53 protein-coding genes and 1 tRNA gene (2 of these 54 only partly in view) are annotated in these 57335 nt (G+C 63.4%); 24 read left to right on the forward strand and 30 right to left on the reverse strand.

Features of this window, described 5'->3' with window-relative positions:
- The 8 genes from QX034_RS13740 to obgE all read right to left on the reverse strand — a co-directional run.
- On the reverse strand, positions 1–20 hold the beginning of the coding sequence (locus QX034_RS13740; protein ID WP_316195472.1) for a S41 family peptidase. Its footprint begins 1363 nt before the window's first position; 20 of the gene's 1383 nt are visible here — the first part of the coding sequence; it begins with the start codon at positions 18–20; its stop codon lies beyond the left edge, outside the window.
- Positions 17–1399, reverse strand: a complete 1383-nt coding sequence (locus tag QX034_RS13745) for a murein hydrolase activator EnvC family protein (protein WP_316195473.1) — start codon at positions 1397–1399, stop codon at positions 17–19. The genes QX034_RS13740 and QX034_RS13745 overlap by 4 nt, the downstream gene beginning before the upstream one ends.
- Before the next feature lie 31 nt (positions 1400–1430).
- The gene (gene rlmH, locus QX034_RS13750; protein ID WP_315702061.1) at positions 1431–1913 is read right to left on the reverse strand and encodes a 23S rRNA (pseudouridine(1915)-N(3))-methyltransferase RlmH; all 483 of its coding nucleotides are present in this window, start codon (positions 1911–1913) and stop codon (positions 1431–1433) included.
- A 48-nt stretch (positions 1914–1961) separates the two neighbouring features.
- The gene (gene rsfS, locus QX034_RS13755) at positions 1962–2318 is read right to left on the reverse strand and encodes a ribosome silencing factor (RefSeq protein WP_315702060.1); all 357 of its coding nucleotides are present in this window, start codon (positions 2316–2318) and stop codon (positions 1962–1964) included.
- 300 nt (positions 2319–2618) lie between these two features.
- Positions 2619–3218 (reverse strand): nicotinate-nucleotide adenylyltransferase, encoded by a 600-nt coding sequence (locus QX034_RS13760; protein WP_315703127.1) that lies wholly within the window; start codon positions 3216–3218, stop codon positions 2619–2621.
- Positions 3219–3318: 100 nt separating this feature from the next.
- Complete coding sequence (locus tag QX034_RS13765; RefSeq protein WP_315728046.1) at positions 3319–4608, reverse strand: glutamate-5-semialdehyde dehydrogenase; 1290 nt, start codon at positions 4606–4608, stop codon at positions 3319–3321.
- 69 nt (positions 4609–4677) lie between these two features.
- Positions 4678–5820, reverse strand: a complete 1143-nt coding sequence (gene proB / locus QX034_RS13770; protein ID WP_315742616.1) for a glutamate 5-kinase — start codon at positions 5818–5820, stop codon at positions 4678–4680.
- A gap of 119 nt (positions 5821–5939) precedes the next feature.
- The gene (gene obgE / locus QX034_RS13775) at positions 5940–7010 is read right to left on the reverse strand and encodes a GTPase ObgE (protein WP_315702057.1); all 1071 of its coding nucleotides are present in this window, start codon (positions 7008–7010) and stop codon (positions 5940–5942) included.
- Between the two features lie 189 nt (positions 7011–7199).
- On the opposite strand from obgE, the gene QX034_RS13780 reads away from it, so the two are divergent.
- A complete protein-coding gene (locus tag QX034_RS13780) occupies positions 7200–8117 on the forward strand; it encodes a DMT family transporter (protein WP_315702056.1) in 918 nt (305 codons plus the stop codon).
- An 80-nt stretch (positions 8118–8197) separates the two neighbouring features.
- Here the strand turns inward: QX034_RS13780 and QX034_RS13785 are convergent, their stop codons facing one another.
- Together QX034_RS13785 and rpmB are read right to left on the reverse strand one after the other, a co-directional pair.
- A complete protein-coding gene (locus QX034_RS13785; RefSeq protein WP_315702055.1) occupies positions 8198–9457 on the reverse strand; it encodes a DUF2235 domain-containing protein in 1260 nt (419 codons plus the stop codon).
- Between the two features lie 590 nt (positions 9458–10047).
- Complete coding sequence (gene rpmB / locus QX034_RS13790) at positions 10048–10356, reverse strand: 50S ribosomal protein L28 (RefSeq protein WP_315702054.1); 309 nt, start codon at positions 10354–10356, stop codon at positions 10048–10050.
- A 582-nt stretch (positions 10357–10938) separates the two neighbouring features.
- On the opposite strand from rpmB, the gene QX034_RS13795 reads away from it, so the two are divergent.
- The 5 genes from QX034_RS13795 to QX034_RS13815 all read left to right on the forward strand — a co-directional run bounded on the left by QX034_RS13795 (position 10939) and on the right by QX034_RS13815 (position 17872).
- On the forward strand, positions 10939–11748 hold the full coding sequence (locus tag QX034_RS13795; protein WP_315703126.1) for a DUF3108 domain-containing protein: 810 nt from the start codon (positions 10939–10941) through the stop codon (positions 11746–11748).
- Positions 11749–12168: 420 nt separating this feature from the next.
- Positions 12169–15717 (forward strand): helicase-related protein, encoded by a 3549-nt coding sequence (locus tag QX034_RS13800; RefSeq protein ID WP_315761459.1) that lies wholly within the window; start codon positions 12169–12171, stop codon positions 15715–15717.
- Positions 15718–15801: 84 nt separating this feature from the next.
- Complete coding sequence (locus QX034_RS13805; RefSeq protein WP_315702052.1) at positions 15802–16029, forward strand: S4 domain-containing protein; 228 nt, start codon at positions 15802–15804, stop codon at positions 16027–16029.
- Between the two features lie 162 nt (positions 16030–16191).
- The gene (gene fdxA, locus QX034_RS13810; protein ID WP_315767648.1) at positions 16192–16530 is read left to right on the forward strand and encodes a ferredoxin FdxA; all 339 of its coding nucleotides are present in this window, start codon (positions 16192–16194) and stop codon (positions 16528–16530) included.
- A gap of 502 nt (positions 16531–17032) precedes the next feature.
- Complete coding sequence (locus QX034_RS13815) at positions 17033–17872, forward strand: CarD family transcriptional regulator (RefSeq protein ID WP_315702050.1); 840 nt, start codon at positions 17033–17035, stop codon at positions 17870–17872.
- A 128-nt stretch (positions 17873–18000) separates the two neighbouring features.
- Here QX034_RS13815 and QX034_RS13820 read toward each other — a convergent pair whose 3' ends face one another.
- The gene (locus QX034_RS13820; RefSeq protein WP_315702049.1) at positions 18001–18891 is read right to left on the reverse strand and encodes an AraC family transcriptional regulator; all 891 of its coding nucleotides are present in this window, start codon (positions 18889–18891) and stop codon (positions 18001–18003) included.
- Between the two features lie 135 nt (positions 18892–19026).
- Between QX034_RS13820 and QX034_RS13825 the strand changes: the two genes are divergently transcribed.
- Both QX034_RS13825 and QX034_RS13830 read left to right on the forward strand, forming a co-directional pair.
- Positions 19027–19782: an SDR family NAD(P)-dependent oxidoreductase gene (locus QX034_RS13825; protein WP_315702048.1), complete on the forward strand. Its 756-nt coding sequence runs from the start codon at positions 19027–19029 to the stop codon at positions 19780–19782.
- Positions 19783–19812: 30 nt separating this feature from the next.
- On the forward strand, positions 19813–20607 hold the full coding sequence (locus QX034_RS13830) for an N-acyl homoserine lactonase family protein (RefSeq protein ID WP_315767647.1): 795 nt from the start codon (positions 19813–19815) through the stop codon (positions 20605–20607).
- 68 nt (positions 20608–20675) lie between these two features.
- On the opposite strand, the gene QX034_RS13835 is transcribed toward QX034_RS13830, so the two are convergent.
- The 3 genes from QX034_RS13835 to QX034_RS13845 form a co-directional block, all read right to left on the reverse strand.
- Positions 20676–22055 (reverse strand): M48 family metalloprotease, encoded by a 1380-nt coding sequence (locus QX034_RS13835; protein ID WP_315703125.1) that lies wholly within the window; start codon positions 22053–22055, stop codon positions 20676–20678.
- 125 nt (positions 22056–22180) lie between these two features.
- Positions 22181–22963, reverse strand: a complete 783-nt coding sequence (locus QX034_RS13840) for a thermonuclease family protein (RefSeq protein ID WP_315761457.1) — start codon at positions 22961–22963, stop codon at positions 22181–22183.
- 11 nt (positions 22964–22974) lie between these two features.
- A complete protein-coding gene (locus QX034_RS13845; protein ID WP_315703199.1) occupies positions 22975–23286 on the reverse strand; it encodes a hypothetical protein in 312 nt (103 codons plus the stop codon).
- Here QX034_RS13845 and QX034_RS13850 point away from each other — a divergent pair.
- The 3 genes from QX034_RS13850 to QX034_RS13860 all read left to right on the forward strand — a co-directional run bounded on the left by QX034_RS13850 (position 23174) and on the right by QX034_RS13860 (position 26085).
- Positions 23174–24385, forward strand: coding sequence for an ABC transporter substrate-binding protein (locus QX034_RS13850; protein ID WP_315703124.1), 1212 nt, complete (start codon positions 23174–23176; stop codon positions 24383–24385). The genes QX034_RS13845 and QX034_RS13850 overlap by 113 nt on opposite strands.
- 80 nt (positions 24386–24465) lie before the next feature.
- Positions 24466–25260, forward strand: a complete 795-nt coding sequence (locus QX034_RS13855; protein WP_315702045.1) for an enoyl-CoA hydratase — start codon at positions 24466–24468, stop codon at positions 25258–25260.
- 63 nt (positions 25261–25323) lie between these two features.
- Positions 25324–26085 (forward strand): hypothetical protein, encoded by a 762-nt coding sequence (locus tag QX034_RS13860; RefSeq protein ID WP_315702044.1) that lies wholly within the window; start codon positions 25324–25326, stop codon positions 26083–26085.
- A gap of 86 nt (positions 26086–26171) precedes the next feature.
- On the opposite strand, the gene QX034_RS13865 is transcribed toward QX034_RS13860, so the two are convergent.
- The 3 genes from QX034_RS13865 to rplU form a co-directional block, all read right to left on the reverse strand.
- The gene (locus QX034_RS13865) at positions 26172–26768 is read right to left on the reverse strand and encodes a GNAT family N-acetyltransferase (protein WP_315702043.1); all 597 of its coding nucleotides are present in this window, start codon (positions 26766–26768) and stop codon (positions 26172–26174) included.
- A 134-nt stretch (positions 26769–26902) separates the two neighbouring features.
- A complete protein-coding gene (gene rpmA, locus QX034_RS13870; protein WP_315702042.1) occupies positions 26903–27172 on the reverse strand; it encodes a 50S ribosomal protein L27 in 270 nt (89 codons plus the stop codon).
- A 123-nt stretch (positions 27173–27295) separates the two neighbouring features.
- On the reverse strand, positions 27296–27679 hold the full coding sequence (gene rplU, locus QX034_RS13875; protein WP_315702041.1) for a 50S ribosomal protein L21: 384 nt from the start codon (positions 27677–27679) through the stop codon (positions 27296–27298).
- Between the two features lie 304 nt (positions 27680–27983).
- On the opposite strand from rplU, the gene QX034_RS13880 reads away from it, so the two are divergent.
- The 3 genes from QX034_RS13880 (at position 27984) to QX034_RS13890 (ending at position 30666) form a co-directional block, all read left to right on the forward strand.
- Complete coding sequence (locus tag QX034_RS13880; RefSeq protein ID WP_316195476.1) at positions 27984–29117, forward strand: ROK family protein; 1134 nt, start codon at positions 27984–27986, stop codon at positions 29115–29117.
- A gap of 569 nt (positions 29118–29686) precedes the next feature.
- On the forward strand, positions 29687–30346 hold the full coding sequence (locus tag QX034_RS13885; RefSeq protein WP_315807164.1) for an outer membrane protein: 660 nt from the start codon (positions 29687–29689) through the stop codon (positions 30344–30346).
- Positions 30347–30576: 230 nt separating this feature from the next.
- Positions 30577–30666 (forward strand) — tRNA-Ser (locus QX034_RS13890).
- Positions 30667–30764: 98 nt separating this feature from the next.
- Here the strand turns inward: QX034_RS13890 and QX034_RS13895 are convergent.
- Both QX034_RS13895 and QX034_RS13900 read right to left on the reverse strand, forming a co-directional pair.
- Complete coding sequence (locus tag QX034_RS13895) at positions 30765–31289, reverse strand: SRPBCC family protein (RefSeq protein WP_316195478.1); 525 nt, start codon at positions 31287–31289, stop codon at positions 30765–30767.
- The gene (locus tag QX034_RS13900; protein ID WP_315702038.1) at positions 31273–31623 is read right to left on the reverse strand and encodes a metalloregulator ArsR/SmtB family transcription factor; all 351 of its coding nucleotides are present in this window, start codon (positions 31621–31623) and stop codon (positions 31273–31275) included. The genes QX034_RS13895 and QX034_RS13900 overlap by 17 nt, the downstream gene beginning before the upstream one ends.
- Positions 31624–31729: 106 nt before the next feature.
- On the opposite strand from QX034_RS13900, the gene QX034_RS13905 reads away from it, so the two are divergent.
- The 3 genes from QX034_RS13905 (at position 31730) to QX034_RS13915 (ending at position 34232) form a co-directional block, all read left to right on the forward strand.
- On the forward strand, positions 31730–32371 hold the full coding sequence (locus QX034_RS13905; RefSeq protein ID WP_315702037.1) for a dihydrofolate reductase family protein: 642 nt from the start codon (positions 31730–31732) through the stop codon (positions 32369–32371).
- A gap of 305 nt (positions 32372–32676) precedes the next feature.
- Positions 32677–33396, forward strand: a complete 720-nt coding sequence (locus tag QX034_RS13910) for an AraC family transcriptional regulator (protein ID WP_315702036.1) — start codon at positions 32677–32679, stop codon at positions 33394–33396.
- Positions 33397–33467: 71 nt separating this feature from the next.
- A complete protein-coding gene (locus tag QX034_RS13915; protein ID WP_316195479.1) occupies positions 33468–34232 on the forward strand; it encodes a sulfite exporter TauE/SafE family protein in 765 nt (254 codons plus the stop codon).
- Between the two features lie 101 nt (positions 34233–34333).
- Here QX034_RS13915 and QX034_RS13920 read toward each other — a convergent pair whose 3' ends face one another.
- Positions 34334–35311 (reverse strand): hypothetical protein, encoded by a 978-nt coding sequence (locus QX034_RS13920; RefSeq protein WP_315702034.1) that lies wholly within the window; start codon positions 35309–35311, stop codon positions 34334–34336.
- Between the two features lie 313 nt (positions 35312–35624).
- Entirely contained in the window at positions 35625–36650 is a 1026-nt protein-coding gene (locus tag QX034_RS13925; RefSeq protein ID WP_315742628.1) for a hypothetical protein, read from the reverse strand.
- A gap of 521 nt (positions 36651–37171) precedes the next feature.
- Here QX034_RS13925 and QX034_RS13930 point away from each other — a divergent pair.
- On the forward strand, positions 37172–37678 hold the full coding sequence (locus tag QX034_RS13930) for a YchJ family protein (RefSeq protein ID WP_315702032.1): 507 nt from the start codon (positions 37172–37174) through the stop codon (positions 37676–37678).
- An 892-nt stretch (positions 37679–38570) separates the two neighbouring features.
- Positions 38571–38771, forward strand: coding sequence for a hypothetical protein (locus QX034_RS13935; RefSeq protein ID WP_315807161.1), 201 nt, complete (start codon positions 38571–38573; stop codon positions 38769–38771).
- Between the two features lie 110 nt (positions 38772–38881).
- On the opposite strand, the gene QX034_RS13940 is transcribed toward QX034_RS13935, so the two are convergent.
- The 8 genes from QX034_RS13940 to QX034_RS13975 all read right to left on the reverse strand — a co-directional run bounded on the left by QX034_RS13940 (position 38882) and on the right by QX034_RS13975 (position 49039).
- The gene (locus QX034_RS13940) at positions 38882–40123 is read right to left on the reverse strand and encodes an O-antigen ligase family protein (RefSeq protein WP_316195481.1); all 1242 of its coding nucleotides are present in this window, start codon (positions 40121–40123) and stop codon (positions 38882–38884) included.
- A 126-nt stretch (positions 40124–40249) separates the two neighbouring features.
- The gene (locus QX034_RS13945) at positions 40250–41224 is read right to left on the reverse strand and encodes a glycosyltransferase family 2 protein (RefSeq protein WP_316195483.1); all 975 of its coding nucleotides are present in this window, start codon (positions 41222–41224) and stop codon (positions 40250–40252) included.
- The gene (locus tag QX034_RS13950) at positions 41221–42438 is read right to left on the reverse strand and encodes a glycoside hydrolase family 16 protein (protein WP_316195485.1); all 1218 of its coding nucleotides are present in this window, start codon (positions 42436–42438) and stop codon (positions 41221–41223) included. Before QX034_RS13950 ends, QX034_RS13945 begins: the two co-directional genes overlap by 4 nt.
- A complete protein-coding gene (locus QX034_RS13955; RefSeq protein WP_316185340.1) occupies positions 42435–44690 on the reverse strand; it encodes a glycosyltransferase in 2256 nt (751 codons plus the stop codon). Before QX034_RS13955 ends, QX034_RS13950 begins: the two co-directional genes overlap by 4 nt.
- A complete protein-coding gene (locus tag QX034_RS13960; RefSeq protein WP_315767637.1) occupies positions 44687–45748 on the reverse strand; it encodes a glycosyltransferase family 2 protein in 1062 nt (353 codons plus the stop codon). The genes QX034_RS13955 and QX034_RS13960 overlap by 4 nt, the downstream gene beginning before the upstream one ends.
- A 4-nt stretch (positions 45749–45752) precedes the next feature.
- The gene (locus QX034_RS13965; RefSeq protein ID WP_315731330.1) at positions 45753–46874 is read right to left on the reverse strand and encodes a glycosyltransferase; all 1122 of its coding nucleotides are present in this window, start codon (positions 46872–46874) and stop codon (positions 45753–45755) included.
- Between the two features lie 181 nt (positions 46875–47055).
- A complete protein-coding gene (locus tag QX034_RS13970; protein ID WP_315702025.1) occupies positions 47056–47790 on the reverse strand; it encodes an FkbM family methyltransferase in 735 nt (244 codons plus the stop codon).
- A 40-nt stretch (positions 47791–47830) separates the two neighbouring features.
- Positions 47831–49039: a glycosyltransferase family 4 protein gene (locus QX034_RS13975; RefSeq protein ID WP_315702024.1), complete on the reverse strand. Its 1209-nt coding sequence runs from the start codon at positions 49037–49039 to the stop codon at positions 47831–47833.
- A 374-nt stretch (positions 49040–49413) separates the two neighbouring features.
- Here QX034_RS13975 and QX034_RS13980 point away from each other — a divergent pair, with 374 nt between their 5' ends.
- From QX034_RS13980 to QX034_RS13990, 3 genes are read left to right on the forward strand one after another with little or no spacing between them, the layout of a single operon-like run.
- Complete coding sequence (locus QX034_RS13980) at positions 49414–50871, forward strand: lipopolysaccharide biosynthesis protein (protein ID WP_315702023.1); 1458 nt, start codon at positions 49414–49416, stop codon at positions 50869–50871.
- A gap of 18 nt (positions 50872–50889) precedes the next feature.
- Entirely contained in the window at positions 50890–51810 is a 921-nt protein-coding gene (locus tag QX034_RS13985) for a glycosyltransferase family 2 protein (RefSeq protein ID WP_315702022.1), read from the forward strand.
- A 7-nt stretch (positions 51811–51817) separates the two neighbouring features.
- On the forward strand, positions 51818–52819 hold the full coding sequence (locus QX034_RS13990) for a glycosyltransferase family A protein (protein WP_315702021.1): 1002 nt from the start codon (positions 51818–51820) through the stop codon (positions 52817–52819).
- 39 nt (positions 52820–52858) lie between these two features.
- Here the strand turns inward: QX034_RS13990 and QX034_RS13995 are convergent, their stop codons facing one another.
- Positions 52859–54331, reverse strand: a complete 1473-nt coding sequence (locus QX034_RS13995; protein ID WP_316195486.1) for a polysaccharide deacetylase family protein — start codon at positions 54329–54331, stop codon at positions 52859–52861.
- 460 nt (positions 54332–54791) lie between these two features.
- Between QX034_RS13995 and QX034_RS14000 the strand changes: the two genes are divergently transcribed.
- Together QX034_RS14000 and QX034_RS14005 are read left to right on the forward strand one after the other, a co-directional pair.
- Positions 54792–55976 carry an acyltransferase gene (locus QX034_RS14000; protein WP_315742642.1) on the forward strand — a complete coding sequence of 395 codons (1185 nt, stop codon included), beginning with the start codon at positions 54792–54794 and terminating at the stop codon, positions 55974–55976.
- 333 nt (positions 55977–56309) lie between these two features.
- Positions 56310–57335: the 5' portion of an acyltransferase gene (locus QX034_RS14005; protein ID WP_315702018.1), read on the forward strand. Its footprint extends 12 nt past the window's final position; only the first 1026 of its 1038 coding nucleotides appear in the window; its start codon is at positions 56310–56312; its stop codon lies beyond the right edge, outside the window.

Genomic DNA, 57335 nt, shown 5'->3' on the forward strand with positions numbered 1-57335 from the left:
ACCGAAGTCTTACGCATCATCCGCGTACCTTTTCGCCTTCATTTGTGGCCCACCATGGGCCTGGATCGATTGGAGTGCCGTCCTTACGAAACTCGATATAGAGCACAGGTTGGCTCGCATTGGTGGCGAGAATGGAGGCGACCTGCGAGGTGTTTCCCATGGTCGCGACCGGCTCTCCCGCCTGAACAAACTGCCCGATAGTGACGGAAATGCGCTCCATCCCGGCGATCAGGACATGATACCCGCCCCCGGCGTTGAGGATCAAGAGTTGTCCGTAGCTGCGGAAGGGCCCGGCATAGACGACCCAGCCATCACACGGCGTTGTGACTTGGGCTCCGGGCCGGGTCGCCAAAGAAATGCCTTTATCGACACTACTGGCACCGTCGGAACCGCCAAAACCGCGAATCTTGGTGCCGTTCACGGGAAGGGCGAGCATTCCTTTGGTCGAGGCAAAGGCGATCGCCGGGCTCTTGCGATTTGAGTTTCGCAGTGCGTTGACGTCAGGTTTGTTGTTGACCGGAACGCCCTGCAGGCTCGCCGTCACCGCGGCCTTGGCTGCGCTCTTGACGTCCTGCTCCATGGTCGCGATCAGGCCTTGCAGATTGTCGATCTGCTGGGCGATCGCGACCGCGCGGGCGCCTTCAGCCTGCATGTCCTTCTCGGCGGCAGCCTGCTGACGCTGGCGTTCCTCGATCAGAGCGGATAGCCGCGTTTGATCGGTTCTGAGCTTATCGCGGTCGAGTGCGAGCTTGTCGCGCTCGGTCGCGATGGTCTTGCGGACGTTGAGCAATTCGCCGAGGTCGCCCGATAGCTTTTCGGCGCGGCTACGCATCTCCGGCACGACCGAGCCGAGCAGCATCGCGGTCCGCAGCGATTGCAGCGCATCTTCGGGCCGCACCAACAGCGCCGGCGGTGTCCGGCGGCCGGCGCGCTGTAGCGCGGCCAGCACCTCGATGATCTCGGAGCGCCGCGACTCCAGGGAGTCGCGCAGTTCCTGCTCGCGACTGTCCAAACCGCGCAGCCGCGTCTCCGCCTCGCCGATGTGGCCTTCGATACCGCGCACCTGCGCGGCGACATCGATCAATTGCTGATTGAGCTTGCTGCGATCCTGACCGATCGCGGCGATATCCGCCTTCAGTCGCTCCTGGGCGTCTGCCGCGCTCTTTTGCGCCGCGCGGGCGGCCTCGAGCTCCTGTTCGCGCTGCTTCAAGGCGTCGGCGGACGGCGGCGTCCCGGCCGTGGGTGTCCCGACCGACGGTCGCAGCGGGGTCTGGCTGAACACCGGTCCAGCGGGCGCCACAAGGATTGCGGATAGGAGCAGGGCTGAGAGCGAGGGGGTGGGAGGCCGGCCGGGGCGGCTGGTGAATGAAGGGAAGCGAGGGGGCCGCGCAGCGGACATCGGACCTTAATGTGCTCGTCTCGGCGCCAATTCAAGCGCGGTGATAGGGATGGCCTGCCAGGATCGTCGCGGCCCGGTAAAGCTGCTCCAGAAGCAGAACGCGGACAATCTGATGCGGCCAGGTCGCGGTCCCGAACGCGATCCTCAGCTTCGCTCTGCGCTGCAATTCGGGCGAAAGTCCGTCAGCCCCGCCGATCACGAAAGCCGTGCTGGGCGCGGCCTCGTCACGCCAGCGGCCGAGCTGACCGGCAAAGCCGGCGCTGTCAATGTTTTGGCCGTGTTCGTCGAGCGTCACCAGCAGGGATTTTTCCGGGATGTGAGTCGCGATCGCCGCCGCTTCCTCGGCGATCCGCGCCGCCGCATCGCGGGCGCGGCTTTCGCTGATCTCATGGATGTCGATGCCGCGGAAGCCGAGCTTGCGGCTGAGATCCTCGAAGCGCTCGCGATAGCGATCTGCGAGCTCGCGTTCAGGACCCTGCTTCAGGCGGCCGACGGCAATGACAACAATGCGCATGCGATATCGTTAGCATGCGCACGCATGGCATGACACCGCGCCGTCGCGTCAGAGCGTCTTCGCCGGCTTCGGCCCCTGCGTCCACAACCGCTCGAGATTGTAGAACTCGCGGACCTCGGGCCTGAACACGTGCACGATCACGTCGCCGGAATCGATCAGGACCCAATCGCAGTTGGGCAGGCCTTCGATATGCGGCGGTTTGACACCGGATTCCTTCAGGGCTTTAGCGACGTTTTCCGCGATCGAGCCGACGTGCCGGTTGGACCGGCCCGAGGTGACGACCATGTAGTCGGAATATGCCGATTTACCACGAAGATCGATGGTGACCGTCTCTTCCGCCTTCATGTCGTCGAGGCGGGAAAGGATCATGCTCAGGGTCTTGTCGGCGTCGGGTTGCGCCTGCAAGGCCGCTTTCGGGGTCGATGTTTTACGCGTCGACTTGACGGTCTTCGGTAAAACCGACTGGGACAATACAGATGTGGTCAGGGACCATTCCTTTCACTGTATCGCAGGCCGAATCTCTTCGCCTGCTGACCATACTACGCATGTGGGGTTAACGAGTTCAATATTCCAGTACCCCACTTTCCCGGCACTTTTCCGAGGCTCGATAACCAGATTCGGTCTCCGGAACCTCGACGTAGCAGGGACCGACAAGCGCTCGCGCGTCTCGATGTCGCACCCGCTCTTCGGGTGCGGTCTTGCATTTCATTCCGACTTCCAGCTGCCGTCCGGGTTCCTAAGGCCGGTCGACGACAGGTTCAATTTGAGGCCGGTGAGGAACACCCAGGCGGGGGCGTGGCGATCGGCGAGCCGGCCGGCCTCGTTCTCCGGGATTCGGTAACGCGCCAGCGCGCGGGCTGCGGGCGCGGTCAGGGCGCGAAAGCTCTGAGGCGGCCGATCGATGATGGCCATCGGCACTTGGGCAGCGATGCGCTGCCAGTTCTGCCAACGATGGAACTGCGCGAGATTGTCGGCGCCCATGATCCAGACAAAGCGCAGGCGCGAAGCACGCCTACGCAAGTAGTTGATCGTATCAGCAGTGTAGCGGGTCCCGATGACGGCTTCGAGACAGCTGATCTCGATCCTGGGGTCGGCAGCCATTTTCTGCGCCGCGGCCGCACGCTCGGCGAGCGCGTGCAGGCCGTCATTGTCTTTCAGCGGATTGCCCGGCGTGACCAGCCACCAGACGCGATCGAGTTGCAGTCGCTTCAGCGCGAACAGGCTGATAGCGCGATGCGCCTGATGCGGCGGGTTGAAGGAGCCGCCGAGCAGGCCGATGCGCATGCCATCGCTATGAGGCGGCAGCCCTTGGAGGAACGCGGGCGCGGTGGCGGAGATATCGTTCAAGGACGTCTCCGCTGCAGGCCCTGGCAGCTCTGCCGATGCTTCACGCCAACGCTCGCTGTTACGGACGGGTCTGCCCGGTACCGTGGATGCGGTACTTGAAGCTGGTCAACTGCTCCACGCCAACGGGCCCGCGTGCGTGGAACTTGCCGGTGGCGATGCCGATCTCCGCGCCGAAGCCGAACTCGCCACCGTCGGCGAATTGCGTCGAAGCGTTGTGCAGCACGATCGCCGAATCCACCTCGTTGAGGAACTTGTCGGCCGCTTTGGTATCCTCGGTCACGATCGCATCGGTGTGATGCGAACCGTGCTCGTGGATATGAGCGATGGCGCCCTGCACGCCATCCACCACCTTGGCGGCGATGATCGCGTCGAGATATTCGGTGTCCCAGTCCTCCTCGCTCGCCGGCTTCACGCGCGAGTCGGCACGCTGGACTGTTTCATCGCCCCGCACTTCGCAGCCGGCGTCGATCAACATATCGAGCAGCGGCTTGAGCATGGTGCCGGCCGTCCGATCCACCAGCAGGGTTTCGGCGGCGCCGCAGACGCCGGTGCGACGCATCTTCGCGTTCAGCACGATCGATTTCGCCATCTCCAAGTCGGCAGCGCCATCGACATACACGTGGTTGACGCCTTCGAGATGGGCGAACACCGGCACGCGCGCTTCAGCCTCGACCCGCGCCACCAGGCTCTTGCCGCCGCGCGGCACGATCACATCGACGCCGCCGTTCAAGCCGCTCAGCAGCAGCCCCACCGCGGCCCGGTCGCGGGTCGGCACCAATGTGATCGATGCTTCAGGCAGGCCCGCTTCGCGCAAGCCCTGCACCAGGCAATCGTGGATCGCGCGGCAGGACCGGAAGCTGTCGGAGCCGCCGCGCAGGATCACCGCGTTGCCGGATTTCAGGCAGAGTGCGCCAGCGTCGGCAGCGACGTTCGGCCGGCTCTCGAAGATCACGGCGATGACGCCGAGCGGCACGCGCACGCGCTCGATGGTCATGCCGTTCGGGCGTTGCCAGCTTTCGGTGACGACGCCGACCGGATCGGAAATCGCGCGCACGGCGGCGATCCCGTCCGCCATGGCGGCGATGCGCGCCGGCGTCAGCGTCAGGCGGTCGATGAAGGCGCTGGTGATCCCGGCAGCCTTGGCCTCGGCGACGTCCTCAGCATTGGTAGCGAGGATGGCATCGGCGCGCGCACGGATCAAACGCTCCATCGCTTCCAGCGCGCGGTTCTTTTGCTCAGCCGGCGCCAGCGACAGCACCCGCGCGGCCGCGCGGGCCTGTGCGGCAAGCTCGTTCATCAGCGCGGGCAGATCGGCGCTGCCGTCGATGGCTTTGAGGGAAGCTGTCATGACGTTCCAACCTTGAATTTCGATCAATTCCTAGCATGAAAGCGACGTCGGAGCGAATTCGCCGCCCATCTACGCCGTCGGTCCGGCGCCGGCCGGTCCGATCACCAGGTCATCGCGATGGATCATCTCGGCCCGGCCGGGCACGCCCAGGATGGTGGCGACATCCGGCGAGGAGCGGCCTTTGATCCTGTCGGCGTCGTCGGCGTCATAGGCCACCAGTCCGCGACCGATTTCATGCATGTCGGGCCCGCGCACCACCACCGCGTCGCCGCGGGCGAACTGGCCCTCCACGCGGACGACGCCCGCGGGCAGCAGGCTCTTGCCGGAGCGCAGCGCCGTCACTGCACCGGCATCGATCACCAGCATGCCCTTCGGCTCCAGCGAGCCTGCGATCCAGCGCTTGCGCGCGGTGACGGGGTTGGCGGGCGTCAGGAACCAGGTGCAGCGGCCACCTTCGGCGATCGCGGTCAGCGGATGCTCGATCTTCCCGGAGGCGATCAGCATGTGGGTGCCGCCGGTGGTCGCGATCTTGGCCGCCTCGATCTTGGTGTGCATGCCGCCGCGCGACAGCTCGGACGCGGCGCTGCCGGCCATCCCCTCGATCTCGGCGGTGACGGTTTCGACCACGGGAATGAGCCGCGCGTTCGGGTCCTGGGCCGGCGGCGCCGTGTAGAGCCCATCGATGTCGGAGAGCAGAATCAGCAGATCGGCGCTGGCCATGGTCGCAACACGTGCGGCCAGCCGATCATTGTCGCCGTAGCGGATTTCGGCGGTCGCGACCGTGTCGTTCTCGTTGATCACGGGCACCGCGCGCCATTCCAGGAGCTTGGCGATGGTCGAGCGGGCGTTGAGATAACGCCGCCGCTCCTCGGTGTCCTGCAGAGTGACCAGGATCTGCCCGGCATCGATGCCGTGCGCGCCCAGCACCTCCGACCAGATCCGGGCCAGCGCGATCTGGCCGACGGCGGCCGCGGCCTGGCTTTCCTCCAGCTTCAGAGGACCGCGCGGCAACTTCAAGCGGCTGCGGCCGAGCGCGATCGAGCCCGAGGACACCACCAGCACCTCGCAGCCGGCGTCATGCAGCTTGGCGATATCGGCAGCGAGCGCGGCGAGCCACGACGTCCGCACGTCTCCGGCCTCGGCATCGACCAGAAGCGAGGAGCCGACCTTGACCACGATACGGCGGAAATTCTCGAGTTTGGGATCGGCCATGATGAGCTGCGAGGTCGGTTCGAATGCCTCGCATGGATGGAGGCACGGGGCGTCGCGAGAGCGATTGTTCAGGGATTGTCGCAAGCCGCCGCAGGGGAGGCAAGCTGGGCGACGGGCGCTCAGCCTTGCGGCGGCGGCGGCGCCGCCCACGGCTCCTCGGTCGCGGCGTTCTCGATCGCGTTCTTTGCCTTGGCGGACACCGGCTGCTCGCCGATCACCTCGGAGAGCTTGCGCAGGGCTTCCTTGACGCCGTCCCCGGTCGCGCCGGAGAGCAGTAGCGGCGTCTTCTTGGCTGCGCGCTTCAGGCGGTCCTTCTGCTTTTTCAGCTCATCGGCATCGACCGCATCGATCTTGTTCAGCGCGACGATCTCGACTTTGTCGGCAAGCTGCCCGCCATAGGCTTCGAGTTCGTGCCGGACCGTCTTGTAGGCCTTGCCGGCATGCTCGCAGGTCGCATCGACCAGATGCAGCAACACGCGGCAGCGTTCGACATGGCCCAAGAAGCGGTCACCGAGGCCGGCGCCCTCATGCGCGCCCTCGATCAGGCCGGGAATGTCGGCGAGCACGAATTCGCGGCCATCGGCATTCACCACCCCGAGCTGCGGATGCAAGGTGGTGAAAGGATAGTCCGCGATCTTGGGCTTGGCGGCGCTGACCTTGGACAGGAAGGTCGATTTGCCGGCGTTGGGCAGGCCGACCAGGCCGGCATCCGCAATCAGCTTCAGCCGCAGCCAGATCCAGCGCTCCTCGCCCGGCTGGCCGGGATTGGCGTGGCGCGGGGCGCGGTTGGTCGGCGACTTGAAATGCGCATTGCCGAAGCCGCCATTGCCGCCATGAGCCAGCACGAAGCGCTCGCCCCGGGTGGCGAAATCGTGGATCAAGGTCTCCTTGTCCTCGTCGAAGATCTGGGTGCCGACGGGGACCTTGAGCACGATCGGCTTGCCGCCGGCGCCGTGGCGGTCCTTGCCCATGCCGTTTTCGCCCTTTTGGGCCTTGAAATGCTGCTGGTAGCGGTAGTCGATCAGCGTGTTCAGCCCATCGACGGCCTCGATGACCACATCGCCGCCACGGCCGCCATTGCCGCCGGACGGGCCGCCGAACTCGATGAACTTCTCGCGCCGGAACGCAACGCAACCGTTGCCGCCGTCGCCGGAGCGCACATAGACCTTGGCTTCATCGAGGAATTTCATGGGTCTTAGGTAGGCGAGGCGGGCCGCCACGGCAACCGCGGAGTTCGGCCTTTTCGGCCCAAACGCTTAATTCATGGGCTTGGAATTGAACTCGGAATCGAGCATTGCGTGGCGGTTGCGGCAGGATCGCGCCGCACGCGTAGCGGAACGCTGGAGCCGAAGCAGATGGCTTGGTAAGGCTGCACCATCATGAGCGTGCTCTCTCGACTCTCCACGTCCAACGATGAACGCGCCGCCCGGCTCGCCGGCATCGCCTTGATGCTGCTGTCGATCTTCATGTTCTCGTTCGGTGACGCCACCGGTAAATTCCTGGTCGGCACCTATTCGGTCGGGCAGCTCCTGGTCTTGCGCGCCTGTGCCGCCTTGCTGGTGCTCTCGCCGGTGATCTGGCGTCACCGCGCGCAGTTCCTCAAGCTGGAGCGGCCGTGGCTGCAGCTCGTCCGCGTGATCCTCTCGACGCTGGAGGTGGCGGCGTTCTTCCTTGCCACCGTCTACCTGCCGCTCGCGGACGTCATCACGTATTATCTGGCCGGGCCCATCTTCGTCACCGCGCTGTCGGCGCTGGTCTTGCGCGAGCAGGTCGGCTGGCGGCGCTGGAGCGCGATCCTGATCGGTTTCTGCGGCGTTGTGATCGCGCTGCGTCCGTCGGCGCAGACATTCAGCCTGCCGGCGCTGATCGCGCTCGGCGGCAGCCTTTCCTTCGCCGTGCTGATGCTGATCACCCGCTCACTGCGCGCCACCCCCGACATCGTGATGGCGTCCTCGCAATTCGTGGGCACCTTTTTGCTCGGTGCGGTCATGGCACCGTTCGGCTGGGTGACGCCGACGCCGGGAAGCCTGATGCTGTTCGCTGCGGCGGGCCTCATCTCGGTCACGGCGTTGTTCTGCGTCAACCGCTCCTTGAAGCTCGCGCCTGCATCGGTGGTCGTGCCCTATCAATATTCGATGATCGTGTGGGCGGTGATCTTCGGTTTCGTGGTGTTCGGCGATGTGCCGCATCCGGCGACGATCGCCGGTGCAGCGATCATCATCGGCGCCGGGCTTTACATCTATTTGCGCGAGCGCAGCCTCGGCAAGGACGAGGGTGCGGTCAATCCGCCGGTCTGAACCAACTCATCCTATCCAGGGAAGAAGCAGCTCATAGATCGCATCTGACCCGACGTCCGTTCTGAAGGCGCAGAGGAAGCTTAGCCCACTTGCCCCTTCGCCGAGAGCGGCACACGCTCGTAAGCCATGGGCAGGTTTACCGGTCGATAGTTGGGTATCTCGGCGATCCGCATCAACGCGCTCTCGTGGATGAAGGCGCCGTCGGGGATGAAGCGCGGTTCGCAGTCCGGAATGTAGAAGCCGAGATGCGATTTGCGCGCCGGCCATTCCTTGTATTTGTCCTTCTTCGGCAAGTATTCGAGCAGTCGCCAGGGGAGTGTCATCGAATCGTGGAGTTGGCCGCGAATGTCCGGCGCGACATAGGAAAACGGGCTGCCTTTGCGCTGCACGCCCCAGGCGAGCTGGTTCACCGTGCTCGGGTTGACGCTCAACCCCGCCGCGACGGCCTCGTCGATCATCCACAGCAGCGGAAATTTCGACAGCGCGGAATCCTTCTCCGGATAGCCGCCGCCGATGTCGCTATGCACGCCGGCGAACCACACCTGCTTGGAATCCTGCGGGCCGGAATGGACGTCGTTGAAGCGGACCGGCTTGTAGCTCTGCGGCTCGTCCCACTTCTTCAACCGGAACATGTAGCGGCGCTCGTCCATCGCGATCGCCTGCCGGAAGATCTTGACGCTCGGGTTCTGGATCGTGAAGGCGAGCTCCTCGAGGCTCGGCCAATAGAGGCGGTCCGGCCGCGGCACGATCACGCTTGCCACGGTGTCCCACACGCCGATGAAATGGATCGAGGGTGCGCGGGTCGACAAGATGCGGGCGAACTGCGCGGCGTGGTCGTTGCGGTTCTGCGGCAATGGGCCGTCCTCGTCGGCGGTTTCCGCCTTCGCCGTGACGCCGCGGCCAGCCTTCGGGTTGTCGCTCGAATATTTCTTGTAGGCGATCAGCCCGGATCCGGCGAGGTTCACCTGGTTTGGTGAGATCAGCCCGATCTTGTGGATCAGCCCGGCCAGCATGCGCACGGCGTAGGCGCCGCGGGAAAAGCCGAACAGGAAGACCCGGTCGCCCTCCTCGTAATGCTGCACCAGGAAGGCGTAGGCCGCGATGACGTTGTCGTCGAGCCCGTAACCGGTCATCAGCCCCAGCACCATGTTGAAATTGGCCTTGATGCGATGCCAAGTGTCCGGCTGCGACAAGGTGCCGACGCCGGGATCATAGAACACCGCCTGGTGCGGCGTGGTCCTGTCGGTCTTGCGCAGGCAGCGATAGAGCTTCAGCACGTTGGAGATATTTTCGCTGATCTCGTTGCCTGTGCCGTCACAGCAGATGACGATGTTCTTCATTGCGATTGTGGGCCTCCAGAATACGACCTTTGCGAGTGTAATGCATCTGGCGGAGTTTGAGGAGATTGGTTTTTGTGACAGTTGTACAGGTGCCAGAAACCGACGATTGTGCTGGTATAAGGAATTCAGAGGCGGTAGTCGGCGCGAACGACCGCCGGGAAGTTCGTTTTTTGCGAGCTGCGAGGGTCAGAGCTGTCTTAGTCCGTCGCCCTCATTCTGATATTCAATCGAAGTTCTGCACGAGAGTTTCTGCGTCTGCTGGGCCTCTCGGCGGGCGTGACAACAAAAACCTGCGGTGCTCCGTGCGCGCTATTGAATTAAATGATCGATTTCGGCCCACGCTGCGCTTGGTCTCCGCAACGCGCTCGTCCATCAGTACAGCTGCGGCTGAACGGAATGATCACCATATGCGAACCGCGAAACCGCATCGGACGGGAGTTGGATAAGGTAACTCCGCTGCGAAGCCGACAGGCAGCCGACGATGCGTTTTCCAGCATCAAACAGATAAGGCCGGGTCGTTCGACCCGGCCTTATCGGTTTGCTCAGGTTCCGTGAGCAGCCGGGCTCGGCCGCTGCTCTAAATCTCGTAGTCAGCTCGCCTTCGCGACGGGAGCGGCCTCGGCGGCCTTCTTTTCGATCTGGCGCTTCAGCTCCAGCGCACGCGGCGACAGCGTCGCGGCATTGGCCTTGAGCAGATACGCATCCAGTCCGCCATTGTGGTCGACGCTTTTGATCGCGTTGGTCGAGACGCGCAGACGCACGTTGCGGCCCAGCGCATCCGAGATGAAGGTCACGTTGCAAAGGTTCGGCAGGAAGCGCCGCTTGGTCTTGATGTTGGAGTGGCTCACCTTGTGGCCGACCTGGGGGCCCTTGGCCGTCAGTTCACAGCGCCGCGACATCGTTGCAAATCCTCTTTCATCCCCGCACCCGTAATCGCCGCTTTTGGCGCGCGGCGCGGGGGTCCAAAATTCGTCCAGTTCTCTCTGGGAGACGCGGACGTATAGGGGCGATGGGCGAATACGTCAAGTTTTTGAAGGCGGGTAACTGGCGCCTTTCGAGATGCGGTGGCTCCCGCCCTTTGCGCGACGCGGGTCAGGGGGTAGCCGTCAAAGTTCCGTTTTTCCAGGGCGGCGCCCGCAATCACCTACAAGTCAGAAATCTGACGCGAAATCAACACTGTAGACTCTGGCCGGTCACCATATAAAGAGCATAATCGGGGCGGTACGATAGGCTGGATGCCGTTGGCGCGGCCCAATAGACTTTCGGCCCCGCAAGGGACCCGGCGCGGGAAATGCCGCGCCGACGCCGAGTTGCGTTGTGCGTTGGATTTTTTCGCTTAAGTAACGAGGCGATCGCGCAGAGGTGCGCGAGCAGGCGTTTTGGCAGGACGGCCCTTTGAAGTGACCCATCGCGCAGCTCCCTTGATCGTCGCGCCCTCCTGTGGTCGCGGCCTTGCCCGCGGCGTCGCACGTGGCGCGACCATCGCGGTCGCGCTTGTCCTGGTGCTGTTCGCCGCCGTTCCACAAGCTTCCGCGCAGGGCCGCCTCGATGCCGTATATGAGGCGACGCTCGCCGGCATCCCGATCGGCAAAGGCACCTGGGCCATCGAGATCGGCGAGGATCAGTATGGCGCGGCCGCGCAAGGCGGCACCGCGGGGTTGCTGAAGAGCTTCTCGCAAGGTTCGGGCCAGGGCTCGGCACAGGGGCGGATCGTCAACGGGGCGCTGGTCGGCCAGAGCTACCAAGCCTCGACCACTGCGGGGAAGAAGTCCGAACAGATCCGCATCACGCTTACGAATGGTAACGTGAAGGAGTTCAGCATCGATCCGACGCCGCCGGTCGATCCCGACCGCATTCCGGTGACGGAGGCGCATAAGCGCGGCGTGTACGATCCGATGACCGCCTCGCTGTTGCGCGTCCCCGGCAATGGCGATCTGCTGACGCCGGAGGCCTGCCACGCCGGCGCGCCGGTGTTCGACGGCCGCATGCGCTACGAGCTCAAGCTCGATTTCAAGCGCCTGGAAAATGTGCGGGCCGAAAAGGGCTATCGCGGGCCGGCGTTGGTCTGTGCCATCTACTTCACGCCGGTGGCGGGCTATATTCCAGACCGGCCCGTGATCAAATATCTGGCCAGCGCGCGCAATCTCGAGATTTATTTCGTGCCGATCGCGGGGACCCGCATCCTGGTGCCGTTCAGGCTGGTGATTCCGACCCCGTTTGGAACCGGCGTGCTGGAGGCGACCAGCTTCGTCACCCAGGCCACCCCGCCGCGTGTGGCGAAAACGCAGTAGCGGCTCGCCCGCCGACTTTCCGCCAAAGGGAGACGGTCCCTCTGGATCGTCCGTTGTCGCAATTCCCGCGTGAATCCGTTTGACTCTTGCTCGAATCTGATTCGACTCGCGCTCCGAAAAAGCCGCGCCGAATCCGTCGCAAAACCGTTGCTTGTGGTTGCTCCAAAAACTTGATCTAGTGCGGTCTTTCACCTCACGCGCGAGATGTTGCGGTGAACGAAGCCGGAAAGCCGCCGGAGTCAGCGATTCGGGCGCGATTCGTTCTCCGGGCGTTCCGAAGCTTAAGGTGCGACACTATATGCGTAGCAAATTGACACAGCCGGGTGCGGTCGCGACCTTCTGAAATCGCTTCAAAACTCGGTTCCATCGCGTGTAACAGCACACGCGCACATCACGCCGGCAAAGACCTAAAATTAACGAATGGCCTTCTCGTCCTCTTCGGCTGCCTCGCCCTTCGAGCGCACGCCTGATCGTGCTCCGGGCTCCGGCGTCACCGCCGTGCTCGGTCCGACCAACACCGGCAAGACGCATCTCGCCATCGAGCGCATGCTTGCGCATTCGTCGGGGATCATCGGCCTGCCGCTGCGCCTGTTGGCGCGCGAGGTCTACAACAAGATCGTCGATCGCACCGGCTCCGACGCAGTCGCGCTGATCACCGGCGAAGAGAAGATCAAGCCGAAAAATCCGCGCTATTGGGTCTCGACGGTCGAAGCGATGCCGCGCGATCTCGACGTATCGTTCCTTGCCGTCGATGAGATCCAGATCGCAGCCGATCTCGAGCGCGGCCATGTTTTCACCGACCGCATTCTCAACCGGCGCGGCCGCGACGAGACGTTGTTGTTGGGGGCTGCAACGATGCGGCCGATCATCGAGCGGCTGCTGCCGGGCGCTTCGATGGTGACGCGGCCACGGCTGTCGCAGCTCGAATTCGCCGGCGACCGCAAGATCACGCGCCAGCCGAGGCGGACCGCGATCGTCGCCTTCTCGGCCGACGAGGTTTATGCGATTGCCGAACTGATCCGACGCCAGCATGGCGGCGCGGCGGTGGTGCTGGGCTCGCTATCTCCGCGCACGCGGAACGCGCAGGTGGCGATGTTCCAGAACGGAGATGTCGACTATCTCGTCGCCACCGACGCGGTCGGCATGGGCCTCAATCTCGACGTCGATCACGTCGCCTTTGCCTCCGACCGCAAATACGATGGCTATCAGTTCCGTCGTTTGACGCCCGCGGAATTCGCCCAGATCGCCGGCCGCGCCGGCCGGGCTACGCGAAATGGCACCTTCGGCACGACCGGACGTTGCGCGCCCTTCGAGCCCGAACTCGTCAATGTGCTGCAGAACCACACCTTCGATTCCGTGAAGGTGCTGCAATGGCGCAATGCGCGGCTGGATTTTTCGTCTTTGGGCGCGCTGCAGGTGTCGCTGGCTTTGCCGCCGGCGCATGAGGCGCTGACGCGGGCGCCCGTTGCCGAAGATTTGCGCGTGCTGGATCACGCGGCGCGCGACGCGGATGTGCGGGATTTGGCGCATGGCGCGGCGGCGGTCGAGCGGTTGTGGGAAGCCTGCCAGATCCCGGACTACCGCAAGCTGTCGCCGGCGGCCCATGCCGAGCTCGTCACCACGGTGTTCGGCTTTTTGATGCAAAAAGGGCGGATTCCGGACGCGTGGTATGCCGCTCAGGTCGACCAGGCCGACCGCATCGACGGCGATATCGACACGCTATCGGGCCGGATTGCACAAATTCGCACCTGGACCTTCGTCGCCAACCGGCCGGATTGGCTGGCCGATCCCGATTATTGGCAGGGAATTACCCGCGATGTTGAAAATAAATTGTCAGACGCCCTGCATGAACGGCTCACGGAGCGTTTCGTTGATCGTCGTACCAGTGTATTGATGCGGCGCCTGCGGGAGAACAGTGTTTTGAATACGGAAATCGGCAAGACTGGCGAAGTGATCGTCGAAGGGCATGCGATCGGCCGGCTGGATGGATTCACCTTCGCGCCCGACGCCGCCGAGGCCGGCTCCGAAGCCAAGGCCCTGCAGGCTGCGGCCCAGAAGGCTTTGGCCGGCGAGATCGAGGCCCGCGCTGAAAAGCTCTCCAACGCGCCCGATGAGCATTTCGTGCTCACCGCCGACGGTACGGTCCGTTGGACCGGGGATGCGGTCGCCAAGCTGGTGGCGGCTGACGACGCGCTGCATCCGCGCCTGCGCATCATCGCTGACGAGCGTCTTACCGGCGCTGCGCGCGACAAGGTCCAGGCGCGCCTCGATCTGTGGCTGAAGACGCATATCGAGAAGCTGCTGGGCCCGCTGTTCGAACTGTCCAAGGCGGAGGACATCACCGGCATTGCGCGCGGCATCGCCTTCCAGCTCGTCGAGGCGCTCGGCGTCATCGAACGCAGCAAAATCGCGAGCGAGATGAAGGATCTCGATCAGCCCTCGCGCGCAACCTTGCGCAAATACGGCGTGCGCTTCGGCGCCTATCACATCTACCTGCCGGCGCTGCTCAAGCCTGCGGCGCGCGCCCTCGCGGCGCTGCTGTGGGCGGAGAAGCAGGGCAATGTCGACATGTCCGCGCTGACCGGCGCGCAGCATCTGGCAAGCTCGGGGCGTACCTCTTTTCCCGTCGACAAGGCGCTGCCGCGGGACGCCTATCGCGTGCTTGGCTACAAGCAGGCCGGCGAACGTGCCGTGCGCGTCGACATTCTCGAGCGGCTGGCCGATCTGATCCGGCCTGCGCTGGCCTGGCGGGAAAATGCTCCTGGCGAGAAGCCTGCAGGCGCTTTCGACGGCCGCGGCTTCGTGGTGACGCAGGCGATGACCTCGCTGACGGGATCGGCCGGTGAGGATTTTGCCTCGATCCTGCGCGCGCTTGGCTATCGCATGGAGAAGCGCCCGCCGTTGCCGCCCAAGGGCGTTGAAAAGCCGACGGAAGCTCCGGCCGGCGAAGCGATGGCTGCTGACGCCGCCGCGAGCGAGGGGGCGGCGGTGGAAACCGCCGGCGCCGACGCTGCAGCACCGGCCATCGGCGACGATGCCGCCGCGGCGCCTGCGACCGAGGAGATGGTTCCGACGGTGGCTGAGGCCGCAGTGGCGCCGGTGGTCGAACAGGTCGTCGCTGTGCCGGAGCCGGTCGAGACGTCCGAACAGGCCGAACCGATCGCGACGGCGGCCTCCTTGCCAATGGTCGACTTCGCTCCGCCACCCGCGGAAGAGGCGGTGACGCCCACGTCGGAGCCGACCGTCGCCGAGTCCATTGTCGTCGAGTCCGAGCCCTCCGACGCAGCGCAGGCCGAAATCTCCGCCGAGCCGGAGGTCGTGAGCCCAGCAGCACCGGCGGAAGCCGCGTCCCCCGAAGCGACCGCAACTCCGGCGGCAGAGCCCGCCGAACCGCAGCTGGTCGAAGTCTGGCGTCCCGGCGGCCGTTCCGAGGAGCGACGCCCGCGCCATGAGCATCAGCGCCCCCGCCATCAGCGGCCGCATCAGGATCGCGGCCAACAGCCGGCCGGCGAGCATGCTGCAGGCGGGGCTGCCCCGGCCGAGGGCGAGTCTCGCGGCGAGCGTCGCCATGGTCAGGGGCATGGCCGCCGCGACCGCGTAAAGGAATTTGGCAAGGACTTTCGGAAGGGGCCGCGTCAGGGCACTGAAGGCCAGCCTCAAGGTCAAGCGCAGGGCGAAGGCGTGCAGGCGCGTGAGGACCGGGCCCCCCGCCGCGAGCACGACAGCAAGGGACGTGATCGCGACCGCGATCGTAACAAGGGCGGCAAGTTCGGCGGCGAGCGCGAGGGGCGCGGCGGCCGGGACTTCGGTAAGGGCGGCCGCGACAAGCGCGACGGCGGCCCGGCGCTCCGGCCCTACGCGTCGAGCGCCGGTTCGCGCGACCGCGATCGGCCGATCGATCCGAATTCGCCGTTTGCCAAGCTCGCTGCGCTGAAGGAGCAGCTCGCCGCGAACAACCGGAAGGACTGACGCGCGATCAGCAGGAAGGACGAGGCCAAGCCGGAGAGCCCGTCAGAGCGCCAGCGCCTCGACAAATGGCTGTGGCATGCGCGCGTGGTGAAAGCCCGCGCGAGCGCCGCTGCTCTCGTCACCTCCGGCCATGTCCGCGTCAACGGCGTCCGCGAGACCTCGCCGGGCCACGGCATCAAGCCCGGCGACGTGCTGACCATCGCGCTCGACCGCAGCGTCCGGATCCTGAAGGTGGTGGCGTTTGCGGAGCGACGGGGCGATGCGACCTCTGCGCGCGTGCTCTACGATGACTTGGCGGGCGGTTCGCAATAGCGTTTGCTGCACGACAAACCCGTTTCAGTTCTTTGCCCCGTTCACTTGCGGCCCACCACGTCCTGCGCTAGTGGTCCGACGCCAGCATTTGCTCCCCATCCGGGAAAGCACGTTTGCAAATGTGCAGGCCAGCTGATTTCTAGACCCGTTCCGGAGCCCTGGATGACTTACGTCGTCACTGAGAACTGCATCAAATGCAAATATACGGATTGCGTTGAAGTCTGCCCGGTAGACTGCTTCTACGAGGGCGACAATATGCTGGTCATCCATCCTGACGAATGCATCGATTGCGGTGTCTGCGAACCGGAATGCCCGGCGGACGCGATCAAGCCGGACACCGAGCCGGGGCTGGAAAAGTGGCTCGGGGTGAATGCCGAATATGCCAAGGCCTGGCCCAACATCACCCAGAAAAAGGATCCTCCCGGCGACGCCAAGGAACATGACGGCGAGGATGGGAAGTTCGGAAAATATTTTTCGCCCAATCCCGGAACTGGGGATTGAGCGCCTCCTCTCGGCTGAGGTCTGAGCTGCCGCGGGAGTGACGGCCGGTCCGTCGCCCGGCAAATTTGCCGGCTGCGAATCATTCCGCGGAAACAAGGATGTAAGACGATTTGGTGACGGCCCGAATGCTGCAATTGTCGGCACCGGGCGACTCGCCGTTTAACCCTAAGCACGCGGATCCGTCACAGAACCGCCCTTCCGCCTCTAAATCATTGATTTTTGCGGGAAATGTGCTATATATGGCACATTCTCAGAGCCGAACCCGGCCATGCGTAATTTTGGCCGCCCTTTTAGGTTCCCGCAACATCAAACAGGGGCGTGGCAGTTCCGCGCGCAGGCTGTGTCACAGAAAACGCGTAAAAAAAGTGCTTCCAAGAGTACCAAGAAGCCCGCCGCGGCCAGCCGCAGCGTTTCCAAGGGCCGTGCCCGGGCTCCTGTAAAGGAAGTTCGGGCTGCCGCAAAGGCCTCGGCTGCCAAATCCTCGAAGAACAAAAGAAGCGCAATGCCTGAAAAGACTGCCAAGACTGCCGCGAAAGCCACTGCTGCCAAGACTTCTGCCGTCAAGGCTTCTGCTGTCAAGAGTTCTGCCGCGAAGGTTGCCGCCAAGCCTGCCGTTGCCGCTCCTAAGCCCGCTGCCGCCCCCAAGGCGGCCGTCGCGGCGCCTGCGCCTGCCAAGACCGTGGCCGCCAAGCCGGCCGCGCCTGCTCCGCGCGTCGAGGAAAAGAAGCTGCCCACCCAGCGTCAGGGCTTCAAGACCAACGAATTCGTGGTCTATCCGGCGCATGGCGTTGGCCAGATCCTGGCCATCGAGGAGCAGGAGATTGCGGGCGCCAAGCTCGAACTGTTCGTCATCAACTTCATCAAGGACAAGATGACCTTGCGCGTTCCGACCGCCAAGGTCGCCAATGTCGGCATGCGCAAGCTGTCCGATCCGGCGCTGGTCAAGAAGGCGCTGGAGACGTTGAAGGGCCGCGCGCGTGTCAAGCGCACGATGTGGTCGCGCCGCGCCCAGGAGTATGAAGCGAAGATCAACTCGGGCGACATCGTTGCGATCGCGGAAGTGGTGCGCGATCTCTACCGTTCCGAGTCGCAGCCTGAGCAGTCCTACAGCGAACGTCAGCTCTATGAAGCGGCACTGGACCGGCTGTCGCGCGAGATCGCCGTCGTGCAGCACTCGACCGAGACCGAAGCGGTCAAGGAGATCGAGGGCCAGCTCGCCAAGAGCCCGCGTCGCGGCGCCAAGACGGAAGCCGATGCGGTTGCCGAGGGTGAAGGCGACGCCGAGGGCGATATCGATGATATCGACGGCGACGATACCGCTGTGGCCGACGAGGCGGCGTAACGCGTCACCCGCTCAATCGAATACGAAAGCCCGGCCCGCAAGGCCGGGCTTTTTGCTTGGGCAGCCATCGTCCTGAGCTTACTCGAACGTCCCTGGTCCGGCGGGTACGCCGCCGCGTCTGGCGTTGCTCAGGCCACGGCCTCCAGCTTGCTCCGCGCAGCCCTGATGTCCCGCACCGGCGGCAGGCCGAACAGCCGGCCATATTCGCGTGTGAACTGCGGCACGCTCTCATAGCCCACCGCGAACGCGGCGCTGCTTGCATTCATGCCCTCTGCGAGCATCAGCCGCCGCGCCTCGATCAGCCGCAGCTGCTTCTGGAATTGCAGCGGCGACAGCGAGGTATGCTTGCGGAAATACTGGTGGAAGGAGGATGGGCTCATGCCGGCAACGGCAGCGAGCTGCTGGACCGGCAGCGCCTGCGTGAATTCGGCGCGCAGCAACGCCACCGTGCGCGCGATACGTTGCGCATGGCTGTCCGGGCCGCCGAGCCTGCGGATTGCCGCGCCATGCCGGCCTGCCAGCAGCCAATAATGCATCTCGCGCACGAGCTGCGCCTGCAGCACGGGCAATGCGGCGGGCCGATCGAGCAGGCGCACCAGCCGCACCGCGGCGTCGGCGGCTTCCGCATCGGTCGGCTCAACCCGAACGGCGTGGCCATCGGCTTCTGCCGTGCCGTTCATCTGCGCAATCAGCTCGGCAACGAGCGCAGGATCAAGCTCCAGCACCAGGGAGAGGTACGGCGCGGCGATGCTGGCCCGCGTGATCTGGCTGACAGTGGGCACGTCGGCCGTGATGATCAGTGAAGCGCCGGCAGAAAACGCAACCCTCTGCTTCCCCATCGCGACATGCTTATCGCCCTGCACGACCAGGCAAACCAGCGGTCGAGAGATCGCATACACGAGCTCGCTGGGCGCGGTTGCACGCACCATCGTGAGCCCCGGGATCAGGGTCTTGGCGAGACCTGTGGCACCGGCATGGATAGCCGTGTAGCGGCTCACGGTGCTGAGCAGACTGGTCATGCAACGAGCCTAAACCGGCGCCGCCGGCGATGCATCCTCCTTCGGAGGATCGGGCAAGAAACGGCGAGCTTCTGGCAACCGCGGACGGCGCTGCGGCCCGATATCGGGGTGGTCAAATCCCGACTGGAGGCAGACATGACCAAGATCGCGCTCGTCACCGGCGCCAGCCGCGGGCTCGGCCGGGCCACTGCATTGCATATCGCCCGCCGCGGCGGCGATGTCATCCTCACCTATCAGCGCCACGCGGAGGAGGCGCAGGCCGTAGTCGCCGAGATCGAAGCGATGGGCCGCAAGGCGCTGGCATTTCAGCTCGACAGCGGCGACGTCGCGGCGTTTGCGCCGTTCGCCGAGACGCTGCGTGCCGCGCTGCGCCGGAGCTGGCAGCGCGACACCTTCGACCACCTCGTCAACAATGCCGGCCATGGCGATTACGCGCTGATCGCCGACACGACCGAGGCGCAGTTCGATCGGCTGATCGACGTGCACTTCAAGGGCGTCTATTTCCTCACTCAGGCGCTGCTGCCGCTGCTTGCGGATGGCGGCCGCATCGTCAACCTGTCCTCCGGACTGACGCGGACCTCGTTCCCCGGTTATGCCGCCTATGCGGCCGCTAAGGGGGCGGTGGAGGTGCTCTCGACCTACCTGGCCAAGGAGCTCGGCGGCCGTGGCATTGCCGTGAACACGGTGGCGCCGGGGGCGATCGAAACCGATTTTGGCGGGGGCGCCGTGCGCGACGACCCCGAGATCAACAAGGTGTTCGCCGGCATGACCGCGTTGGGCCGGGTCGGCCTGCCCGACGACATCGGTCCGATGATCGCAAGCCTGCTGTCGGAAGACAATCGTTGGGTCAACGCCCAGCGGATCGAGGTCTCCGGCGGTCAGGCGATCTGACCGGAACAGCAGCCAGACAGGAGATTGGCCATGAGCGCGAACGGCCGACATCTGGGAACGCTCGATCGTCTCTACGTGCTCGATGGCGGCGCTGCGATTGCTCCTGACCGGTCCGTCTATACGCCTGGGAAATGGTGCGGCGAACCGGTGACGCTGAGCTGCAACGCCTATTTGATGCGGCGGAACGGCGAATGGGTCCTCTGGGACACCGGGATCGACGAAGCCTTGGCCGAAGAGCCGCGGGGCAGGATCATCGCGCACGGCATCAGGGGCATCGTCGCCAGGCCCATCACGGCTCAGCTCGCCGATATCGGTCTCGCCGCGGCCGATATCGGGACGGTGCTGCTGTCCCATGCGCACTTCGACCACATCGGCAATGCCGGCCTGTTCGAGCGCGCGACCTGGTACATCCAGCGCCGCGAGCACGAAGCCATGTTCGGTGCTGATTATCGCCAGCATGGCTACACTCCGGCGCTCTATGAGGGTCTGGGGCAGGCCAAGGTCGAACTGATCGATGGTGATCTCGATCTGTTCGGTGACGACTCGGTTCGCGTGATCTCCACACCCGGCCACACACCCGGGCATTGCTCGCTACTGGTCCGTCTCGCCAACACCGGGCCGGTCTTGCTCTCGGGGGACGTCGCGCATGACGCTTACAACATGGCACATCGGCAGGTGCCGACTATGAATGCGAGCCGCGAGCTGTCGCTGGCCTCGATGGAGCGCATCGCAGCGATCGTCGATGCCGAGGGCGCGCAGCTCTGGTTGAACCATGATACCACCCAGTCGGCGACGCTTGCGCATGCGCCGGCGTATTTCGACTAGACGAGTGCCGGCTTGTCGTCGTCGCGACAACGAGGACGCAAATCGAAAGGCCTGCCCTGCTTGGCCGGTCACTCCACCACGATCTTGACGCGGTCGCGCACCTTGACCTGGGCATGGGCATCGAGCCCGTTGAGAACACGGAATCGCTCGACCGGGTGATCGAGGCCGGCCATGCGGTGCGCCAGCGAGTCCACCGTGTCGCCGGGCTGCACGGTGATGACCTTGATGCGCAGCGGCCGGGCCGACTGGATCTCGTCGAGGCTCAGGCGGCGGAACGAATTGACCGTCTCGCGCGCGTTGCGCTCGCTCTCCGTCGTCCGTTGCCGCATGGCAAAGATGAAGCGATAGACGTCGGTTCCGACGCGCAGCGCGTAGACCTTGAACTGCCAGGCATCGCCGCTCGCCGTCGTCGCGGCCGCTGGGAACCCGTTGATCGTGAGCTCCTCGGTCGCGGACTTGTCGACATTCTCCATCCAGCCCGAATTCAGGTAATCGCCGAGCGTCTGCTCGGCGGGCACCCGCACCACGTCGAAGCGCATCGCCTGGGCGCCGCCCTCGCGCACGCCGATCACCGCCTGTGCGGTGTTGTCGAGCGTGAAGTTCTCCGGCGCTTGGAAGGTGAAGCCGAGCTTGGGATGCAGGAAGCGCCGGCCGCGTACGAATCCCTCGCTGGGGTCCTCGCCATAGACAATGTTGTCGATGGCCCCGAGATAGGTCTCGCGATCGTGCTCCCTGGGGTCGGCAGAGGCATATTGCTTGGCGACCGCCTCGGCATTCTGCACCCGCTCCGGCGTTGCCGGATGCGAGGACAGGAAGTCCTGCGCCCGCGGATCGAACCCGATCTTGCCGGCCTTCAGCTCCGCGTTGCGCTCCATCGAGCTGAGGAACCGTGCCGCGCCAAACGGATCGAAATGCGCCTTGGCCGAGATGCCGACGCCGATGCCGTCAGCTTCGAATTCCTGGGCGCGCGAGAAGCTCGCCATCGTCAGCTTGGTCTTCGCCAGTGCCAGCGCGGTCAGATCGGGATCGTCGGAGCCGACGCGCGTCACGACGGCAACCTGGCGGGCCTGATCTTCACGGATCGCCGCATGGTGGGCGAGGACATGCGCCATCTCGTGGCTCAGCACCGAAGAGAGCTCGGAGGTGTCGTTGGCAAGCGCGATCAGGCCGCGGGTGACGTAAAGCTGGCCGGTCGGCAAGGCGAAGGCGTTGACCGCACCGGAATTCAGGATGGTCACCTTGTAGCTCTGCTCGGGATGGTCGGAGGCCGCCACCAGCCGGTCAACGATCTTGCCGATCAGGGATTCAAGCTGCGGGTCGTCGTACGAGCCACCATAGGTTGCGAGTATTCTTTCGTGTTCGCGATCGCTGGCGGGCGTCGTCTGGACGATGGCGGGCTTGGGGCGCGGTGTCGGCGTCGGTGCGGTCGTGGTCTGCAGCTTGCCCATGTAGCTGCAGCCGGCGAGCGCGAAGCCGAGGCATAGCAAAGCGGGCGCGACCCGAAGGCCGCTCCTCGTCGCTCTTCCACGCCAGTGCGCAAACCCTTTCACGTGGCTCCCCGGTAGCTTCGTCGTCAGTTGCTGTTCAAGACTTCGATCTGGGTCACCCTGGCCGCGTCGATGCGCGGTCCCGAGTTCGGCCCGGAATGCGCCTCTACCCAGCCGCGCACCCGAATCCGTCGTTGTTCCAAGGACTTTACGGCAAGGCCGGCCGACTCGAAGACCGGCAGCGCGCGCCTTGAAATAGTCACAGCGAAACCCCGTGTCCAGTTACGTGCGAAATTGAGGTACGTCGTCGCCCCTGCCTGTCGTACGGACAAGACCTTGCCTTCGACAACTGTAAATCGTCCGACCCGAGACAAAATATCGTCTGGACTTTCCGCGCTTTTTATGACGATGGCGTCTGCCCAGATGCCGCGTTTGTCGGCGCGGGCCTCGGATTCGGCGGCGGCGAGCGCCGCTGCGCAGTCCCTGTCGGCGATGTCGGTGGCCAGAAGCGCCTGCCCTCGCGCGAGCAACTCGCGCTGAACGAGCACATCCGAGCCTGCGATCGACACGAAAGCGCTCTGTCGCCCATAGCGGTCCGGCGCATCGTCGCTCCCGTACAGGACGACCTCGCGGCCATCGATCAGTTCGGCCAATCCATTGCTCGGGTTGCCGGTTGCAGTCGCCAGCTCAACGCCGGCGAGCTTGATTTCGCGACCATCGGATAAACGAAAGCTTCGCGCATCTACAACCTCGGTCACGCGTCCGTCGCCGAGCGATTCGAACGCGCACGGCGAGGCATCGCTTGCTGCCGGACCGGCAATCGCGAGCATAGTTGTGAAGATAAGAAAAAACGCGCTTTGCGTGTTCATCCTCGCAGCCGTCACCGGATTCGACGTCGGACGATCATCCCATACTTTCTCCATTCCACCGAATGGAAAACTGCAGCACGTCGCGATCTGAGCAGCACCGGCCGCTGCCCTTGCTGCTTGGCAAGCGCTGCGGCATGATCCGGCCAATCAATGATAAGGGCCGCCGCGATGACGGCGTCCGCCAGGGAGGTGATTTTAATGACGCGGATATTGTCGGGCGCGTTGGCGCCGTTGTTTGCATTGGCGTCCGTTCTCTCGCTCACGTCAGGTGCTGTGCATGCACAGGAGAAGCCGCCGCTGAAGATCGGCGGCGTCCTGGACATGTCCAGCCTTTACGCCGACATCACGGGCGTAGGCAGCGAGACGGCAGCCAAGATGGCGGTGGAGGATTTCGGCGGCGAGGTCCTTGGGCGCAAGATCGAAGTGTTGGCCGCCGACCATCTCAACAAGGCCGATCTTGCCGCCAACATCGCCCGCGACATGATCGACAATCAAGGCGTCGAGATGATCTACGACGTAGCAGCATCCGCCACCGCGCTCGCAGCGGGCGAGATCGCAAAAGCGCGCAACAAGATCATCATCTTCAACGGCCCGGGTTCGGTGCGGCTCACCAACGAGGCCTGCGGTCCTTATACCGTGCACTACGTGTTCGACACGTTTGCGCAGGCCAACGTCACCGGGCTTGCAGCGGTGAAATCCGGGCTCGACACCTGGTTCTTTCTCACCGCCGACTATGCCTTCGGCCAGGATCTGGAAAAAGACACCACCAATGTGATCGTGAAGTCCGGCGGCAAGGTGCTTGGCAGCGTGCGCCATCCGCTCAATACGTCCGATTTCTCATCCTTCCTGCTGCAGGCGCAGGCCTCGAAAGCGAAGGTCATCGGCCTTGCCAATGCCGGCGGCGACACCATCAACGCGATCAAGCAGGCCGCCGAATTCGGCCTGACCAAGAGCGGCCAGAAGCTGTCTCCGCTCCTCGCTTTCGTCTCCGACATCGACAGCGTCGGGCTCGAGACCGCGCAGGGGCTTCTCCTCGCCGAGGCCTGGTACTGGGACCTCAACGACGAGACCCGTGCCTTCACCAAGCGCTTCATGGCGCGCACCAAGCGCGTGCCGACTTCGGCGCAGGCCGGCGTCTATTCGTCGGTGCTGCATTATCTCAATGCGGTAAAGGCGGCCGGCACGACCGATCCGGCCGCCGTGATGAAGGTGATGAAGGCAACCCCGATCAACGACATGTTCGCCAAAGGCGGCCACATCCGCGAGGACGGCCGCATGGTGCACGACATGTATCTGTTCGAGGTGAAGAAGCCATCCGAATCCAAAGGCCGCTCCGATGACTACAAGCTGCTGGCGACGGTGCCAGGCGACCAGGCATTCCAGCCGCTGGAAGCCTCGCGCTGCGCGCTGGTGAAGAAATAGTCCGCCGTTGCGAGCGAGGCGGCTTCGCTGCTCGCAATGACGAACTGCGATCCCTGCAATGACAACGGAAAGTAAATCCGATGACCGCCAACGACACCGTCCTGCAGCACCTCGAGTCCGGCTTGCTCACGATTACGATGAACCGTCCCGAGCGGCGCAATGCGCTGAACGCCGAGATGACCACCGGTCTCGTTGCCGCCGCCCGCCGCGCCATGGAGGACCATGATGTGCGGGCGGTCCTGATCAAGGGCGCCGGCGGCACCTTCTGTGTCGGCGGCGACGTCAAGGCGATGGCCGAGGGCAAGGCGCCTCCGCCGTTCGAGAGCAAGGTTGCCATCCTGCGCGACCGCATGGAAGTCTCGCGCCTGCTGCACCAAATGCCCAAGCCTGTCGTGGCGCAGATCGATGGCGCTGCCGCGGGCGCGGGGCTCTCGATTGCGCTGGCCTGCGATCTCCGCGTCGCCGGCGCCTCCGCCAAGATCACCACCGCCTTCGCCAAGGTCGGATTGTCAGGCGATTTCGGCGGCACCTATTTTCTCACCCAGCTGCTCGGCAGCGCCAAAGCGCGTGAGCTCTATTTGACCTCGCCGCTCTTGAGCGCCCAGGAGGCTTACGCGCTCGGCATGGTGACGAAGGTCGTGCCGGACGCGGAGGTCGAGGCGGCCGCGCGCGAACTTGCGATGTCGTTGGCGCACGGGCCGACGGTGACGCTCGGCTATATCAAGCGCAACATCAACAACGCGGAGACATTGTCGCTCGAACACTGCTTCGATGCGGAGGCGATGCATCACTCTCGTTGCAGCGAGACCGCCGACCACATGGAGGCTGCGAAAGCCTTTGTCGAGAAGCGGCCGCCGGTGTTCCAGGGCAAATAGGTGCAACGTCGTCGTTGCGAAGCGCGAAGCGACGAAGCAATCCAGACCTCTTAGGTGTGTATCATGAGCTACCTGCATCTGCGCCAGGTCTGCCTGGTCGCACCGCGGCTCGAGCCCGTTGTGTCCGACATTGCGGAGATCATGGGACTCGAGGTCTGTTACCGCGATCCGCATGTCGGCAAATACGGCCTGGAGAATGCACTGCTGCCGGTCGATACGATCCTGCTGGAGATCGTCGCGCCGATCCGCGCCGGCACAGCCGCGGGACGCTTCCTGGAGAAGACCGGCGGGCAGGGCGGCTATATGGCGATCTTCGCCTGCGATGATCCGGACGCGCGTGCTGGCAACGCCAATGCGCTCGGCGTGCGGACGGCGAACGTGATCGATCATCCGCCCTATCACGGCGTGCAGCTGCATCCGCGCGACTGCCGCGCCGCCTTCATCGAGTTCAATCACACCACAGGCAGTGACGATATCCTTGGGTGTTATCCGCCGGCCGGACCCGACTGGCAGCGCGCGATCCGCAAGAACGTGACGATGGCGCTGACCGCGGTCGAGCTGCAGAGCCCCGATCCGTCGGGCCTCGCTGCGCATTGGGGCCGCATCCTCGAGATCGCGCCAACCGTCGAGGCCGGCGAGACGCCGCAGATCGATCTGCCAAACGCCCGCTTTCGCTTCGTGGAGGGTGACCGCGAGATCGTGAGTGGGCTGACGTTTCGCGCGGCCGATGCGAGGGGAATCTGTGCCGCTGCGCAGGCGCGCGGGCATTCGGTCGTGAACGGTGGTTTCTCGCTGGGTGGGGTGACGTTCAGGCTGCAGGCGTGACGTGGCCCTGTGGCCGGACCATAGGGCCGCATCGGTTGGCCTCTGCCCTCCAGGGAGCCTCTCTGGAGGGGGATGAGGCGAGGCGCCTAAATCGCCCGGCGCGCGGCGCTGGCCCAGTTCTTCAGCGAGGCCCAGACGTTGCGGGAGAGGCGGAACGCATCTACCGGCGCCGAGGAGGCCAGCACTTCGAAACGGTGCAGCTCGACCCCGGTCCACTGGAAGCCGCACTTCTCGAGGATGTTGCGCGAGGCGGGATTGGAGACGCGCGCATAGGCGAGCAGCGCGTCGTGCCCGTGCGCATCGAAGAAGTAGTCGATGATTGCGCGCGCGGCTTCGGTGCCGTAGCCGCGGCCCCAATAGGCGATGCCGAGCCAGTAACCGAGGGCAGGCAGGTCCGGCGCGCGCCAGTTCACGCCGACGATGCCGATCGGCTGGCGATCGGTCTCGATCAGGAAGGCCGTTTCCTTGCCGCCATCGGCGAGCCCGCGCACGAAGCTGACGGCGTCATCGGGCGTATAAGGATGCGGCAGGCGACGGGTGTTCTCGGCGATGCGGCGGTCATCGGCGAGACGGGCGATGGCTTTCACGTCCGCGAGCGTCGGCTGACGCAAGATCAGCCGCTCGGTCTCGAGGACGCAAGGTCTCGCCTCGCGAAAGGTCGATGTCGGGATCTCCTGCAGCATGTCGGGCTCCATCAACACGGCGACGGCAATATGACGCACGCAACGAAAAGGGGAGGCCGGTGTCCCGCCTCCCCTGGAGCCTTTTTGCGCTCCGCCGGTTCATCAGGACCCGGCGGACGTAATTTGATCCACCGTTATTCGGCCGCCTCTGCAGCCACCGGACGCACCGAAATGAAGGTGCGGTTGGACCGGTCATGAAATTCTACGACGCCCTCGACCTTGGCGAACAGCGTATGGTCGGTGCCCATGCCAACATTAAGGCCAGGGTGCCAGGTCGTGCCGCGCTGACGCGCAATGATGTTACCGGGAATCACGCGCTCGCCACCGAACGTCTTGATGCCAAGGCGTTTGCCTTTGGAATCACGGCCGTTGCGCGATGAACCGCCTGCTTTTTTATGAGCCATGGCTCGTCTCCGATCTCGCTTCTCTCTAGCTCAATTTGGCTGGAGAATCATTCACATTTGCGATGTGCGGACGTGAGGTCCGCGCGAATTGTCTGTCGATGTGGCGCGCTTGCGCCGCAATCCTTACTCGGCCGCGTCTGCCGCCGGTGCCGCAGCCTTGGCCTTCTTCGGCCGCGGGCCGATGGTCGGCTTGGCGTTGTCGGTCAAGATCTCGGTCACGCGCAGCACCGTCAGCTCGTCGCGGTAGCCGCGCTTGCGGCGCGAATTCTTGCGGCGACGCTTCTTGAACGCGACCACCTTGGGGCCGCGCTTGTGCTGCAGCACCTCGGCCGCGACCGTGGCGCCGGCCACGGTGGGGACGCCCAGCACCGGCGTGTCGCCGCCGACCACCAGCACTTCGGGAAGCTGCACGATCGTGCCGACTTCGCCTTCGATCTTGCCAATCTCGAGCACATCATCCGGAGCGACACGGTATTGCCGGCCGCCGGTCTTGATGACTGCGAACATCGTTCTATTCCTTCGTGTTCGATCCCGGCCTCGAGTCGAAACTGCGGGCCGGCTTCTTGTTCAGTCGTTATGGTTCGGTTTGGTCGTACCTCGACCGGTACGATCCTGCGCAGTTTCCAAGGGCAGAAAGCCCGCCAAATCCGCGCAAAAACAAGCGGCGCGGGAGGACCCACGCCGGATGAAGCGGCATTTATAGCCGCAAGGGTCGGTGAGTCAAGGTAAATGGCCGCCGGCCGCCTTCAACGAAACCAAACGGTTCCCTCCGCCGTTGTGTCCACCCAACACGCGAAAAGGGCAGGGACCAATGGCTGAGGACGTCATGACCTCCACCGGCATCGCCCGGCACGGCGCCACGCGACTGCCGTCGGTGGACATCGACAGCTTCAATATCGAGATCAAGGACGAGGACGGCTTTGTCGGCGACCGCGCCTCCAAGGGCGCCTTCCGCAAGATCTTCGAGCGCTGGCGCAAGCCGTTGCGTAAATCCGGCAAGGACCCGTTCGGCAAGGAGTCGTCCGACGAGATCCGCAAGAAGGTGCTCGACGAGATCCTGATCGGCGAGGACACCGAGGCGTCTGCGGTGGTGCATTCGGCGATCGAGGACTTCGCCCAGGAGCTCGCTTACGTCACCCGGCGTTTCCTGCGCACCAAGGCCTGGGCCGACACCGGATGCATCGTGGTCGGCGGCGGCTTTCGCGCCTCCCGGCTCGGCGAGCTTGCGATTGCACGCGCCGAAATCATCCTCAGGGACGAAGGTTTCGAGGTTGACCTGGTGCCGATCCGCTACGACCCGGATGATGCCGGGCTGATCGGCGCGCTGCATCTGGCGCCTTCCTGGATCTTCGAAGCCCATGACAGCATCCTGGCGGTCGATATCGGCGGCACCAATATCCGCTGCGGCGTGGTCGAGACTGGCGCCAAGAAGGCACCGGACCTCTCGAAAGCCTCGGTGTGGAAGTCCGACCTGTGGCGCCACGCCGACTACGAGCCGACCCGCGAAGGTGCAGTGAAGCGGCTGGCCAAGATGCTGAAGGGGTTGATCGAGAAGGCCGAGGCTGAGGGCTTCAAGCTCGCGCCCTTCATCGGCATCGCCTGTCCCGGCGTGATCGATGCGGACGGATCGATCGAGAAGGGCGCCCAGAACCTGCCGGGCAATTGGGAGAGCAGCAAGTTCAATCTGCCGAGCAGCCTGATCGAGGCGATTCCTATGATCGGCGGCCACGACACCGCGCTGCTGATGCACAATGACGGAGTGGTGCAGGGCCTGTCGGAGGTGCCGTTCATGCAGGGAATGGAGCACTGGGGCGTGCTCACCATCGGCACCGGGCTAGGCAACGCCCGCTTCACCAACCGTCACAAGGAGAACGGCAAGAAGGATAAGGACAAAGCGGACGACAAATCCGACGACAAGAAAGCCAAGAAGAAGAGCAAGGATTAGCTGCTCGGTATCGATATGCGCCCGTCCCCCTCTCATATTGTTGCGATGCAGCATAGAAGCGCGTGAAGGGTTGCTGCCGACAATCGTGGATTGCGCCAGGGCCTCAGTCGGCGCTTGTTGAAAAATATCTTGCAATCAATAGGATAGGGATAGTGCGCGGCCGCCGCCGGTAACCTTTACCGGTTAGGTTAAAGATCGCTTTTTAGACGTTAAGGATGAGTTTGCATTGCAGCGATCCGGCCTATGCCGCAAGGCTGCCTTGTCGCTCAGGCCAGCCGGATTGACCCCCGTCTCTTTCGGTTGGTTTCCCCAAGATGAAGCGACACGGGACCGCCATTGTGTGTCAGCGTATGGCGGTCCCACATTTTTTCCGCATCTCCCCTCCCAAGTCCCTTCTCCCAGCTCCCTTCGCTTTCGCGCCGCTTCGCTGTTCGGTTGCGATCCTTCGCAGGAACTGCCGGGGTGACGGATTGGCCTATTTACAAACCGTCTAGACGGTTTTTATATGACGCAACCCAATTCGGGGTGGGACGTGCGCGGCGTCAAGCCGCCAACTGGAGACTGAGGACATGAAGATCAAAGCCGCCGGATATGGGCTGACGGCGCTGCTTGCGACGCTGCCCTGCGCAGGCGCAAATGCCGCCGATCTGCCGGCCAACACGTACAAGGCGCCGGCCTACATGCAGCCCGCGCCGGCCCCGTTTTCCTGGACGGGATTCTACGTCGGCGCCAATGTCGGCGGCGGCTTCACTGGCGCCAACGCGTACAGCAATTTCGGCGGAGGGGCCGGCGGTAAGCTCTCCGGCGCGATCGGCGGGCTGCAGGCCGGCTACAATTACCAGCTGTCGCCGATGTTCGTGGTCGGTATCGAGAACGACCTTGCGTTCGGCAATCTGTCTCACAAGGCCGATCTGGTGAGCCCGGAGATCAGTGTGCCCTGGCTGAGCACCGGCCGCGCCCGCGCCGGCATCGCGGTGCTCGATTCGCGGCTGCTACTTTACAGCACCGCCGGCCTTGCCGCCGGCGAATTGAAGGACGGTCCTGTCCATAAGATGAAGATGGGCTGGGTCGCCGGCGGCGGCGCCGAATGGGCGTTCGCGCCGAAATGGTCGGCCAGGCTCGAATATCTCTACATCGACCTCAAGCACGACAATCTGCCGGACTGGAACGCGGCCAAGATCCACACCGTCAGCGTCGGCGTGAACTACCATTTCGATCTCTTCCGCTGAGATAACGCGCTCCGGGGCCGCCACGTCCAACGTTTGGCCCCCGTGCGGCGGCTCGCTTGTCCGGTCGAACCCGCCGCACGCGCGGTCCGCCTGCCCCGGCGGACCGCGTCGGCGGCTTGTCCGCATCTGCCAGCGTGCGGGCAAATTTTCGCCCTCGCTGCCTTGTCACCCCCGCCATCGTGCCCTAGAACACGGCCCAACCACGGGGGCCATGCCCCTGATTTGCGCCCGGAGAGGTGGCAGAGTGGTTGAATGCACCGCACTCGAAATGCGGCATAGGTGCAAGCCTATCGGGGGTTCGAATCCCTCCCTCTCCGCCATTTGCCGCCGATTGTACGCTACAGCCCGAAATATCTTGAAGATCAGCGACGGCATTCCGGTCGTTGGGATTGGGCCGTAAGGCCCCAAAAGCAGTCGATCATGGCGCTAGGGCAGCGACCGGAACCCCCAAGATGCGCAGCGTTCGACGATCTAGCCAAGCGGTCAGACCATCAAGCGTTTGCAGGCCATACTCCACCGCGCCGAAACCGACGACCACCTGACGCCGTTCGCGGCTTGGGTGAAGCTGGCGCAAGGTCAATACGGTCTTGCCGTCGGTTTGCTCATCGAAGGTAACCGTCATGTAGAAGCGCTCAGGGTCGTTGAGGTCCGGGGTACCATAGTCCACCACGATCAGTTCGTTGGGCACGATCTTCAAGAAGCGCATGAGGTTGGGAAAGCGCTGCTCTTGGCCCTCGAATACGCCCACCATGTCGAAGCGCCATTGCCCTCCCTCGCGGATATCGGCCTCGTGGTTCTCGATGCTGAGGCCAGCCGGGCCGTACCATTGCGCCAGCGCTTCCGGATCCATCCAAGCGGCGAAAACCTTATGTCGCGGGTGCTTCAGCACCTTGACGACCACGATCTCACGGTCGAGCGACCAGGTCTCAAATAGTTTTTCCATCGTCGTTCTCTTCCGTCCCGTCCAAATAGGCTTCCAACCGGTCGAGCCGCGCGGCCCAGCGTCGACGCTCCGCTTCCATCCAATTGGCCGCCTCCTCGAAGCGCGCTCGTTCCAGTCGGCACCAGCGACTGCGTCCGCGCTTCTCGCTGGCGATCAATCCGCAATCTTCCAGCACCTTGAGATGCTGAGCGAAGGAGGGCAGCGCCATATCGAAGGGCTCCGCGAGGGCGCTGACCGGCAACTCTCCCTCGGCCAGACGCGACACCACCGCCCGGCGTGTCGGGTCACTGAGAGCATGGAAGGCAAGGTCGAGTGGGGCCGAATGATAAGGCATGCGCGACGGTAAGGCGGATCGTCCACATGCGTCAACAATAATAAGGCACTTGCCTTTGTATCTCATTTCATTAATAAGGTATGTGCCTTACTATTAGGAGAGGCCAATGGCAGTACGTGTCGACCTTCTTATCTCGCTCGACGGTTTCGCAACGACGACCGACCAGACACCCGAAAACCCGTTCGGCCCCGATTGGACGCGCCTTGTTGCAGCATATGTGGCCACAAGGACGTTTCGAGAGCGCGTGCTCAAAGACACCAGCGGCAAAGGCACCACCGGCCTCGACGATGAGTATGCGAAAGATTATTTCACCAACATTGGCGCCGAGATCATGGGGGCCGGCAAGTTCGGCCTGCACAACTTTCCCGATGATCCGGACTGGAAGGGCTGGTGGGGCGACGAGCCGCCATTTCACTGCCCGGTCTTCGTCCTGACGCACACGCCGCGGCCTTCCATCGAGATGGCCGGAGGCACCACGTTCCACTTCCTCGCGGCCGATCCGGTTGATGCGCTGCAGCGCGCCGAGAGAGCCGCAAACGGCAAGGATGTTCGGATAGGCGGCGGACCCACCATGGTCCGCGCCTATCTCAAGGCTGGACTTGTGGACCGCATCCATGTCGCCATTGCTCCAATTCTGCTGGGGCGGGGCATACGCCTCTGGGACGAGTTGCGCGGATTGGAGGCCGGCTACACCACCAAGACCGAAACGGCCGAGAGCGGGACCGTCCACCTCACGTTCCAGCGCTAGCCATCGGCCATCGACTTACGGCGGTCATCGGCTATCCAAACTTGGCCCTTGGCTGCCTTCTTCTTTCTACCCTCGAACGAGCTCCAACTCTTCCTGGTTTCATAACCGTACGCAGACCGACCGTTTCCCACCGATATTCATCGGTCACCCGTGGTTCAATTTAAGAGGGCTATGGCGTAAACGTAGTTCTCCGTTTCGTCGTTCTCGGTCCGCCATACAACGCAATCCGATGGTATCCGGCCGTTGTTGTTAGTCCGCTGTGGCCCCCCACCGCTCGGAAGCGATCATTGACTCCGTATTCTTCGATGCTCCGCTCTGCCTCTGAATCCCGCTGGAGCTATTGCCAGGCGAACATCGCCGGTATCGTCGAGCTTGGCTCATGGCGCGGCCGCGGCTCTCCCGGTCTCAGGCCCCATTTTCATGACGAGACCCAGATCGTGATGGTTCTGTCGGGATCCCGGGTGTTTCTTATCGACGGCACGACGGTGACGGTGGCGGCGGGACAGGCCGCCTGTATTCCGGCGGGGATGCTGCACGTCCCGCTCGCGACCACGGAAGACGAAACGATTTGCCTTAACGCCTACATTCCAGCGGGCGGTTCCGCGCAATCTTTGGAGGTCTTCGACATCCAGTATGGCCGGTCGAGCGCAGGCCGGACCTCCGGAGACGAATTCCTGCGGGTCCGGGATAAAATCGCATCCCACGTGGCCCTTCGTCCAACCGTGAAAGCTGACCAAGAGAAGCTCCGCGCGACTTTGACGAACAGCTTCGGGCGGATCGGAGAAATCGCCGCAAGTCTCGGCCAAAGCCGTGAAGGATTCAGCCGGCTGGTGACGCGCGAACTTGGCATCGCCCCCCATGCTTTCAGAGTCCTCACGCGGTTGAACATGGCGCGACGCTTGTTGCGAGAAGGCCAGCCGATAGCTGCCGCGGCAGCCGACACCGGCTTCGCTGATCAAAGCCATCTGACGCGATTGTTTCGTCGAACATTCGGAACCACACCGGGTCTCTACTGGCACGGCTGAATCCGGTCACAAACGTTCCAGACTCGCCGACTCGCGAACGGATACCCCTCTCGTGATCGGAGAGAGCGAGCATGCACTTCACTACGGGCGCGGCTTTAATGGTGGCCGGCGTGGCCGGCGGCCTCATCAATGCGCTGGCCGGCGGCGCGACGCTCATTACATTTCCGGCGATGTTGGCGGCAGGATTGCCAGCCGTTGCCGCTAATGCGTCCAACGCGGTTGCAATTTCACCTGGTCATTTGATCGCGGCCCTCGCCGATCGCGCGAAGCTGCCGGTCTTGACGAGTCGCGCGGTGTCGTTTGTCGCTGTCGCCGTCCTGGGAGGAGCGACCGGGGCGATCGTCTTGTCGCTCCTGCCCGAGCGCCTCTTCACCTTGCCGGTCCCAGCCCTGATCGCGTTGTCAACGCTGCTCTTTGCCTTCGCGCCGCAAATCCAGGCGTCGACCGTCCGTCACTACAGCACCGGCAGTTCGGTGCCGGGTGGTCTCAGCGCGGCGTTCATCGGGACAGCTTGCATCTACGGGGGATTCTTCGGCGCCGGTCTGGGCGTCATCCTGACGGCCGTCTTGTCGATCACCGAACCGAACGACATCCGTGCGATAAAGGCCCTGAAGAATCTGCTCGCAACCTGTGTGGCATTCGCCGCGACCGTCATCTTCATCGTCCAGGGAGCCGTGCGGTGGCCGGAGACAACTGTTATGCTTTTTGGAGCGATGATTGGCGGATATGGCGGCGGTTACCTGATTCGCGTTCTTCCGGCGAACTACGTGAGACGATTCGTAATCGTCGCGGGGGCGGCAATGACCGTGATTTATGCAAGACGATACTGGCTGTAGCCGTGCATTAGGTAGCAATGGCGCAGATATCGTTCTCATCCTCATCTCGCACGACCCGCCATAAAAGCGAGAAGTGTAACCCATGTGTTCGGTACGCAATTTCACCTATCTCTCGGGTCGCTCAACGACGCCGTCGCCGGCAGCTTTGAGAGCGTGTCCGGCCCGCGCTCGCGAGGGCGTGGTGGAATTCGCCGGCCGCCAATGGTGATCGCGATTCCGAGTTTCCAGACCGATTTTGCGAGTAACTTAAGCGCCAGATAGGCGCCGCTAAAGATGGGCCAATAGGTCGCCTGCTTCAATCCATCTCCGACATACGCCAGATCGCGGGGGCCGGACCAGCCGGGATCGGGTGGAATCGTGCACAGAGTTGCTTCCGTGAGGGTGTTGAGATCCAGGCTGCAGATATCGTACCCACGCAGGAAGTATAAAGTCTGCGGACTGCGGTAACAGAGGCCAGAAATGGGGCCGTTGCCAAGATAGATCCGCTGCACGTTGCCCGTCACCGTGTTCGGGAGCGCTCCATCGACCCTGTAGATGCCCGCTTTTACAACTATTCCATTTTTGCCACCCAAGTCACCGGTCGACAAATAGAGTGTGTCGCCGTCGCCGAATGTGAAGTCGCCGCTCATATAGGCGGGTATCTCCTGACTGGGCTTGCATGGGTTGGGAATGGTCAGTTGCGAAGGATAGATCGTGACGTAAGGAACCGCAGAACCATTTTCGAGGAAAGAGATTTGAAAGATCTGCTCTCCTATCTGTTGAGCGCCCTGGCTCGTATCATAGGAGCTGAAGTAGACGCGCTCCTGCCCGAAGCCGATCATTCGCACCCTGACTTTGGAAAGATACACCTGGTAGGCCAGCGGTTCGACGTAGATGAGTACGTCGGTTTTCGGGCCCTGGGTCTTGTGGATCTCAGCATCGCTTGGGCCGCAGACCAGCTCGAATTCTTTGTCGGCAGTGAATGCCAGGCTCTGCACGTTTCCGCTGCCGGTATGAACTGGATATGGCGGCAGAGTTGGATTATCTGCGTCGATCTGCCATACGACATCGCTCCAATCGCAAACCGCAAATTTTGCCAAGTCCGAACCCTCCTGATCCTTTTGAGAAATAAAGTTCGGAACTGCCGAAGAGTCGTTGACCTGGATCAGGCAACGTCGTTGACCAATCCGTCCTGCGCGTAGCGGCGCCCAGGCAGGCGACGACTATCCCCCGTGGCCGCCGACTTCCGGTCGATTTCCGCCGCGCACCAACCATCGCGGCAAATGCAGAATCCGGCATGAAGTCTCCATGCCGGCACTTAGAGGATTATGGCGTAGACACACTGCTCATCCTCATCGTTCGTGGTCCGCCATGCTTGGCCGCGTCATGGCCGTTCGGACAGGCTGACGCGCCTCACGCCCGCCGCCCGACCATCAGCAGGATGCCGCCGAACTGCGGCAGCAGCGCCAGCAGCACCAGGCGCAGCATGGCGAAATCATCCGCCGCCGGCTTCACCAGGCCATGGGAGACCCAGGCGACCAGCTTGATCGCGGCCTCGGTCTGCGGATCGGCGGTCTGCGTCACCGACTGCAGCGCGGCGTCCAGCGTGCGCCGGCGCTCGGCCACCTCGGCTTCGCGCTCCCTGCAGAACTTGCCGACGCCGCTCTTGCATTCGCGGTCGCGCGCGATGGTGGCGTCGGCGAGCTGCGCCTGCGCGGCCTCGATCGCCGGCGTCGTCCGCGAGGAGCGTGCGAACGCGACCTCGCTGATATTGGTGGAGGCGAAGCCGATTCCTGCGGTGACTGCGAACACGAAGGTCATCGACCACACCGTCCAACCCGCGAGCGCGGTGGCGCGGTGGCGCTCGTGCCAGAGTCTGGCGGCGCAGGTCGGCATCACCAGCGCGACCAGGTCGGCGGCGACGCCGATCGCCAGAAACATCCAGCCCGCGACATGGCTCGAGCCGAGCGACTGCGCGAACCAGCCGTTCATGGCCATGCCGACGAGAGCGAGCGCGAACGCGGCCGCCTGCAGCAGATAGGGCGCAAGGTTGCGCCGCGCAGCTGCGCTGGCCGGTGCTGCGGCTGGCGTCGTCGCAGGCGAAGCCGAGGCGGCGATTGGCCCGGCCCCTGCCCATGCGCTTGCGGTTTCTTCGATCCGCGCGCGGTCGGCGATCGACGGCCGCTTCGCCTCCGCCTCGACCAGCTCCAGGAAATCCGGCGCGATCAGCGAGTCCGCGGCGTAGAGATCGTCGTCCGCATCACTGGCGGCCTTCAGCCTGGCCTGGGCCTTGTTCGCTTCGGTCTTGCTGGTCTGGGTCTTGTTGGTTGAAGTCTTGGCTCGCTTGCGCGGCTTGGTCGCGGGCGAGCGCTTGGCGCGGGTCGCCGGCTTCTTGGGCTGGTGCCAGGGAATGATTGACGCAACTGACTCGTCGGCCATCGGAGCCGCTCCATTCGGTCGCGATGCGGCGGCGCGCGGGCGTGCAGGCAAGCACGCTGTCGCGCCGGCATCAGGTTGATATGAGACCGGGAGCTAGGCCTTGGGCCCGTCCAGGGCGGGCCTCTTGATCGATTTACGGCTTGGCCGGCATCGCGCGAAAAAATTGGCGTAGCGATCGCGCGCCATGGCCGCTGATGATGCGGGCGGGCTCGCGGAATGCGAACGCGACGTAATGAGGTCGGCGTCCGAAAAAGGTTCTGCTCCGCGCGGGGCCGGGCCGGTCAGCCGAACGCCCAACACCCACTCTTAACGAATGGTTAACACGGATTCGCCGGTGGCGAAACGGCGCGGCGTGGTTGTCGGCGCGGTCAGCGACACTAGGCGGCAAAGGTGCGGCTTTGGGGACACAGGGTTGATCGCTGCGCTGGCGCGCGACTCTTTTCCCCCAGGTATTCAAGAATATCAGAATCGATTCGCTCGGGTGGCGTTCTGGAGCGCTACCCGCATGATAATATTCCTGGATGCCATGCCCTTGCGGTTCAGATCTGGATTTTGAGCGGTGTTGCGGTCCGTTCTTGAGCGGGGATGAGAACCCCCCGACGGCCGAAGCGTTGATGCGCTCGCGCTACACTGCCTACGCGAGAGGCAACATCGACTACATCGCGCAAACGCTCGCGCCGGAGAAACGCGGAACATTGGACGCCGAAGCCGCCACGGCGTGGGCTACGCAGGCCAAATGGCTCGGCCTGAAAATCCTGTTTGTTGAAGGCGGCCAGCAGGCAGATGCGACGGGCGTAGTGTCCTTCATTGCGACTTACCAACAGGGCGGTCAAACCATTGCGCATCACGAAGTCTCGCAGTTTGGTCGGCGAGACGGCGACACGTGGCGATTCGTCGAGGGCAATGCGAGCGCGCGCGTCATTGACGGGCGGCGGGAAGGCACGATGCGGAGCGCGGCAAAAGTCGGCCGCAACGGTCCCTGCCCGTGCGGGAGCGGCAAGAAATACAAAAAATGCTGCGGAGCTTAGGTCGGCGCATTCGGGTGCGCGCGCGTCTGCAGCATCTCCTGAGGGCACCGGACGCGATATCGAGACTCGTTCACGAGTCGCGGTCCATCGTTCGTGCGTGAGGCCGAGTGCCTGTCAGGCAGATCGCGTTCATGTTGAAACGAATGACCGCTGCGGAACGACCACAACCACGCCGGCTCTCTTCAGTTCTGAGTCAAAATTTCTATTTCGCTTTTTCGGAAATCGTGTTATCTCTTCGCTATCCCGCCTCGCTGCGAGGGGCGTATCGCGGTCGTCACGAACGTGAGGCGGGGAGCGGTGGCCGCGACGGTGTTGCCCGACGAGCAGCATCGGTCGGTGCGCGCGTGAGGCTTTCGGCGGGCAGGTACCAAGCCCGTCGTTTCCAGGCCTTGTGTGATGCGTCTTCGCGGACGGCCAAGCCGTGTGGTCCTGACACCCCGACGCTGGTGTCTTCGCGCTGATGCGACAGCATCATGCGCAACGTGGTGGCCAGAAAGCCCGGCGCACCAGGGAGAGCACGGAGCAACCGTAAATCCATCGCGCAGGGAAGGCCGGGTCGTTCCGGCTGAACCTGTGGTTCCTACCCCGTGCATTTCTCACCGCACGGGGGCCACGGGCCTCAGCCGAGGCCCGGCCTTCCCTGCGCCCTCGCATTCTCCAGAGGGCGAGCCAAGCCCAAGCCTCGGGTGCCACGCGGCCCGCGAGAACGCCTGCGGCTACCCGTTGTTTGACATCGCCGTCGCGCGCGCTGACCCCACGCAAACGGAGGTGAGGTTGCGGTCGCGGCGCTTCAACTCATTGTCAGGGCAAGTGATCCTGCGGGCCGAAACCCGGCGGGTATCCAAAATCTTAACCTTTTCGAGCTTCGATGGGGGGTGCAAAGGACCCTGATATGGCAGTCGGAATTCAGCAACATTTCCTTCCCCGGTCGGCCAAAGCCGTCGCGTTCGACAGGACGGCACCGCTGAAGGGGAGCGCGGTGCGGATGAGCCCCGCGCTGCGCTATTCCTCGCCGCGGCCTTGGCTGCTGGCGGCCTCGATCAGCGGCGCCATGTGGGCCGGCATCATCTGGGCGGTCTGGCGCATCCTCTGATCGTCCAGTTTTCAGCGACTTAAGATAGGCTCCGGCTTCACGCTGCCAGCAGCCTTGCGCTCGCCGCGTGTGCGGCATCGGGCATTCGTATCAGCTTGGGGAAGGCGCGATCAGCGCATCGCGCGCGGCTTGATCGCGGCGCTCTGTCCGGTGCGATCCCATGCGGTATTGGCTTCGCGCGCGTAGTAATAGGCGCCCATGAAAATGATCGGCATCAGCGCGAACTGGATGAACAGCTCGACCTCGCCGATCGTCCTCAGCGTCACGAAGGCGATGAAGCCCAGGAAGAAGCAGCCCTCCGGCTGCGGATCGCGCAGCACCCAGCGCACGACGTTGAACACCACCGTGATGACGGTGGCGGCGGCCAGGAAGATTCCGGTGAGGCCCAGCTCGACGCCGATCTCCAGCCAGAGATCGTGAAAGTGGAAGCCGGACCGGGTGTAGATGTAGAAGAACGCCCAGAACTGTTCGGCCGCCCGGTTGCCCTCCACCCAGAACGCCTGCAGGCCGACCCCGCCGAGCGGATGGTTGGCGATCACGTCGGTCGCATAGGACCAGAGCAGGGTGCGCCCGGTCAGGCTGGTGTCCTTGCCGATCGACAGCAGCAGCACCTCGAACAGATTGTCGACCGAGAGAAACGCGATGCCGAGCCCGGCCAGCACCACGACGGCCGCGATCAGGATGGTCGAGATCCGCGCATTCGCGGACATCTGCCGCAGCAGGAACGGGATGAAGGATGCGAACAGCGCCACGCCGGCGCCAAGCAACGCGCCTTCCGACCCCGCTGCGATCAGCAGCGACGGGGCGCCGAACAGCGCGCCGAGCGCAACGAACCGCGTGATTTTCGGCTGCTTGCTGTCGAGCATCACCCAGCAGCTCGCCAGCATCGCCAGCGCGACCGCGAGGCCAAAGCTGTTCTTGGCGCCGAAGATGCCGGTCTCGTATTGGCTCGCCACCACCGAGGCCAGGAAGGCGTACATCAGGTTGGCGATGTAGCGGTAGGCCGGCAGGCTCTGCGCAAACAGGATCGCGATGTAGATCGTGATCGCGATCTGCGCGGCGGCACGGGCCGACAGCGCCGGCTGATCCGACCACACCATCGACAGCGCGCCGAACAGCGGCAGCATCCAGGGCAGGAAATTCCAGAAGATCACCCGCTGGGCCTGCAGCGGATAGAGCCCGCTGTAGAGCAGGGCGGAGCCGAGCATGATGACGGCCGGAATGGTCGGGACGGCCTGGATGAAGGCCAGCGACACCGCGCAACAAAGCCAGGCCGCCCAGGCGATATGGCGTTGCCAGTTCGCGCTGCGCAGCACATCGTTTCTCGCCGGATTCCTCGCCAGCAGGCTCATCCTGATCCAATCACATGCACCGCGCGTCCCGCGCGGCGGTTCAAAGCAGGCGATATAGCAGGCGGAGGCCTGCGCGCCTATATTCATCGTGCCGGGTAGGCCGCCCCTCCCGACAGGCCGGGTTAGTTACACCATGCCGAGCAGCCTGCGGCTGCGCAGCACCACCTGCTCCAAGAGGCGGCTCACCAGAAAACTGCAGGTGCTCCAGCGGATCAGGAACGGGGCCAGAAACGCGCCGACGTCGCGCGCCTTCACCGCGTCGATGACGTTGAGCCACTGCACCCGCGCATCGATCGATTCATAGTGCTGGCGGATCAGCCGGCGCTCGTCCGCCGTCAGTGTGGTCAGGCGCAGCAGGCTCTTGTCGCTGTCGCGCAGCCGCTCGAGGTCGCGCTTGGTGTGGTTGCCGCTCAGGGAGCCCGCGCGGACGACGGAGACATAAGTGGCGGACGGGATCACCCGGAACACAGCGCCGGCCGCGAGCGCGCGCGCGTAGAGCGCGAAATCCTCGCCGAGGCGCAGCTCCTCGTCGTAACGCAGGCCGTGCTGGACCAGGAACGCCCGCCGCAGCATCGGTTTGAGAAAGCCGTATTCCTTGCGCAGCCGCCCGGCCTGGCTGATGTTGCCGGCGACAAAGGTCGCGAGGTCGAGCGTGACGGTTTGATCGAGGCCGAGCAGCGGACTGCCGTTCGCTGTCTCAGCGCCTTCCCTGACCTGCAGCAGGTCGTCCGCGACGAGGTCCGCCCCGTCGGAGACCGATAACAGGCCGCGGAGGCGGTCCGGCGCGAAGTAGTCGTCACCGTCCAGGATGGTGACCCAGGGCGCATCGGACAAGGCCAGCGCGCGATTGCGCGCCGCGGCAGGGCCGCCATTGCGCTCCATCCGTTCCAGATGCAGCCGGGCCCCGAACTCGTCGATCAGAGCTGCGACAACCGCTGCCGTGTCGTCGGTCGAGCGGTCGTCGACCACGATCACGCGATTCGCCTCCGGCGCTGCGAGCGCGGAGCGCACCGCTCGCGCGATCGTGCCGGCGTTGTTCCAGACGGCGATGATGACGTCGACTGAGGCCGGCAATATCCGCTCCGATCGCTCCGCGGTCATTCACTTGCTCCTGACCGCTCCGTCGGCAGGGGACGCGTATAGGCTCGCACCCAGTCGATCGAATAGAGGGCCGGAAACTTGGTCCACGCATTCGGGGCCCCGGGCCAGCCGCCGCCGACCGCCAGGTTGATCAGCATGTACATCGGCTGGTGCAGGTCCTGCGGCGTCGACGCGCTCGCGACTTCTATATCGTCGAAGAACCAGTTGATCGTGTCCTTGGTCCACTCGACCGAATAGGTGTGAAAGTCGGCCGAGGCATCGGGAATATCGATCGGCTTGGTTTCGAACGAATGCTTGCCGCCGGCATTGCTGTGCCAGGACATGTAGACCTTGCTCGGATTGTCACCGAGGATTTCCAGCACGTCGAGTTCGGGCGGCCAGGCGCCGTTCGCGGGCAGGAGCCAGAAGGCCGGCCACAATCCCTTGCCGCGCGGCACCTTAGCTCGGATTTCGAACACCCCATATTGCTGCGAGAAGGATGCCTTCGTGGTCAAAAGTCCCGATGCGTAGGAACGCCCCCAGGCGACGCTGCGCACCTTCTCGTCCAGCGGCTCGGCGACGATGTCGAGTTTGCCGCTTCCTGTCCGGAACGGATTGAGGTTCAGGCTGGTCGATCCGGTCCCGGCGAATTTGGGATCGACATAGACTTCGAGCTCGCCATTGTTCACCAGGGTTCTGCTGTGGACCGAGGTCGGGCCGCCATAGCCGAAATTGGTCCGCCACCGTCCGGGCGACGAGGCACCGTCCTCCAGGTCGAGGCTCAGCTGGTCGAACTCGTCGGCGAAGCTGGGCACGAGACCGCTGCGATCCAACTCGATCTGAACCGAGCCAAGAACGTCCTTGTCCGCACCGACGACCGTCAACTCCTGGCCGCCACCGAGATCGATCACAATATCCGGTCCGGCAGTGGTAGCACGAGCTCGCAACTGATCGAGGCTCAGCGCGGTGAAGCCGACCAGCCTGATCTTCTGCCCGGCAGCTGGGTGGAATTCCTCGATCCGCTTGCTGCCTTGGCCCTTGCCGATGACGAACACGTGTCCGCGTTCGGCGCTGGTCAATACCTCGGCGCTGGCACCTGGTCGCTCATCGACATGCGCGGTTGCGCCGGACATGATCCCGGCGATCGCAACGACAAACAGCCAGGCGCGCGGCCGCAGCGGCATCCTCGCGCGGTTGGCGGAGCGGGGCGTTGCTGGTCGAGTATTGCGTTTCATGATGCCGTCCGCCGCAGACCTGCGTCTGCCTGTTGCGTTGCCGTCGCCTTGATTGCAGCAACAATGCCGGCATACGCCTGCTCGGCCGAAAAATGCTGCTTTACCGTCTTCAGCCCGTCCGCTCCCAGGCGCTTGCGCCGCTCCGCGTCGCCGAGGAGAGCGATCACCGCAGAGGCAAAACCGGGCGCGGTGTCTTCGACGAAAACGCAGCCGCTCACGATGTCGCTGACGCCCTGCAGCGTGGTCGATGTCACCACCATGGCCTTGCCCTTTGACAAGCCCTCGATCAGCTTGATCTTGAGGCCGGATCCGGCGCGGAGCGGCGAAATCACGACCGATGCTTCAGCATAGAGGCTTTCGAGATCGTCCACGACGCCCAAGAGCCTGGTTGCGACGGGCGTGCCGGAGACCGCGTTGCAGACGCTCCCCGCTATCAGGAGTGATGCGTTCGGCCGTTCGCGGCGAATCCGCGGCCAGCAGGTCTCGATGAACCAGTTGATCCCGTCGCTGTTCGGCGCGGTCGAGCTGCCGACGAACAGCAGGATGTCAGCTGCGCCCGGCTGCGGTTCGCTAACGGGATCGGCGGCAATCGGCGCGAGGACGATCTCATGACGAGGCAACTCCCGCTGCAGCATCGCAGCCTCGTCGCGCTGAATCGCAACCACGATTTCAGCAGCGGCAAGCATGCGGAGTTCCTGGTCGAGGGAGAGCGAGGCGACGGTATCAGCGGCATTCAAGCGTGCAAATTGCGAGGTCCGACTCGAAAACAGATCGTGCATGATGACGACGCGCCGCGCATCGGGGCGCAGCGCATAGGGGAAGGCGTCGGTGAGGAAGCAGTAGTCCGCGATCTGGACGTCCGAGATCGAGGGCGCCTCGCGCGCGACAAAGATCTGATCTTGCCGTGTCATCGGCTGGGCTATCGCGTAAGCCGCCGGCCGCGTGAGAGGGCGCGAAAGCATGCCGCTGCGAAGAAGCAGGCGGTCGAAGACCGCCACAGACGCCTTGATCGCCAGCCGCGGGTCGCGCGCGATCACATAACGTCCCAGACGAAACGTCCCTCGGACCTTGATGGTCTTGAAGACGTCCATGTCGGCGGAGAATTTGAGAAACGGCCATCGCCCCATCATCACCGGCGAGGGGACCCGCAAATGAACGTCGTATCCCTTCGCTGCAAGGAAGCCGGCGATCTCGAGCAGGTAGCGCGAGCTTCCGTTGTTGCGTGCCGTGATGCGCTGCCGGCTCAAGATGCAGATCTGCTGTCGCCGCGGTTTTTCGATCGGCTTCGATCGAGGGATACGCCGAACCAAGGCATCCTTCAGCGGAATCCTGAGCAGCGCCGCGGCAGCGGGATTGCGGACCGCAATCCGGACCGCTTCGTCCAGCTTTCGACCCTTGAGGGCCCGCACCAATTCGTCGAAGGCGATGGCGCGCTCCACTGAACGCGCGCGTGCCTCGAACAGCGGCTGCAATTCCGCGGACGGCCACCGCCTGGCCCAGTCCTGCTCGACCTCACGTATCCGCATCAGCGCAAGTGTATTCAAGCGATGGGACAGGGAGGCGCCGTGGCGTCGATAGAAGTAGCCGAGTTGCGGCACGATCCAGAACCGCGCGCCAGCCAGCAACAGCCGGATCACCAGATTGTAGTCCTCGGCGATGATCAGCCGCTCGTCATAGCGAATGGCGTGCTTGGCCAGGAGCGAGGCACGAATGATCGGCTTGAGATAGCCGAAGGCGGGTCCGCCGCCATAAAGATTGTTGGCCGCGAGATAGTCGCGGGTGGAGAGCTGACGAGGCTCCGTCGCCCACGCTCCGTTCAGGAGCGTTTGCGGCGTCGCCCGGCGTTCGCTGTCGAACAGCAGCAGGTCATCGGCGATCATGTCGGCGCCGGTGGTGTCGCAGGCCCGAAGCAGCGACCGTAGACGATCAGGATGCATCAAATCGTCGCTGTCCATGATCGCAATCCAGCGGCCCCGGGCAACATCGATGGCACGATTGCGCGCGGCAGCGGCTCCGCTGTTGGTCTTGGATTCAACAAGCCTTATCCGGGGATCGTCGGCCATCAGGCGCCTGACGATGGAAACGCTGGCGTCGGAGGACGCGTCGTCGGAGACGATCACTTCAATGTCGTCTAGAGTTTGCCCGCATGCCGATCGGATCGCATCGGCCAGGAACGCCGCGCCGTTGTAGTTCGCGACGATGACGCTGACCTCGACGTCAGCGCCGGAACGTTCCTGTGCAGTCGCGGTCATGGCTTGTCCGCCGCTCCCAAAGCTGCGGGATAGGTGCTGCGCCCGCCCTGCCGTTGTCGTACGCGTGAAGCTTGGCGCAGGACCTCGACGATGAACCCAAACGAGAAGCCGAGATGCATCAGCATCGCTGCAAAGCCCGCCGCGCCTGCGCAGAGATTGCGTTGCCGGAGTCCTTCGATCGCGCCGAGGCTCAGGCTTGCTGCCGCCCACAACAGCGCGGGAACGGCAAAGACCGGTGAAACCGGCGCCAACAGCGACAGGCACACGGCCGGTCCCACCATGACCGGGATCAGCTGACGCAGCTTGGGCCGGCTCCGATGCTTCAGGATGTTCATCGCGCGCCCGCGCCCGAAATTGCGGTACTGCCGGAACAGCGACACCGGGCCTTTCCGTGGGTAATAGGTGATGTCGGCGCCGGCACACAGATAGATGCGAGCTCCGGCTGCACTCAGGCGAGCGTCGAGCTCGGCATCCTCGTTGTGCGAGAATGCCTCGTCATATCCGCCGACGGCGCGAAACGCCTTGACCTCCATCAGCGCATGATGGCCGTGATCGACAAATCGCCCTTCGGCTGCCTTGCGATGCGCCGATCCGCCGTTGCCGAGCCGGGAGTTCTGCGCGGCGGCGGCGGCCGTTTGAAAGCAGGTCGTGCCCGCGGCGATCATGCTGACGACGACCGATTGCGCCCCGGTCTCGGCCTGCGCCCGCAACAGACTGGTGCAATAGCCTGCCGGATAACCGGCATGTGCATCGACACGAACCAGATACGGCGCGAGGTCGCCATATTGTTCGACGGCCCGGTTGACGCCGCTGCTTTGAATTCGGCGTTCGTTGTGAACGATCGCGATGCGATCGTCACGTTGCGCGCACGCCGTCACGATCCCCAAGGTGCTGTCCGTGCTGCCGCCATCGGCAATGACGATCCTGCGCACGGTCTCCGGCGGCTCGGCCATGAAGGTCGCGAGCGTGTTCTCGATGTAGCGCTCCTCGTTGAGGCAAGGGATCACGACAATTGCTGCAGACGGCGCGTTGTGATCGGCTGAGGCTACGTTCGACATGAGGTTAAACTCCTGCCCGAGCGAGACTTCCGAGCGTCTCGAACGATTTGAGAAGTTCGCCGCAGCTCTGTCGGGTCGCCGCCAAATCGGGACTTGGGACGTTGCGCAGCGCCGCCGTCAGCTCCTCATAGCGCGCATCCGTCAAGTCTCGGATGAACTCGGACAGAGATGCCGTGGGATCACCGTCGAGGACGGCGCCGATGCCCCTCTGCTGCAGCCAGCGCGCAGTTTCCACGCCCTGCAATGCGATCGGAATCGCCCCGAAGAACGAACTCTCATAGATCCGGTTCGGCAGCAGCCAAGACGAGTTCAGCCCTTCTTCGAAGAAGTCGATCGCCCAGCTGAAGTGCACGTCGCCATAGAGCTTGGGCAGATCTTCGAAGCGATAGGATCCCAAGAAGCTGAGGTGGGGGCACGCGGCGACCTGCGCCTCGAAATCGGGAAACTCCTTCGGCGACGGCCGGCCGGCGATCCTGACCTCAAGCAGGCCGTTCATCGCCTGCGCAGCAGCACTGAGGATCTCAAGGCTTCGGCGGCAGCGGATCATGCCGAACCAGCCGATCTTCCAGGGCGGACCGCTCGGCCGCGACATCTGGCGATCCATCTCGCGATCGACGAGGAGAACCTTGTTTTCCAGAATCGTGATCGGCCGGTCGAAGCCTCTGGGAGCAAAATATTCGGACACGAAACGCGGAGAACTGGTCAGGATGTGGTCCACATCCCGCATCAGCCGCTTCTCCATCGCGCGCAACAGCCGGTTTGGCAGAGCCCTGCCGAGCAGCAGGCGATGAATATCGAGACACTCATAGATCAGCGGTGCGGATGGCGCATAACGCCGTCGAGCCTTTGCCGCCACGTACAGCATCTCGAGGTTTCGCGCGAGCACCACCTGGCTGCCGCGGACCAGTTGATCGAGCCGACCCAGGTTCAGGCCAGCCGCGGCCACCGAGCCGATCCTGGCCAGGAAGGCTCCGTCCCTGGTCTGACCAAGGTCGACAAACTCACATCCGCTGATCTCATGAGGCACAGCGGCCGTGCGTCGGAATCCGGCAAGCTGCACGTCCGCGCCGCCAGCCGTCAGCATCCTGACGCGGCGGTGAATGGCAGGATCCGAGAGGTCATGCACGAGGTAGGCGATCTTCAGCTTGGTCTCCTGTTCGATCTGATCTCGTGCGTCACGGAAGGATTCTCCATGGTTGCGCCGCGGCTTTTGCTCGGAGGATTAGACGATGTCGCGCCAGTCGGCATCGACAGGAAGCCGTTAAGGCTAACGTCGCGCAGGGCAAACGCGCGGATCGACTGTGTTCTCACGGCGTTTGCTGCAGGAAGAAGAAGTTGTTGACATATCGATCGCCTGATCCGGCCTGCTGCAATGTGACCGCCGTCTCGGCGCTGATCGGCGACAGCCGATCGCTCTCGAGCACAAAGGCGCGATAGCCGAGCTGGGAGAGGTGCTGGAAAACGCGCTGGATCGAGCCGGCGTTGTGGCGCTCCTCGATTTCGATCATCAGATTCGGTCGATCGCGTTCAAGAATCCCCTGCGCGCCGCGCAACACCGCTTCCTCATGTCCTTCGACGTCGATCTTGATCAATCCGACCCTCGCCAGGCCCATGCCGTCAAGCCGACGGGCTGTGACCGGGACCGACTGGAAGGCCGCGCCGGACAGGCTGTTGCTCGGTGCGAGCGTGCCCAAGGCCGCCTCGCCGCCGCCAGCCCCTTCCACCGGTACGCGCAGCTGTAGCGTCGCATCCTCGTCCGACAATGCAACGTTCTCAATCCTGACATTGGCAGGCAGCATGCGGGCAGCTTCCCGCGCGCTCACCGGATTAGCCTCGAAAGAGAGTACCTGAGCTGCGAATCGCGCAAAATGGCGCGAATAGAAGCCAAGGTGGACACCAACGTCGATCACGAGCAAATCTTGCGGTATTATTTTGTGGATGTATCTGATCTCGGGCTCACCAGCCTTCGTATGTAGGTATTGCTGATATTTCAGCCAGTGCCAGAAGCTCGGAGAAAAATCGTGAAGGAATTGAGACAGCATCTCTGCTCCAGTCGGCGCGCAACGCACACACAATGATGAATCAGTTTGAACTCAGGACCTCTTCATAAATCCGCTCCAGGCGATCGACCGTATTGTCCCAGGACATCTTGACCGCCGTTTGCCGCGCTTCTGCGCCGAGCCGCTCCCGCAGGGTGCGGTCGAGCAGCAGACGGCGCATCGCGCGGCAGAGGCCATCTACATCGCCCTGATCGACGAGCAGACCGTTTCTTTCGTTCTCGACCAATTCGGGAACGCCACCCGATCGTGCTCCAATCACGGGAATTCCGGCGGCGAAGGCTTCAAGGATCACCAGTCCGAACGTCTCCTGGAACATGGAGGGCAGCACAAACACGTCGGCTGCCGCATAATAGGAGGGGAGCGCCGTTGGAGAGATGACGCCAAGCATTGACGCGCGCCGGCGCGCCACGGCATTCGTCAGGATCGCGCGAACCTGTTGTTCCGTCGTTTCCTGCGGACCATCGCCGTCGATCCAAAGCTTGCTGCCGCCGGCAATTGCGAGGAATGCATTATCATGCTCCTCCGACAATTTCGAGAACGCCTGCGCAAGCTGAATCACGCCCTTTTCCGGCCGGACTGCGCCTGCAAACATGAACAGCACATCGGAATCCGTGAGGCCGAGTTCGTGCCGCACGCGTTTGCGCGCCTCCCGCCGCTCGTCGCATGACAGCGCGTCGGCGTCGACACCGCTCTGGTTCACGACGATATTTGAGGCTGGCGCCATTTCGCCCGCGCGCTCATGAGACAGTCGCAGGCGACCGGCAACGAAGGAGCTGACGGCAATCTGCGCGCCGGCACTGCCGAGATCCCGCCAATAGCCAGGGGCTGCCGCGGCCAGCGTCGCATCGGCCAGCCCATCGAGCGGGTTATTGTGAAAATGCATGACCTTCGGCTGCTTCCCCAAGAAGCGCGTTCTGCGGTATTCATGCAGGTGGACCAGGTCGAACCGGCCCAATCGAACGAACTTGGTCAGGCTGAGATGCTCGCGAAGGTCCTTCACCTTGCCGCCATAGCTGATCTTCGCCCATGAATAGGGGCGAAGGTGGCGGAGGTTCACGCCCTCCCAGGCCCCGCGCCACGCCGTGGGCGCTATCGACGCGATCGTCACATCGGCGCCGCGCTGGGCCTGAATCCGCGCGATTTCGAGGGCGACGCGTTCGGTTCCACCGGTCGCATCGATCATCGGCCGTTTGGGAACTCGACCGATGCCAAGGAAATGCAGGACTCTCACCGCGCTATCCCGAGCCGATCCGCAAGGCGCCGCCCTTCGTCACCTGCGACGGTCTATCTTCGCCCGCGCCGGCGAAACCCGGTAGCGTCCACTGGAAATGCTTCATCTACTGGTCTACTTTGTCGATCTCAATATCGATATTTACATCTGGACGGAACAATCGAGCGTCCATGATCCATACCAAGCTGCGCGGGGATGGATCGATAATTTTCGGTCTTGTTCGAGTGTCTGAATTTACTGTGTCTGAATTTACTATGAATCGACGATGATATGCGGCTTATATCTTCAAGCGTGTCTTCTGTACTATTTAGGACCGGAAGTCGAGCGCATCCTTGCGTCGATCGATTTCAGCGCAAAGTGGTAGGATCATAGTAGTGTCGCTCCGACGGATCGTCACCGGTACGGCGTTTGTGTCGTCGGCCAGCGTCATTCGCATCCTTGCCCAGTTCATCGCGCTTCCGATCCTGTCGCGGCTGCTGAGTTCGACGGACTATGGTCTGGTCGCGATCGCGTCACCGTTCATCGCCTTCGCGATGCTGATCACGGACGCCGGCCTCGGCATGTCGCTGGTTCGATCGACGCCGCTCGAAGACGATACGGCGTGGTCGACGAGCTTCTGGGTCATCTTCTCGCTCGGCGGAACTCTCGCGGCGATCCTGCTGCTGTTGTCGCCACTTGCGGCCTATGCGTTCGGCGAGCCGCGGCTGCATTTGATCGTGTTCATCCTCTCCTTCACCATCGCGGCGCAAGCCGCGGCTGTCATTCCCGGCGCCGCCCTGCAGCAGTCGCGCCGCTTTTCCGCGGTCGCGGTGATCGAGATCAGCTCGACCCTGCTCGGGATCGCCACGGCCGTGACCGCGGCGTTGCTGGGAGCCGGCGTATGGTCCCTTGTCGCCCAGCAGATCGTGTTTTTCGCGGTCCGGCTTGTCTTGACCTTTGCCTGGTCGCCCTTCCGTCCCCGCCTCGTGTTCAATGTTGCCGCGATCAGGCACCATCTGATCTTCGGCCGCGATATCCTGAGCACGAATCTCATCGCCCATGTGTCGGGATCGATCGACAATCTCGCCATCGGCGGCGTACTCGGCCCGACCGCGGTCGGCTACTACAACATGGCGATGCAGTTCATCCGGCTCCCGACCACGGTCATCACCGGTCCGCTGCAATTCGTGCTCTACTCGCATTTGGCGACCATCAAGGACAATCTGCCGGCGATCCGGCGGACCTTCCTGCTGATCACCCGTATCCTCGCCATTCTCGTCATTCCTTCGCTCGGCATGGTCGCAGCCGCTCATTATCCGGTCTTCAAGATCGTCTTGTCCGAGAAATGGTCTCAGTCCGGCACGCTCTTCATGATCCTGGCCGGGGCCGGCGCAGTGCAGGCCATGATGGCGCTGGGTGGCGACATCATGTTGGTGCTTGGCCGCTCCGATCTGCGTCTGCGTACGACGATCGAGTTCAGCTTGATCTGGTTTGTCGCGCTGCTGCTCTCGCTTGCGATATCTCGCGACATCCACTGGGTGGCCGTGGCCTATAATTGCGCGGTCGTGCTCTACATGCCGCGCACGCTGAGCATCGTCCTCTCCCTGATCAAATGTCCCATCACGCAATATCTGGAGGCCATGGCGGTTCCGGCCCTCGTGACGCCTGCGACCATCTTTCTTTACGCCGAGATCGTCCGGCTTTGCGCACCTTCGCTCTATGCCGACGTCGTGATCGCGGCTGCCCTGACCCTTGCCACGATGGCCGTCTGCATCTTGATTCAGTTGCGTCCGCTGCGGGATGAAAGCGTGGGGGTCGCGCTGCCGTTTCGCTCGAACCCCGTTACGCAATGAGCTGAGCCGGCCGCCGCCATGAAGCTCTCCGTCGTCATCTGCACCAGGAATCGCGCCCATGCGATCGTTCATTGCCTGGAGTCGATCGACGTCGCGGCGCGCCGTGCCGCGCTTACCGACGCCGAGATCGTCATCACGGACAATGGATCGAGCGATGGTACTCCGGAGGTGGTGCGGAACTGGGCGGCCGGAGCCTCGATCGCAGTCCGCCTCGAGCATGAATCTCGAACCGGGATCACGATCGCCAAGAACCGCGGCCTGCGTGCGGCCCGCGGCGAGCTTCTGGTCCTGACGGATGACGATTGCCGGCTGCAGTCCGACTATTTCGTCCAGTTGCTGCGGCTTCATACAGCCGATCCGACCCCGGCACTCCGGGGCGGACGTGTCGAACTCGGCGATGCCACCGACCTGCCGCTGACGATCAAGACCGATATGGCGCCGCGCCGCTGGCATATCGACGATCGCTCGGCGTATTATGAGAACCTCGGCAACTGCTTTCTCGGATGCAACCTGTTCATGACGCGAGCCGTCTATGAGCGTCTCGGGCCTTTCGATGAGCGCTTTGGCGTCGGAGCGATTCCCTCGGGCGAAGACACCGACTATATCTTTCGCGCCTACATCGCCGGGCTCCGGCTCGAATACGTTCCTGAGATCGTCGTCTATCATCATCATGGACGAAAGCGGCCTGAGGCTGCGCGCCGATTATGGCAGAACTACATGATCGGTTCGGGAGCGCTCTATGCCAAATACATCCTGGCCTGCCCGTCATTGTGCCGGCAGCTGCGTTGGGACCTGAAGGATTTCGCGCGCGAGATCATAACGCGCAAAAATCTGTTCCTGCCTGAATACGACTTCTCCTACGCCGACAAGATGCGCTGCTACGCTGCCGGCGCCAGGCACTTCCTTGCCAGCTCGCCGCCACGCGCGCCAGTTGGATAGCGCGCAGATGACCGTCGTCGCCGTCGTCATTCCCTATTATCAGAAGAAGCTCGGCATTCTGCGCCGCGCTCTGCAATCGGTCCTCGGTCAGGTCGTCCCGCCGTCGGTCACGGTCAGGATCATCGTGACCGACGACGGATCTCCCGTCCCGCCGGATGGCGAGCTTGACGGATTGCTCATCACGCCGCCGTTCGAGCTGCAACTGGTCCGGCAGGCCAATGCGGGCGCGGCAGCTGCAAGAAATGGCTGCCTTGCGGCGGTCGCCGACGACACCAGCTACATCGCATTCCTCGACTCCGACGATCTTTGGGAGCCGGCGCACCTTGCCACCGCGCTTGCGGCACTGGATCGCGGATACGATTACTATTTCTGCAACAACCGCCGGGTCGGCGGTCATGAGTCCTATTTTGCGCAGACCGGATTCGACCGTTACCTTGCCGCGCAGGGGGCGCCGCTGGCCGATGGCCTCTATGCGCTCGATCCGGCGAATTTCATCTCCTTTTCGCTGCGAGCCTGGACCTCGCTCACGCCGACGGTTGTCTTCCGTCGCTCCATTGCGCCGGATCTCCGTTTCGATGCGTCACTCCGGGCCGCCGGCGAGGACTGCCTGTTCCTGCTGCAGCTGATGGGCCGTGCATCCCGAATCTGCTGCGCGACGGCGCTCAATGTGACCTGCGCCGAAGGTGTGAACATCTTCTACTCGACCTACAATTGGGATGATCCGGGGCACCTTCCGCGCCAGATCGGACAGCTCCTGAAGTCCTATCGCTTTCTCCAAACGTTGCCGCTCGCGCAAGCCGACCGCGACTATGTTCAGGCATGCATCACGCAGGAGCGTCGCAACATTGCATTCTTCTTCCTGCGCGCGGTGGCGAAAAAGCGGCTGAATGCGCTCGCAGATATCCATCGCCTGATGCGTGACGACCCGAGCTTTTGGCGCTGGTTTCCATTCAGCGCGGCCTCGGTCGCGGTGCTGTTTCCGTTGCGGCGCTTCTCGCCGAAGGATTGAGCGATACGCGGTCGAGCAGCTGGGAAGCGCGGCTCTGCCTTAGCCGGCGCAGGCTTCCAACTTGGCCGCGAAGCTCTGAACATCATCAGAGCCCATGATCTCTATGCGCGGCAGCCGCAGCGGATTGTCCTGCAGCGTGGCTGCGGCGGGATCGCATGTAAACGCGAACTCGTAGCCGCAGGTCGGCAGCACCCGCTCGACGAGCCGGTCATAAACGCCATAGGGGTAGCAGAACGCGATCGGTCGCCGTCCTAGCGCGCGGCCGATGATCTCGGCCGACATCCGCATGTCCTCGTGCGACTCGCGGACGTCCAGCCGCGAAAACCGACGGTGCATCAGCGAATGACTGCCGATCGCCACTCCCGCTGCCGAAATCTCCGATAGCTGCTGCCAATTCATCAGCGGCTCGGAGCGGCCGAGTGTCTGGTCCCAGTCCGAACGGCCGCCGACCTTGCCGGCAACGACGAACATCACGCTCGGAAATGCGAACGTCCGGAGCACGGGCCAGGCATGATCGTAAAAATCGCTGTAGCCGTCGTCGAACGTGATCAGCACAGGCCGGCGCGGCAATGGACCACTACCCTTGCTCGCAGCCTTCAGGACATCGAGCGAAAGCGGCGTGAAGCCCTTCTGCTTCAGCCATCCCATGTGTTGTTCGAACTGTGCCGGCGTGACGCGGTAGCGCGAAAGCTCGGGATCACCGTCGTCGGCAACACGATGATACATCAGGACCGGAATGGGCGTGTCGGGGAGAATGCCAGCAACGTCAGTCGCCTCGGGTGCGCCGGAACGGCGCAGCCGTTGCGCCAGGCATGCACGGACGCCAGCCGACAAGGCGGCCTTCGCGTCGCCCTTCAAATGCTTAGGCAGATCGCCGAGCGATCGCCGGTGCAGCCGGGACATGGCGCTGCCGATGGTGGCGGTCCAAAATCGTCCGCGCCCAATCAAGTGACGTAGCGACGCCGATAACGGCAGGTCGCCGGCCTGATCGAGGATGGCTTGCCCGAAAGAGATACGGGCCGCGCCTTCATATCCCGTTAGAAAGACGAGGCCGAGATGATGGCCGCCAAAGTTCAACTGCACGGCGCTCGGACCGCTCACGCTGAAGCCGCTCTCACGCGGCTTGCGGAGGTCGACCTCCAACTCCGCAAGCAGGTCGGCTGACGTGTCGCGGGTGCGGCCAAACTCCAGGCCCAGCCCGTGCTTGGCTGCGGCCAGCGCGGTCGCCCTGACGCGGTCGCCTCCTGGCCAATCCAGCACTTGTGCGATCAAGGCTTGAATTGCCGGCCGCCACCGTTCCCACGTGTCCCCGTCGATCGGTCCACGCTCCGGCTCATCGCGCATCGCTGCGGCGATGACCTCGCCGAGATAGTCCGGCCGATATTCGGGCAATGACCGCGGAAACGTAAGGAAGCCATCCTCGACGGGGCGTGAATGGACAATGCCCCGCGCCGCCTGCCGGATGCGCTCGAGGTACTCGTCCCAGCTTGATGCCGCGGCGGTGCCGGCCATCTGAGTGTCCTCATCAGGAAGAGATTGAAGCATGGCGAGTGCGACGTCTGATAATCAAGGATCGCGTCTCCACCCTGACACGGTCGGACCGGAAGCACGACGCGGCAGAGGGATCAAGCTTAATCGGCCGACTAGAATACCATTTTCGGGTCTTCAGATTGTCCTCGCGCCGAAGCGGTCGGCCGTGCTGACGGGATTCATACCTCTCCTGCAAACGCAGCTTGACGTGAAGGTCAACCTCCAAGCTCTATCAGAATCAATACGTTATCCGAACCCCGATATTCGTACGAGCAGTTGCGGCGCCATGATGCGACCGCCGATGTCGCTCCGCGCGTTTAACCAATCTATCCGGATTTCTCCGCATTGCTGGCATCTTTCTATCAGTTGAGTAATGTCCGGATATCATCCAAAGATGCAGGTGGTTCGGGTAATTGTCGTGAGGGGATGACCGGAGGTGGCCTTGGCTGCGAGTTCTCAGTCCCGACTTGATCATCTCGATTCCATCAGAGGGATCGCGTCGGTCATCGTTCTCATTGCGCACGTCTGGGGCATGAACGCCGATGCGTTCCGCTCGTCACATCACCAGCTCGGCCATGCGACCGGCTCGTTCTCTGACTTCCTCCTCTATTGCCTGTCGCGGCTGGAGGAGGGAGGCCGTTCGGCGGTCATCCTGTTCTTCGTTCTCAGCGGCTTCGTTCTGGCCCATTCGCTCAAGAGCAATCCGGTTCCTTATGGCGGCTATGTCGTCAAGCGCGTCTTCCGCATCTATCCGGCCTTCTTCGTCGCGATCCTGATTAGTTTCCTGTTCCACAGCCTGATCGGCATCCGGCACGTATCGGACTCCGAGTGGGCACGGACCGGGGTCGATACGGCGGATACGTCGCTGCCGATGCTGCTGAAGACATTGCTGTTATGGGGCACCACCGCGACGCACGGACTTGACGGCGTCGACTGGTCGCTGGTTCACGAAATGCGCGTGTCGCTGATCTTCCCGCTGCTTTTGCTGATCGTCGCCCGATACAGATGGTTGGCCGTTGCCGGCTTCCTGCTGCTGTCCGTCGTCTGTACCGAAGCAACCTTCCTGCATCGCGGGCTGGTGCTGACGGGATTCCAGGAATCGACGCTGCCCAAAACCCTGATCGACACCAGCTATTTCATTGTGTTCTTCGCGGCCGGAGCCTGTCTCGCGCTCGACCGGGAGAAGGTCACGGAGCTCTCGACCATGCTGCCGGGCGTGGTCAAGGCAATGTTGGTCGCGGGAGCTGCGTTCACATTCCTAAAGACGGACGCGAATTTGCACACCGCGGCCGGATGCGTTCTCGATTATCTGCGTGGAATTGGCTCGCTGGTGGTTATTGGTCTATCGCTTGGTGCGGGCTCCTTCCAGCGCGCGCTGCAACACCGCGGCCCGGTCTGGCTCGGGCGAATTTCATACAGCCTCTATCTCGTTCACCTCCCGATCATCTACCTCGCGGATCAATTCGCCTTCGATTGGCCCATGCTCGTGAAGGGGCCGCTGGTGATCATGCTGTCCATCGGCGCAGCCTTCGCGCTGGCGGAGCTGGTCGAGTTTCCCTCCATCAAGTTGGGCAAGAGGTTTGCCGTGCGGCAGCAGCCGCACCTGGCTCCGGTGGCCCCAGCCTGAGATATTCGGACCGGTTCGCGAGCTGCTGGGATGAGGACTAGCCAGGAAGGGACATGGGCGCCGGCAACGGCTCCAGGTCTCGATCGGATCTCATCCATTGGGCGATGATGGCAAACAAAACAACTTAGGGTGTGTAGCGCGATATGGCAGTCGACCCTAGTGATCGAACGGCGTTGAAGACGAGGCAGGCCCAACGTATTGTTACATAACTTGGCTATTTGCCAGCCGACAGACTGAAACCGTTTTCGCGCGCCGGATGCAGGACGGCGCTCATATGGATGTTTTCGCCCGTGCATGTGACAGCGTCACGGGCAAAATTTTGAGTTGAGAGCGATGGCTGTAAAGAAGCAGGAGCTACTGACGATCCAGTATTTGCGCGGGATCGCCTCTCTCTTCATACTTGGATACCACCTGACCCTCCGTTACGGCGGCACGATCGCGGTCGGCGGCTTTCGGACCGATTTGTTCTTCGTCATCAGCGGTTTCATCATGTGGGTCATCACGGTCGATCGCACGATCGATCCCGGGACCTTCATGCTTCGCCGCGTCATTCGCCTGGTGCCGAACTATTGGCTCGCCACGATGGCCACGGCCCTCCTGATCCTGGTCAAGCCCAATTTTACCTACGGTCACGAGCTTGATCCGTCGCGCTTTGTAGGCTCGCTGTTCTTCCTGCCGACCTTGTCGCATGATCGTATTCTGCCGGTGGTGCTGCAGGGCTGGACGCTGGTCTATGAGATGATGTTCTACGTCCTCATTGCCGCGTCGCTGCTCGTTGCGCAGCGCTATAGGCCGCTCTTCCTTGCGGCGGCTCTCGGCGCGCTGGTGATTATTCACGCGCTGCTGCCGGAGGCCCATTTCCTGTCCCTCACCAACCCGAACATTCTGCTCGAGTTTCTTGCCGGCGTGCTGCTCGGGGTCATTTGGAAGAAGTCGAGCCTCGGCATCGGATGGGCGTTGCTGTTTCTTGTGGCCGGTCCGATCGGATTTGCGCTGTCCGAATATTATCGCCCGGACGTTCTTCCGATCCTCAAATTCGGCATTCCGTCCGTTCTGATGGTTGCGGGTGCGGTGTACTACGAGAAGAGCAGGGGAGTGCCCGATATCGGCTTCCTGCGCTTCCTCGGCGATGCCTCATATTCGATCTTCATCTGGCACGTCTTCGTTTCGATCATCATCGATGGCTTGCTGCTGCATTTGCATCTGCCGATCGGCATCCAATTCGCGCTGGAGATATCAAGCACGGTCGTCCTCAGTTGCCTGATCTATGTCTGGATGGAACGTCCGATGACGGACTATCTGCGTGCCCTGATCGACCGCAAGCCGTTGCCGCCGGTCCGGCCGGCCGCCATGCAGCGG

This window comes from Bradyrhizobium sp. SZCCHNR3119 (assembly GCF_032487775.1).
In the GTDB taxonomy this organism is placed as follows: Bacteria; Pseudomonadota; Alphaproteobacteria; order Rhizobiales; family Xanthobacteraceae; genus Bradyrhizobium.

Excerpts from the sequence above, each read along its gene's own strand:
- QX034_RS13745 (WP_316195473.1), bottom strand. The coding sequence starts at position 1,399 with ATGTCCGCTGCGCGGCCCCCTCGCTTCCCTTCATTCACCAGCCGCCCC.
- rlmH (WP_315702061.1), bottom strand. The coding sequence starts at position 1,913 with ATGCGCATTGTTGTCATTGCCGTCGGCCGCCTGAAGCAGGGTCCTGAA.
- QX034_RS13765 (WP_315728046.1), bottom strand. The coding sequence starts at position 4,608 with ATGACAGCTTCCCTCAAAGCCATCGACGGCAGCGCCGATCTGCCCGCG.
- proB (WP_315742616.1), bottom strand. The coding sequence starts at position 5,820 with ATGGCCGATCCCAAACTCGAGAATTTCCGCCGTATCGTGGTCAAGGTC.
- obgE (WP_315702057.1), bottom strand. The coding sequence starts at position 7,010 with ATGAAATTCCTCGATGAAGCCAAGGTCTATGTGCGCTCCGGCGACGGC.
- QX034_RS13780 (WP_315702056.1), top strand. The coding sequence starts at position 7,200 with ATGAGCGTGCTCTCTCGACTCTCCACGTCCAACGATGAACGCGCCGCC.
- QX034_RS13785 (WP_315702055.1), bottom strand. The coding sequence starts at position 9,457 with ATGAAGAACATCGTCATCTGCTGTGACGGCACAGGCAACGAGATCAGC.
- rpmB (WP_315702054.1), bottom strand. The coding sequence starts at position 10,356 with ATGTCGCGGCGCTGTGAACTGACGGCCAAGGGCCCCCAGGTCGGCCAC.
- QX034_RS13800 (WP_315761459.1), top strand. The coding sequence starts at position 12,169 with ATGGCCTTCTCGTCCTCTTCGGCTGCCTCGCCCTTCGAGCGCACGCCT.
- fdxA (WP_315767648.1), top strand. The coding sequence starts at position 16,192 with ATGACTTACGTCGTCACTGAGAACTGCATCAAATGCAAATATACGGAT.
- QX034_RS13815 (WP_315702050.1), top strand. The coding sequence starts at position 17,033 with ATGCCTGAAAAGACTGCCAAGACTGCCGCGAAAGCCACTGCTGCCAAG.
- QX034_RS13820 (WP_315702049.1), bottom strand. The coding sequence starts at position 18,891 with ATGACCAGTCTGCTCAGCACCGTGAGCCGCTACACGGCTATCCATGCC.
- QX034_RS13825 (WP_315702048.1), top strand. The coding sequence starts at position 19,027 with ATGACCAAGATCGCGCTCGTCACCGGCGCCAGCCGCGGGCTCGGCCGG.
- QX034_RS13830 (WP_315767647.1), top strand. The coding sequence starts at position 19,813 with ATGAGCGCGAACGGCCGACATCTGGGAACGCTCGATCGTCTCTACGTG.
- QX034_RS13835 (WP_315703125.1), bottom strand. The coding sequence starts at position 22,055 with ATGGGCAAGCTGCAGACCACGACCGCACCGACGCCGACACCGCGCCCC.
- QX034_RS13840 (WP_315761457.1), bottom strand. The coding sequence starts at position 22,963 with ATGAACACGCAAAGCGCGTTTTTTCTTATCTTCACAACTATGCTCGCG.
- QX034_RS13845 (WP_315703199.1), bottom strand. The coding sequence starts at position 23,286 with ATGTCCAGGACGCCGCCGATCTTCAGCGGCGGCTTCTCCTGTGCATGC.
- QX034_RS13855 (WP_315702045.1), top strand. The coding sequence starts at position 24,466 with ATGACCGCCAACGACACCGTCCTGCAGCACCTCGAGTCCGGCTTGCTC.
- QX034_RS13860 (WP_315702044.1), top strand. The coding sequence starts at position 25,324 with ATGAGCTACCTGCATCTGCGCCAGGTCTGCCTGGTCGCACCGCGGCTC.
- QX034_RS13865 (WP_315702043.1), bottom strand. The coding sequence starts at position 26,768 with ATGCTGCAGGAGATCCCGACATCGACCTTTCGCGAGGCGAGACCTTGC.
- rpmA (WP_315702042.1), bottom strand. The coding sequence starts at position 27,172 with ATGGCTCATAAAAAAGCAGGCGGTTCATCGCGCAACGGCCGTGATTCC.
- rplU (WP_315702041.1), bottom strand. The coding sequence starts at position 27,679 with ATGTTCGCAGTCATCAAGACCGGCGGCCGGCAATACCGTGTCGCTCCG.
- QX034_RS13880 (WP_316195476.1), top strand. The coding sequence starts at position 27,984 with ATGGCTGAGGACGTCATGACCTCCACCGGCATCGCCCGGCACGGCGCC.
- QX034_RS13885 (WP_315807164.1), top strand. The coding sequence starts at position 29,687 with ATGAAGATCAAAGCCGCCGGATATGGGCTGACGGCGCTGCTTGCGACG.
- QX034_RS13895 (WP_316195478.1), bottom strand. The coding sequence starts at position 31,289 with ATGGAAAAACTATTTGAGACCTGGTCGCTCGACCGTGAGATCGTGGTC.
- QX034_RS13900 (WP_315702038.1), bottom strand. The coding sequence starts at position 31,623 with ATGCCTTATCATTCGGCCCCACTCGACCTTGCCTTCCATGCTCTCAGT.
- QX034_RS13905 (WP_315702037.1), top strand. The coding sequence starts at position 31,730 with ATGGCAGTACGTGTCGACCTTCTTATCTCGCTCGACGGTTTCGCAACG.
- QX034_RS13910 (WP_315702036.1), top strand. The coding sequence starts at position 32,677 with ATGCTCCGCTCTGCCTCTGAATCCCGCTGGAGCTATTGCCAGGCGAAC.
- QX034_RS13915 (WP_316195479.1), top strand. The coding sequence starts at position 33,468 with ATGCACTTCACTACGGGCGCGGCTTTAATGGTGGCCGGCGTGGCCGGC.
- QX034_RS13925 (WP_315742628.1), bottom strand. The coding sequence starts at position 36,650 with ATGGCCGACGAGTCAGTTGCGTCAATCATTCCCTGGCACCAGCCCAAG.
- QX034_RS13930 (WP_315702032.1), top strand. The coding sequence starts at position 37,172 with ATGCCATGCCCTTGCGGTTCAGATCTGGATTTTGAGCGGTGTTGCGGT.
- QX034_RS13935 (WP_315807161.1), top strand. The coding sequence starts at position 38,571 with ATGGCAGTCGGAATTCAGCAACATTTCCTTCCCCGGTCGGCCAAAGCC.
- QX034_RS13940 (WP_316195481.1), bottom strand. The coding sequence starts at position 40,123 with ATGAGCCTGCTGGCGAGGAATCCGGCGAGAAACGATGTGCTGCGCAGC.
- QX034_RS13945 (WP_316195483.1), bottom strand. The coding sequence starts at position 41,224 with ATGACCGCGGAGCGATCGGAGCGGATATTGCCGGCCTCAGTCGACGTC.
- QX034_RS13950 (WP_316195485.1), bottom strand. The coding sequence starts at position 42,438 with ATGAAACGCAATACTCGACCAGCAACGCCCCGCTCCGCCAACCGCGCG.
- QX034_RS13955 (WP_316185340.1), bottom strand. The coding sequence starts at position 44,690 with ATGACCGCGACTGCACAGGAACGTTCCGGCGCTGACGTCGAGGTCAGC.
- QX034_RS13960 (WP_315767637.1), bottom strand. The coding sequence starts at position 45,748 with ATGTCGAACGTAGCCTCAGCCGATCACAACGCGCCGTCTGCAGCAATT.
- QX034_RS13970 (WP_315702025.1), bottom strand. The coding sequence starts at position 47,790 with ATGCTGTCTCAATTCCTTCACGATTTTTCTCCGAGCTTCTGGCACTGG.
- QX034_RS13985 (WP_315702022.1), top strand. The coding sequence starts at position 50,890 with ATGAAGCTCTCCGTCGTCATCTGCACCAGGAATCGCGCCCATGCGATC.
- QX034_RS13990 (WP_315702021.1), top strand. The coding sequence starts at position 51,818 with ATGACCGTCGTCGCCGTCGTCATTCCCTATTATCAGAAGAAGCTCGGC.
- QX034_RS13995 (WP_316195486.1), bottom strand. The coding sequence starts at position 54,331 with ATGGCCGGCACCGCCGCGGCATCAAGCTGGGACGAGTACCTCGAGCGC.